At 58.7% G+C, this 57671-nt stretch carries 46 protein-coding genes, 1 other RNA gene and 3 pseudogenes (1 of these 50 running past the window's edge); 40 read left to right on the top strand and 10 right to left on the bottom strand.

The window, feature by feature from the left end:
• On the bottom strand, positions 1 to 728 hold the 5' portion of the coding sequence (locus BFR47_RS04125; RefSeq protein WP_071471896.1) for a MurR/RpiR family transcriptional regulator. The gene continues 142 nt to the left of window position 1, outside the view; only the first 728 of its 870 coding nucleotides appear in the window; the start codon lies at positions 726 to 728; the stop codon falls past the left edge of the window.
• Positions 729 to 956: 228 nt separating this feature from the next.
• Positions 957 to 1361 (bottom strand): hypothetical protein, encoded by a 405-nt coding sequence (locus tag BFR47_RS17710; RefSeq protein WP_139215098.1) that lies wholly within the window; start codon positions 1359 to 1361, stop codon positions 957 to 959.
• A 53-nt stretch (positions 1362 to 1414) separates the two neighbouring features.
• Here BFR47_RS17710 and BFR47_RS04120 point away from each other — a divergent pair, with 53 nt between their 5' ends.
• From BFR47_RS04120 to serA, 30 genes and pseudogenes are all read left to right on the top strand, one after another.
• A complete protein-coding gene (locus BFR47_RS04120; RefSeq protein WP_071471895.1) occupies positions 1415 to 3328 on the top strand; it encodes a bifunctional 5-dehydro-2-deoxygluconokinase/5-dehydro-2-deoxyphosphogluconate aldolase in 1914 nt (637 codons plus the stop codon).
• A gap of 2 nt (positions 3329 to 3330) precedes the next feature.
• Positions 3331 to 5184, top strand: coding sequence for a 3D-(3,5/4)-trihydroxycyclohexane-1,2-dione acylhydrolase (decyclizing) (gene iolD / locus BFR47_RS04115; protein WP_071471894.1), 1854 nt, complete (start codon positions 3331 to 3333; stop codon positions 5182 to 5184).
• A gap of 204 nt (positions 5185 to 5388) precedes the next feature.
• Entirely contained in the window at positions 5389 to 6216 is an 828-nt protein-coding gene (gene iolE / locus BFR47_RS04110; protein WP_245748794.1) for a myo-inosose-2 dehydratase, read from the top strand.
• A 74-nt stretch (positions 6217 to 6290) separates the two neighbouring features.
• On the top strand, positions 6291 to 7793 hold the full coding sequence (locus BFR47_RS04105; RefSeq protein WP_071471893.1) for a CoA-acylating methylmalonate-semialdehyde dehydrogenase: 1503 nt from the start codon (positions 6291 to 6293) through the stop codon (positions 7791 to 7793).
• Between the two features lie 719 nt (positions 7794 to 8512).
• Positions 8513 to 9436, top strand: a complete 924-nt coding sequence (locus BFR47_RS04100) for a sugar ABC transporter substrate-binding protein (protein WP_071471892.1) — start codon at positions 8513 to 8515, stop codon at positions 9434 to 9436.
• Between the two features lie 65 nt (positions 9437 to 9501).
• Complete coding sequence (locus tag BFR47_RS04095) at positions 9502 to 10986, top strand: sugar ABC transporter ATP-binding protein (protein ID WP_071471891.1); 1485 nt, start codon at positions 9502 to 9504, stop codon at positions 10984 to 10986.
• 21 nt (positions 10987 to 11007) lie between these two features.
• Entirely contained in the window at positions 11008 to 12048 is a 1041-nt protein-coding gene (locus BFR47_RS04090; protein WP_071471890.1) for an ABC transporter permease, read from the top strand.
• Between the two features lie 80 nt (positions 12049 to 12128).
• A pseudogene (locus tag BFR47_RS04085) lies at positions 12129 to 12877 on the top strand (sulfite exporter TauE/SafE family protein).
• Positions 12878 to 13013: 136 nt separating this feature from the next.
• Entirely contained in the window at positions 13014 to 13961 is a 948-nt protein-coding gene (locus BFR47_RS04080; RefSeq protein WP_071471889.1) for a TIM barrel protein, read from the top strand.
• A gap of 257 nt (positions 13962 to 14218) precedes the next feature.
• Positions 14219 to 15085, top strand: coding sequence for a 5-deoxy-glucuronate isomerase (gene iolB, locus BFR47_RS04075; protein ID WP_245748793.1), 867 nt, complete (start codon positions 14219 to 14221; stop codon positions 15083 to 15085).
• A gap of 27 nt (positions 15086 to 15112) precedes the next feature.
• Positions 15113 to 16099: an inositol 2-dehydrogenase gene (gene iolG, locus BFR47_RS04070; protein ID WP_071471888.1), complete on the top strand. Its 987-nt coding sequence runs from the start codon at positions 15113 to 15115 to the stop codon at positions 16097 to 16099.
• A 390-nt stretch (positions 16100 to 16489) separates the two neighbouring features.
• Positions 16490 to 16618, top strand: a complete 129-nt coding sequence (locus tag BFR47_RS18990; protein ID WP_281245934.1) for a hypothetical protein — start codon at positions 16490 to 16492, stop codon at positions 16616 to 16618.
• 145 nt (positions 16619 to 16763) lie between these two features.
• Positions 16764 to 17798 carry an aldolase/citrate lyase/malate synthase family protein gene (locus BFR47_RS19400; protein ID WP_245748792.1) on the top strand — a complete coding sequence of 345 codons (1035 nt, stop codon included), beginning with the start codon at positions 16764 to 16766 and terminating at the stop codon, positions 17796 to 17798.
• Positions 17777 to 18934: a malate synthase G gene (locus BFR47_RS19395; RefSeq protein ID WP_245748791.1), complete on the top strand. Its 1158-nt coding sequence runs from the start codon at positions 17777 to 17779 to the stop codon at positions 18932 to 18934. Before BFR47_RS19400 ends, BFR47_RS19395 begins: the two co-directional genes overlap by 22 nt.
• Positions 18935 to 19134: 200 nt before the next feature.
• Positions 19135 to 19395 (top strand): hypothetical protein, encoded by a 261-nt coding sequence (locus BFR47_RS18490; protein ID WP_245748790.1) that lies wholly within the window; start codon positions 19135 to 19137, stop codon positions 19393 to 19395.
• A complete protein-coding gene (locus tag BFR47_RS04060; RefSeq protein WP_245748789.1) occupies positions 19281 to 20519 on the top strand; it encodes an MFS transporter in 1239 nt (412 codons plus the stop codon). Before BFR47_RS18490 ends, BFR47_RS04060 begins: the two co-directional genes overlap by 115 nt.
• A gap of 73 nt (positions 20520 to 20592) precedes the next feature.
• Positions 20593 to 20757 (top strand): hypothetical protein, encoded by a 165-nt coding sequence (locus tag BFR47_RS17940; RefSeq protein ID WP_175514057.1) that lies wholly within the window; start codon positions 20593 to 20595, stop codon positions 20755 to 20757.
• A 179-nt stretch (positions 20758 to 20936) separates the two neighbouring features.
• Complete coding sequence (epd, locus tag BFR47_RS04055; RefSeq protein ID WP_071471887.1) at positions 20937 to 21959, top strand: erythrose-4-phosphate dehydrogenase; 1023 nt, start codon at positions 20937 to 20939, stop codon at positions 21957 to 21959.
• A gap of 44 nt (positions 21960 to 22003) precedes the next feature.
• Positions 22004 to 23167, top strand: coding sequence for a phosphoglycerate kinase (gene pgk, locus BFR47_RS04050; RefSeq protein ID WP_071471886.1), 1164 nt, complete (start codon positions 22004 to 22006; stop codon positions 23165 to 23167).
• An 87-nt stretch (positions 23168 to 23254) separates the two neighbouring features.
• On the top strand, positions 23255 to 24334 hold the full coding sequence (gene fbaA, locus BFR47_RS04045; RefSeq protein WP_071471885.1) for a class II fructose-bisphosphate aldolase: 1080 nt from the start codon (positions 23255 to 23257) through the stop codon (positions 24332 to 24334).
• Between the two features lie 202 nt (positions 24335 to 24536).
• Positions 24537 to 26681 carry a type I secretion system permease/ATPase gene (locus BFR47_RS04040; RefSeq protein WP_071471884.1) on the top strand — a complete coding sequence of 715 codons (2145 nt, stop codon included), beginning with the start codon at positions 24537 to 24539 and terminating at the stop codon, positions 26679 to 26681.
• Positions 26674 to 28059, top strand: coding sequence for an HlyD family type I secretion periplasmic adaptor subunit (locus BFR47_RS04035; protein WP_071471883.1), 1386 nt, complete (start codon positions 26674 to 26676; stop codon positions 28057 to 28059). The genes BFR47_RS04040 and BFR47_RS04035 overlap by 8 nt, the downstream gene beginning before the upstream one ends.
• A 21-nt stretch (positions 28060 to 28080) precedes the next feature.
• The gene (locus tag BFR47_RS04030; RefSeq protein WP_071471882.1) at positions 28081 to 29394 is read left to right on the top strand and encodes a TolC family outer membrane protein; all 1314 of its coding nucleotides are present in this window, start codon (positions 28081 to 28083) and stop codon (positions 29392 to 29394) included.
• A 41-nt stretch (positions 29395 to 29435) separates the two neighbouring features.
• Positions 29436 to 30017, top strand: a complete 582-nt coding sequence (locus tag BFR47_RS04025) for an OmpA family protein (RefSeq protein WP_245748788.1) — start codon at positions 29436 to 29438, stop codon at positions 30015 to 30017.
• Positions 30017 to 30700, top strand: coding sequence for a transglutaminase-like cysteine peptidase (locus BFR47_RS04020; RefSeq protein ID WP_071471880.1), 684 nt, complete (start codon positions 30017 to 30019; stop codon positions 30698 to 30700). The genes BFR47_RS04025 and BFR47_RS04020 overlap by 1 nt, the downstream gene beginning before the upstream one ends.
• Positions 30701 to 30702: 2 nt before the next feature.
• The gene (locus BFR47_RS04015) at positions 30703 to 32613 is read left to right on the top strand and encodes an EAL domain-containing protein (protein ID WP_071471879.1); all 1911 of its coding nucleotides are present in this window, start codon (positions 30703 to 30705) and stop codon (positions 32611 to 32613) included.
• A gap of 121 nt (positions 32614 to 32734) precedes the next feature.
• Positions 32735 to 36400 carry a retention module-containing protein gene (locus BFR47_RS04010; RefSeq protein WP_071471878.1) on the top strand — a complete coding sequence of 1222 codons (3666 nt, stop codon included), beginning with the start codon at positions 32735 to 32737 and terminating at the stop codon, positions 36398 to 36400.
• 45 nt (positions 36401 to 36445) lie between these two features.
• On the top strand, positions 36446 to 36940 hold the full coding sequence (locus tag BFR47_RS04005) for a hypothetical protein (RefSeq protein WP_071471877.1): 495 nt from the start codon (positions 36446 to 36448) through the stop codon (positions 36938 to 36940).
• Positions 36941 to 37008: 68 nt separating this feature from the next.
• Positions 37009 to 37707 (top strand): SIMPL domain-containing protein, encoded by a 699-nt coding sequence (locus tag BFR47_RS04000; protein ID WP_245748787.1) that lies wholly within the window; start codon positions 37009 to 37011, stop codon positions 37705 to 37707.
• A 163-nt stretch (positions 37708 to 37870) separates the two neighbouring features.
• A complete protein-coding gene (gene serA, locus BFR47_RS03995) occupies positions 37871 to 39100 on the top strand; it encodes a phosphoglycerate dehydrogenase (protein WP_071471875.1) in 1230 nt (409 codons plus the stop codon).
• Between the two features lie 41 nt (positions 39101 to 39141).
• Here the strand turns inward: serA and BFR47_RS03990 are convergent, their stop codons facing one another.
• Positions 39142 to 40104, bottom strand: coding sequence for a succinylglutamate desuccinylase/aspartoacylase family protein (locus BFR47_RS03990; RefSeq protein WP_483869861.1), 963 nt, complete (start codon positions 40102 to 40104; stop codon positions 39142 to 39144).
• Positions 39986 to 41062 carry a 30S ribosomal protein S6--L-glutamate ligase gene (rimK, locus tag BFR47_RS03985; RefSeq protein ID WP_483869860.1) on the bottom strand — a complete coding sequence of 359 codons (1077 nt, stop codon included), beginning with the start codon at positions 41060 to 41062 and terminating at the stop codon, positions 39986 to 39988. The genes BFR47_RS03990 and rimK overlap by 119 nt, the downstream gene beginning before the upstream one ends.
• 285 nt (positions 41063 to 41347) lie before the next feature.
• On the opposite strand from rimK, the gene acnA reads away from it, so the two are divergent.
• The 4 genes from acnA to modC all read left to right on the top strand — a co-directional run bounded on the left by acnA (position 41348) and on the right by modC (position 46868).
• Positions 41348 to 44065, top strand: coding sequence for an aconitate hydratase AcnA (acnA, locus tag BFR47_RS03980; protein WP_071471873.1), 2718 nt, complete (start codon positions 41348 to 41350; stop codon positions 44063 to 44065).
• Positions 44066 to 44224: 159 nt separating this feature from the next.
• Positions 44225 to 44968 carry a molybdate ABC transporter substrate-binding protein gene (modA, locus tag BFR47_RS03975; RefSeq protein ID WP_071471872.1) on the top strand — a complete coding sequence of 248 codons (744 nt, stop codon included), beginning with the start codon at positions 44225 to 44227 and terminating at the stop codon, positions 44966 to 44968.
• Between the two features lie 29 nt (positions 44969 to 44997).
• Positions 44998 to 45675: a molybdate ABC transporter permease subunit gene (modB, locus tag BFR47_RS03970; protein ID WP_217645438.1), complete on the top strand. Its 678-nt coding sequence runs from the start codon at positions 44998 to 45000 to the stop codon at positions 45673 to 45675.
• Positions 45672 to 46868, top strand: coding sequence for a molybdenum ABC transporter ATP-binding protein (gene modC, locus BFR47_RS03965; protein WP_071471870.1), 1197 nt, complete (start codon positions 45672 to 45674; stop codon positions 46866 to 46868). The genes modB and modC overlap by 4 nt, the downstream gene beginning before the upstream one ends.
• On the opposite strand, the gene rpiA is transcribed toward modC, so the two are convergent.
• The 5 genes and pseudogenes from rpiA to zapA form a co-directional block, all read right to left on the bottom strand.
• Positions 46786 to 47445, bottom strand: a complete 660-nt coding sequence (gene rpiA / locus BFR47_RS03960) for a ribose-5-phosphate isomerase RpiA (RefSeq protein ID WP_071471911.1) — start codon at positions 47443 to 47445, stop codon at positions 46786 to 46788. The two genes, modC and rpiA, sit on opposite strands and share 83 nt — an antisense overlap.
• Positions 47446 to 47559: 114 nt before the next feature.
• A pseudogene (locus tag BFR47_RS03955) lies at positions 47560 to 48137 on the bottom strand (5-formyltetrahydrofolate cyclo-ligase).
• Positions 48138 to 48247: 110 nt separating this feature from the next.
• Positions 48248 to 48478: a VF530 family protein gene (locus tag BFR47_RS03950; RefSeq protein ID WP_071471869.1), complete on the bottom strand. Its 231-nt coding sequence runs from the start codon at positions 48476 to 48478 to the stop codon at positions 48248 to 48250.
• Between the two features lie 106 nt (positions 48479 to 48584).
• A non-coding RNA gene (ssrS, locus tag BFR47_RS03945) (6S RNA) lies at positions 48585 to 48767 on the bottom strand.
• 30 nt (positions 48768 to 48797) lie between these two features.
• Positions 48798 to 49097: a cell division protein ZapA gene (zapA, locus tag BFR47_RS03940; RefSeq protein WP_071471868.1), complete on the bottom strand. Its 300-nt coding sequence runs from the start codon at positions 49095 to 49097 to the stop codon at positions 48798 to 48800.
• Between the two features lie 150 nt (positions 49098 to 49247).
• Between zapA and BFR47_RS03935 the strand changes: the two genes are divergently transcribed.
• The 6 genes and pseudogenes from BFR47_RS03935 to gcvP all read left to right on the top strand — a co-directional run bounded on the left by BFR47_RS03935 (position 49248) and on the right by gcvP (position 57141).
• Positions 49248 to 49814 carry a UPF0149 family protein gene (locus BFR47_RS03935; RefSeq protein ID WP_071471867.1) on the top strand — a complete coding sequence of 189 codons (567 nt, stop codon included), beginning with the start codon at positions 49248 to 49250 and terminating at the stop codon, positions 49812 to 49814.
• Between the two features lie 18 nt (positions 49815 to 49832).
• Positions 49833 to 51023: a 2-octaprenyl-6-methoxyphenyl hydroxylase gene (ubiH, locus tag BFR47_RS03930; protein ID WP_071471866.1), complete on the top strand. Its 1191-nt coding sequence runs from the start codon at positions 49833 to 49835 to the stop codon at positions 51021 to 51023.
• A gap of 3 nt (positions 51024 to 51026) precedes the next feature.
• Positions 51027 to 52238 (top strand): FAD-dependent oxidoreductase, encoded by a 1212-nt coding sequence (locus BFR47_RS03925; RefSeq protein WP_071471865.1) that lies wholly within the window; start codon positions 51027 to 51029, stop codon positions 52236 to 52238.
• Positions 52239 to 52557: 319 nt separating this feature from the next.
• Positions 52558 to 53660: pseudogene (gene gcvT / locus BFR47_RS03920) on the top strand (glycine cleavage system aminomethyltransferase GcvT).
• A 19-nt stretch (positions 53661 to 53679) separates the two neighbouring features.
• Entirely contained in the window at positions 53680 to 54069 is a 390-nt protein-coding gene (gcvH, locus tag BFR47_RS03915; RefSeq protein ID WP_071471864.1) for a glycine cleavage system protein GcvH, read from the top strand.
• 189 nt (positions 54070 to 54258) lie between these two features.
• Positions 54259 to 57141, top strand: a complete 2883-nt coding sequence (gcvP, locus tag BFR47_RS03910) for an aminomethyl-transferring glycine dehydrogenase (protein ID WP_071471863.1) — start codon at positions 54259 to 54261, stop codon at positions 57139 to 57141.
• A 108-nt stretch (positions 57142 to 57249) separates the two neighbouring features.
• Here the strand turns inward: gcvP and BFR47_RS03905 are convergent.
• Positions 57250 to 57671, bottom strand: a 422-nt coding sequence (locus tag BFR47_RS03905) for an IS630 family transposase (RefSeq protein WP_139215096.1), incomplete at its 5' end; no start/stop codon positions are given.

The following is a 57671-nucleotide window of genomic DNA, read 5'->3' as shown; positions in this document are numbered from 1 at the left end:
ACCACGAAGCAAATGTCGCTGAATGAGGCCAGCGGGCTGACCTGGCTGTCGGTAATGGCGATTTGCCTGGCACCTGCCCTGGAGGCGGTTTCAGTCAAGGCCAGGGTTTCCCTGGCATAGGGAGAGAAGCTGATGGCGACCACCACATCTTTGGGACCGATAAGCTCCAGTTGTTCCTGAAACATGCCGCCCAGACCATCGATCAGGAACGCCCGCCGGTTCAGGTGGCGCAGGGCGTAGGTCAGGTAGGTGGCGACGCTGAAAGAGCGGCGCAGGCCAATCACATAGATGTTCTCGGCGTCGGCCAGTATCTGCACGGTTTTATTCAGATCTTCCGCCGAGGTCTGGGCCGCCAGTTGTTGCAGGGCCTGGACATTGGCCCGGGAGAACTCGTTCAGTATTTCCTCCGGCTGTTCCGGGGAGGGCTGATCTTCCAGATCCCGAAACATTTTCGCCCTTTCCGTGTAGTTGGCGGTTTCTTCCATCAGGTGGCGGCGAAATACCTGCTTCATGTCATTGAAACCGCTGTAGCCAAAGGCATTGGCGAAACGGATCAGGGTGGATGGCGGTACATCGGCCTGCTCGGCGATAACCGCCACCGTATCAAAGGCGACACTGTTGGTGTTATCGAGCACATAGGCGGCCACCTGCTGCAGACGCTTGCTGAGTTCGCCATAGCGGCTGCGGATGACATCCTGTAACTCGGAATAGTTGTTCGGTGTTGACATGACGACTCTCAATAAGGCTGATGCTCGACCGGCAGGTCGCCGGTGGCTTGTTGGTTCATAGTGTAAATGAAACCCGCTTCCGGAATAAACATTTCATATCAGGATTAATCGATTCAGCTGAAAAAAAACGGTCTCGGCATCTTCGCCCGGCCCACTGAGAGCGCCGAAATTCCATAAAAAACCGCGTTTAATCAGTTTCTTCTCGTTCCATGTTCGGCGTGGCAAGGTTTAGCCTGAATGGCGCCGCGCCACCGAAGACATGATGCTTTTGCAATGTTTTCCTGCTTGTTGTTTCATTTGCATAACGCGGATGCCGGCTGTCTCAGCCCTGAGATTCAATACAAGCTTATGATATATAAATAAATTTATATCCACTGGTAGCCTAGGTGGAAACGCGATGAGGAGGATGGACTGATAAATGCGCGTTACATCACATTTACATGCAAACATTTCACTCCCTGTTGATAATGGAATGTATATTTCGTATAAATAGCGAAATGAAATGAGACTTCCCCTGGGGCGATGATATCCAGGTGGAGGATGCAGCATGTACGGGTGGGTCTGGCCGGTAGCGGTGATATCTGCGGTTGCCATGTCAACGCCCTGTTCACCGAGCATCGCCGGCAGATTCATGTGGAAAAATTCAATAGGGATGATGGCCGAACGGTCCTTGTAAGGAGAGCGGAATGTCAGTACGAAAACATCTTGATGTAATTTGCCTCGGACGGGTGGCCGTCGACCTGTACGGACAGCAGGTCGGCGCCCGACTGGAAGACATGGCGACCTTCGCCAAATACCTGGGTGGCTCCAGCGGTAACGTTGCCTATGGCACGGCCCGCCAGGGCCTCAAGTCGGCCATGTTGTCGCGGGTTGGCGATGAGCATATGGGACGTTTTCTGCGCGAAGAGCTGGAACGCCTGGGCGTCGATGTCAGCCACCTGAAAACCGACCGCGAGCGGCTGACCGGCCTGGTGGTGCTCGGCATCAAGGATGAAGATACCTTTCCGTTGATTTTCTACCGGGAGAACTGCGCCGACATGGGCATACGGGCGGAAGACATCGACGAGGACTTCATTGCCTCGGCCAAGTGCCTGGCCATTACCGGTACCCATCTTTCTCACCCGGATACCCGTGCCGCGGTTTCGCTGGCGCTGGAGTATGCCCGCAAGCATGGCGTGAAAACCGCCCTCGATATCGACTACCGCCCGGTGCTCTGGGGACTGACCAGCCGGGGTGATGGCGAAACCCGCTACCTGGATGCTCCCAAGGTGACTGCCGAACTGCAGGCCATGCTGGGCCAGTTTGATCTGATCGTCGGTACCGAAGAAGAGTTTCATATTGCCGGTGGCAGCACGGATACCATTACCGCACTGAACGCCGTGCGTGAAGTAAGCGATGCCACCCTGGTCTGCAAGCGCGGCCCGCAGGGGTGCTCGGTGTTCGAGGCGGCCATCCCCGCGACCCTGGACGAGGGTCTGACCGTGTACGGGGTCCGGGTGGAGGTGCTCAACGTACTGGGTGCCGGCGATGCCTTCATGTCCGGTCTGCTGCGCGGCTACCTCAATGGCGAGGGCTGGGAGCAGGCCTGCCGTTACGCCAATGCCTGTGGTGCCCTGGTGGTGTCCCGTCACGGTTGTGCACCGGCCATGCCGAGCAAGGAAGAGCTGGATGATTACCTGTCCCGTGCCGAGTCGGTGCCACGGCCGGATCTGGACGTGCGGCTCAATCACCTGCACCGGGTCACCACCCGGGACCGGGAGTGGGACGACCTGTGCATCCTGGCCTTTGACCATCGCCGCCAGTTCGTGGATATGGCCATCGAGGCAGGGGCCGAAATCGACGCGATTCCGCACCTGAAGAAACTGATCCTCAAGGCCGGCCGTCAGGTGGCGATCGAGGCCGGGCTCGAGGGCAAGGCCGGTATCCTGGCCGACACCACCTTCGGCCAGCCGGTACTCAACGAGATCACCGGGGAGGGCTGGTGGATAGGCCGACCGCTGGAGCTGCCGAGCTCGCGGCCGCTGCGGCTGGAGCATGGCAATATCGGCAGCCAGCTGATCGACTGGCCGCTGGAACATATTGTCAAGTGTCTGGTGTTCTACCATCCGGAAGATCAGATAGCGCTGCGCCTGGAGCAGGAGCGGCTGATCACCGAGGTGTATCAGGCCTGCTGCAAGAGCGGTCACGAGCTGCTGCTCGAGGTGATACTGCCGGCCGATATGGTCAAGAGCGACGAGCTTTATATCCGTGCGCTGCAGCGCTTCTACAACATCGGCGTCAAGCCCGATTGGTGGAAGCTGCCGCCCCTGTCCAGTCATGGCTGGGATGAAGTGACCGCGGTGGTGACCGAGCGTGATCCCCACTGCCACGGGGTGGTTATCCTGGGGCTGGATGCGCCGGAGGACGAACTGCGGGTGGGCTTCAATGCCGCCGCCGGCAAGGCGCTGGTCAAGGGCTTCGCCATCGGTCGCAGCATTTTCGGCGCCCCGTCCCGGGACTGGCTGGCCGGCCGACTCGATGACCAGGGCCTGATCGATGCCATCAAGCAGAAATACCACAACCTGATTGCCCTCTGGCGTCAGCGTCATCAAGGAGCATAAGCATGTCTCATACCCTTCGTCTGACCATGGCTCAGGCCCTGGTGAAGTTCATGACGGCACAAAAAGTGGACATCGACGGGGAGATATTGCCCCTGTTCGACGGGGTGTTTGCCATTTTTGGTCACGGTAACGTAGCCGGTGTGGGCGAGGCGCTGTACCAGGTACGCGATCAACTGCCGACCTACCGTGCCCACAACGAGCAGAGCATGGCCCATGCGGCCATTGCCTACGCCAAGACCCACAACCGCCGGCGCATGATGGCCTGTACCGCCTCCGCCGGCCCCGGCTCCACCAATATGGTGACTGCCGCCGCCGTGGCGCATGTCAATCGTCTGCCGGTTCTGTTCCTGCCGGGTGACACCTTCGCCACCCGCCAGCCGGATCCGGTACTGCAGCAGGTGGAGGTATTCAGTGATCACACCATTACCTCCAACGACTGCTTCAAGCCGGTGAGCCGCTTCTTCGACCGCATCACCCGTCCGGAGCAACTGCTGACCTCGCTGCCCCAGGCGATGCGGGTATTGACCGACCCGGTGGAGTGCGGCCCGGTCACCCTGGCATTGCCCCAGGATGTACAGACCATGGCCTTTGATTATCCGGTGCACTTTTTTGATGAAAAGGTACATCGCCTGCGCCGCCAGGGGCCGGATCAGGTGGAGCTGGATGAGGCCATCACGCTTATCCGCGCCGCGAAGAAACCGCTGCTGATCGCCGGTGGCGGGGTGCATTACTCGGGCGCGCTGAAGGAGCTGGATCAGCTGGCTACCCGATACCACCTGCCGGTGGGCGAGACCCAGGCCGGCAAGGGCGCCTTGCCCTGGGATCATGCCCAGAACATGGGTTCCATCGGCGTTACCGGCGCGGCTTCGAGCAATGCGCTGTCTGCCGATTGCGACCTGATCCTGGCGGTGGGCACCCGGCTGGGCGACTTCGCCACCGGCTCCCGAGCCATGTACAACCCCGATGCACGCATCATTACCATCAATGTCGGCTCCTTCGACGCGGTCAAGCACAAGGCCCTGCCGCTGGTGGGGGATGCCAGGCTGACCCTGCAGCAGCTGCATGCGGGTCTTGAAGGCTGGCAGCCCGAAGGCAGCTGGGTGGAGCAAGCGGCCCGGCTGCGGGCCCAGTGGCTGCACGTCCAGGACGTGGCCACCACGGATCGCGGTACCAGTCTGCCCACCGATGCCGAAGTGGTGGGCGCGGTCAACCGGGCCGCGGGCGAGCAGGACATCGTGGTTTGTGCCGCGGGCGGTCTGCCCGGCGAGCTGCAGAAGCTGTGGCGCACCCGTTATGACAAGGGCTACCACATGGAATACGGCTACTCCTGCATGGGCTACGAAATCGCCGGCGGCCTGGGGGTGAAGATGGCCAGGCCCGACTCCGAGGTCTTCGTGATGGTGGGTGACGGTTCCTACCTGATGCTCAACTCGGAAATCGCCACTTCGGTGATGCTGGGCCGGAAGCTTGTCCTGGTGGTGCTCGACAACCGTGGCTACGGCTGTATTCACCGGTTGCAGCAGTTCTGCGGCGGACCCGGCTTCAACAATATGCTGGATGACTGCCTGACGGTGGAAGGCGGCGCCCCCAAGACCGACTTTGCCGCCCATGCCATCGCCCTGGGGGCGAAAGGCGAGAAGGTGGGCAATATCCAGGAGCTGGAGGCGGCCCTGGAGCGGGCCCGGGCCTCGGACATCACCTATGTGGTGACCCTGGACACCGATGCCCTGGTGGTCACCGAAGAGGGGGGCTCCTGGTGGGAGGTGGCGGTGCCGGAAGTGTCGCCCCGCAGCCAGGTGCAGGAAGCCCGTGCCCGCTACGAGACCCACAAGGCTCGCCAGCAGCAGAATCTGTAAGCCATATTCCGGCAGGGCCTGACAACCGGCGTCTGCCACTTGATTGGAAAGCGGGATTGACCGGCCTCACGCCGACACGCCGTAAACCCTCCCTGGGGGCTCCGCCGCGCCATCCCTGGCGCGGAGGGTCGGCTTAGTGGCCAATCAGTCCCGCCGCCCGGCAGCCGAATCGTCTGCCTGGAGTGAAATATATTGGAGAACACCATGAGCGTAAAACTGGGCATCAACCCGTTAACCTGGACCAATGACGATCTGCCCAGCCTGGGCGGTGACACCCCCCTGGCCATCTGTCTGGATGAAGGCAAACAGGCCGGTTTTGCCGGCTTCGAGCTGGGTCACAAGTTCCCCCGGGATCCGGAGCTGCTCAAGCCCATCCTGCACCGGCACGAGCTGGAGCTGGTGTCCGGCTGGTACTCCGGCCAGTTGCTGGAACGGTCGGTGGAAGAAGAAATCGCGGCGGCGCAGCCACATCTGCAACTGCTCAAGGCGATGGGTTGCAAGGTGATGGTGTTCTGCGAAGTGACCGGTTGCGTGCACGGTATGCAGGACAAACCCGTCTCCGAGCGGCCCCGCTTTCCCGTCGAGCGCTGGGAAGAATACGGTGCCAGGCTCACCGAGTTTGCCCGCTACACCCAGTCCCAGGGAGTGCAGGTCGCCTATCACCACCATATGGGCACCGTGATCGAAACCGAAGCCGAAGTGGATGCACTGATGGAACATACCGGTCCGGAAGTGGGTCTGCTGCTGGATACCGGCCATATCACCTTTGCCGGCGGCAATCCGGTTGAACTGGCCAGCCGCTGGTCCAAACGCATCAATCATGTGCATTGCAAGGATATTCGTGCCGACATATTGAAAGAGGCACGCAACCGTAACACCAGCTTTCTCAATGCGGTGCTCGATGGCGCCTTCACCGTGCCCGGTGATGGTTGCGTCGACTATCCCGGCCTGTTCCGGGTGCTGAAAGAAGCGGAATACGAGGCTGGCTGGTGGTGGAGGCCGAGCAGGATCCGTCCGTCGCCCACCCCCTGACCTATGCCACCCTTGGCCACAACAACTTACATGCGTTCGCCAAAGACGCAGGCTTGCTGTAACGGAGAAACAAAATGGAACAAGTACAAAATTTTATCAATGGAACCCTGACCGCCAGCCAGAGCGGCCGCACCGCCCCCGTGTACAATCCGGCGAACGGCGAGCAGACCCGGGAAGTGGTACTGAGCTCCGCCGACGAAGTGCGCGATGCCATTGCTGCTGCCCAGAAGGCGTTTCCGCGCTGGGCGGCGACCAGCCCGCTGCGCCGCGCCCGCATCCTGTTCAAGTTCAAGGAACTGCTGGAGGCGAACATGGATGAGCTGGCCAGGCTCATTTCCAACGAACACGGCAAGGTCTATTCCGACGCGGTGGGTGAACTGACCCGGGGGTTGGAAGTGGTGGAGTTTGCCTGCGGCATTCCCCATCTGCTCAAGGGCGAGCATTCGCTGAATGTGGGTACCAATGTCGACAGTAATTCGCTGATGCAGCCGCTGGGCGTCTGTGCCGGTATTTCTCCGTTCAACTTCCCGACCATGGTGCCCATGTGGATGTTCCCGGTGGCCATCGCCTGCGGCAACACCTTCGTGATGAAGCCCTCCGAGAAGGATCCCTCTGCCAGCCTGCGCCTGGCGGCGCTGCTGCAGGAAGCGGGTCTGCCCGATGGGGTATTCAACGTGGCCAATGGCGACAAGGAAGCGGTGGATGTGCTGCTGACCGATCATCGGGTGCAGGCGGTCAGCTTCGTCGGCTCCACGCCCATCGCCGAGTATATCTACAGCACTGCCAGTGCCCATGGCAAGCGTTGCCAGGCCCTGGGGGGCGCAAAGAACCACGCCATCATCATGCCCGATGCGGATCTGGATCTGGCGGCCAATGCCCTGATGGGGGCGGCCTTCGGCGCTGCCGGCGAGCGCTGCATGGCCATTTCGGTGGCGGTGGCGGTGGGTGATGAGGTGGCCGATCAACTGGTCGCCCGGCTCAAGCCCCAGGTGGAAGCCCTGCGCATCGGCCCGGGTGTGGTCGAGGGTCAGGAAAACGACATGGGGCCGCTGGTGTCTGCGGCCCACAGAGACAAGGTGGTGGGTTACATCAATCAGGGCGAGGCCGAGGGTGCCGAGCTGGTGGTGGATGGTCGTGGCCTGAGAGTGGCGGGCCACGAGGCCGGTTATTTCGTCGGCGGCACCCTGTTCGACAAGGTGACGCCGGAGATGACCATCTACCAGGAAGAGATCTTCGGCCCGGTGCTGGCAGTGGTGCGCGTGCCCGATTACGCTTCGGCGCTGGATCTGGTTAACAGCCACGAGTACGGCAACGGCACCGCCATCTTCACCCGAGACGGCCACGCCGGTCGCCAGTTCAGCCAGGATGTGCTGGCGGGCATGGTCGGCATCAACGTGCCGATCCCGGTGCCGATGGCGTTCCATTCCTTCGGCGGCTGGAAGCGCTCCGTGTTCGGCCCGCTGAACATGCATGGCCCCGATGGCGTACGTTTCTACACCCGCATGAAAACGGTCACCAGCCGCTGGCCTTCCGAGCCTCAGCAGAGTGCCGAGTTCTCCATGCCGACCATGAAATAAGCGACCGATCAATGATCATCGAGAGCCTGCCTGGCGGCAGGCTCTTTTTTGCCGGCTGCGGCTCCTGTTCAGCCATCGAGCTGTTTGATTGTTATATCAATATCCTGTTCAGCCGGGATGAACTCGGCCGCCAGGCTGTTACCCTCTGCTTCTTTTTGAAAACCGCATTTCACTTTTTTTTTCATTCTTGTTCATTTTATTTCATTCCCGGGTGCAAGGTGCACCGTGTTTCCTTTGTTTGTGTTTCATGCTTAAGTTTATGATTTAAAAGTTTTTAATTGCTTTTTTGTCATGGCTTATGTCTGTGGTTAGCGTCATTTCACGATCCATACCCTTTTTTATTTGAAATCCGCGTTTCATTTTTTTTTTCACCTTTGGGCCGGCTTGCCCATGTTCCGGGAGCGGGGTCAGCAATATTTTCCCTGTTTTTTGGTTTATTTTTAAGTGTTTGATTTAAAGGGTTTTTGTTTGTTTGTTTCGCCTGGGTTATGGCGGTAATCAGCGTAATAACACGATCGATGTCAAATAATTGTTATTTTTTTGATGCTCGTAAGTGCTGCCGTCTTGCATAAAGTTACAAGTTCCAACATTATTGATTTTGAAATAAACATTCAATTTACGGTTCACCAGCACCAGTGATGATTTCATCGGGCAGTCGAATGGTTGGACGGCTCGAGCAAGGAACGAAACACACCCGGTTTCTCACAAGGAGTAAGACCATGAAATTCAAAAAGCTGATTGTTGCCTCCGCCCTGGCCGCAGCCCTGCCGTTCGGCGCCCTTGCCGACGACATCAAGATTGGGGTGTCCATGGCGCAGTTTGATGACAACTTCCTGGCCCTGGTTCGCCAGGCCATGCAGGAGAAGGCGGCCGAGCTGGAAGGCGTCGACGCCCAGTTTGAAGACGCCAAGTCGGACGTGGGCCAGCAGTTGCAGCAGGTGGAAAGCTTCGTTAACCAGAAACTGGACGTCATTATCCTCAACCCGGTGGATACCCAGGCGGTGGCACCCATCATCAAGCGGGCTCATGAAGCCGGTATCCCGCTGGTGTTCGTCAACCGTCGCCCCGAAGTCAAACTGCCCGATGGGATGGCCTTCGTGGGGTCGGACTCCAAGGTCGCCGGCAAATTGCAGATGGAATACATCGCCGAGCAGCTGGGTGGCAAGGGCAATGTGGCCATCCTGATGGGCGAGCTGTCGAACGAGGCGACCCGCGACCGCACCAGTGGGGTGGAGGAAGTGGCCGCCCGGTATCCGGATATCAACATCATCGCCAAGGAAACCGGCAAGTTTGCCCGCAAGGAAGGCATCGATGTGACCAATAACTGGCTGCTGTCCGGCTACGAAATCGACGCCATTGCCGCCAACAACGATGAAATGGCCATCGGTGCCATCATGGCCCTGGGCAAGAACCGGCTGGAAGAGGTGATTATCGGCGGGGTGGACGCCACTCCCGACGCCCTGGCCTTTGTTGACCGGGGCATGCTGGATGTGACCGTGTTCCAGGACGCCAGGGGCCAGGGGGCGGTTGCCGTCGAGACCGCCTACAAGATGGCCCGGGGCGAGGCCGTGGAGCAGGACATCATGATCCCCTACGAGCTCGTTACTGCGGATAACTACAAGCTGTACGTTGGGCGTAACTAAGGTTTGGGTTTGGCTCGGGCCCTGCCACCCGGCGGGGCCCAGTGAGACGTCTTGGAGGAAATCAGATGTACCCATATGTGCTCGAAGCCGAAGGCATCAGCAAAGGCTTCCCCGGTGTCAAGGCACTGGACAACGTAACCCTGAAGATACGGCCGGGCAGTGTGCATGCGCTGATGGGAGAAAACGGCGCCGGCAAGTCCACCCTGATGAAGTGCCTGATCGGTATCTATACCCCGGATACCGGCACCATCAAGGTCAAAGGCAAGGAAATGAACTTCTGCGATACCATGGACGCGCTGCACTCCGGCATTTCCATGATTCACCAGGAACTGAACCTGGTGCCCTACATGACGGTGGCGGAAAATATCTGGCTGGGTCGTGAGCCGATGAAAGGTCTCTTCGTCGACCACGACACTCTTTACCGGAAAACCGACCAGCTGCTCAGGCAGCTCAATATCAAAGTCAAACCCGATACGCTGGTGGGTGAGCTCAGCATCGGTACCCAGCAGATGATCGAGATCGCCAAGGCGGTGTCCTACGATGCGGACGTGGTGATCATGGACGAGCCGACCTCGGCGCTGACCGAGGGCGAGGTGTTCCACCTGTTTCGTATCATCAACGATCTCAAGGAGCAGGGTAAGTCCATCGTCTACATCAGCCACAAGATGGACGAAATCTTCGAAATCACCGACGAAATCAGCATCTTTCGGGACGGCACCTATGTCGGCTCGGACAAGACCGAACACTTCGACCGCCAGACCCTGATCACCAGGATGGTCGGCCGTGAGCTAACCCAGATGTTCCCCAAATTCAACGACAACATCGGGGAAGAAGTGCTGCGCCTCGAGAACCTCAGCCGCGCCGGCAAATTCCACGATGTCAGCTTCTCTCTCAAGCGCGGCGAGATCCTGGGGGTGGCCGGGCTGGTCGGCGCCGGGCGCAGCGAGGTGATGGAAAGCCTGTTTGGTGTGCACCCGGCGGACAGCGGAAGCATCGTGCTCGAAGGCGAGCAGGTCACCATCGGCTCGCCCGCCCAGGCCATCGATCTGGGACTGGCTTTCCTCACCGAAGACCGCAAGAAATCCGGCCTGTTCCTGGTGCTGTCGGTATTGGAGAACATGAGCATCGTCAAGATGCCCAAGTACATCGACAACAAGGGGTTCGTCAAGCATTCGGATATGGCGAAGGACTGTCTGGAGCAGATCCAGAAGCTCAATATCAAGACCCCGACCATGGATCAGATCATCAACAACCTCAGTGGCGGCAACCAGCAGAAGGTACTGATTGCCCGCTGGCTGCTGGCCCAGCCCAAGATCCTGATCCTGGATGAACCGACCCGGGGTATCGACGTGGGTGCCAAGGCGGAAATCTACAAATTGATCAGCGAGCTCGCCAACCGTGGCGTAGCCATCATCATGGTGTCGTCCGAGTTGCCGGAAATCCTGGGCATGAGTGATCGGGTGATGGTCATGCACGAAGGACACATCACCGGCATTCTGGACAAGGCGGATGCCACCCAGGAAAAAATACTCGAACTGGCCTCGGAATAAGCGGTTAAAAGGACTTGGATTATGGAAAACATAAAGATGAATAAAGACGTGGTGGCACCGGCTGCCAGCCAGACCAGCGGCTGGGACAATATCAAGAAAAAAATGCCCAAGGACATGGGCATCTTCCTGGTGATGATTGGCATCGCCCTGGTGTTTGAAGTGCTGGGCTGGGTATTTCGTGGTCAGTCTTTCCTGATGAACCCGGGCCGGCTGGTGCTGATCGTGCTGCAGGTGGCGATTATCGGCATTATCGCGGTGGGGGTGACCCAGGTCATTATCACCACCGGTATCGACTTGTCCTCCGGCTCGCTGGTGGCGCTGACGGCGGTGGTGGCGGCCAGTCTGGCACAGACTGCCGACAGCATTTCGCCCATGTACCCGGCCCTGGTCGATCTGCCGGCCATAGTGCCGATACTGGCGGGCATCGGTGTGGGTCTGTTGTGCGGGGTGTTGAACGGCTATCTGATCACCAAAACCGGGATCCCGCCCTTTATCGCCACCCTGGGGATGATGGTATCCGCCCGTGGTCTGGCCCAGTATTACACTCAGGGTAACCCCATCAGCTTCCTGTCCGACGGTTTTACCGCCATCGGTGGCGGCTCCATGCCGGTGGTCATCTTCCTGGTGGTGGCGGTGATCTTCCATATCGCACTCAAGCACACCCGCTACGGCAAGTATGTATACGCCATCGGCGGCAACATGACCTCGGCCCGGGTCTCCGGCATCAATGTCGACAAGTACCTGGTCATCGTGTACTCCATCGCCGGGGCCCTGTCCGGCCTGGCAGGCATCGTGATGGCGGCGCGGGTAAGCAGCGGCCAGTCCAGCATGGGTATGGCCTACGAGCTGGACGCCATCGCCGCGGCGGTCATCGGTGGCACCAGCCTGATGGGCGGGGTGGGGCGTATCACCGGGTGCGTGATCGGTGCCATCATCCTGGGCCTGATGAAGAGCGGCTTTACCTTTATCGGTGTGGACACCTATATGCAGGACATCATCAAGGGCGGCATCATCGTCGGCGCCGTGGTGATCGACATGCGCCGTAACCGGGCCAAACGCTGAGCCGGTAACCGGTTGTGATGTGCCCTGATGCAGGCAGGTGGCCCCAGGCTCCTGCCTGTTTTGTATGCTAAGGACCCCGGATGATTACCGACCCCTATTTTTATCTGGCTGCCATCCCCGCCGTGCTGATCTACGGTATCGGCAAGGGAGGGCTGGGCGGTGCCCTGGGGGTGGTGGCGGTGCCCTTGCTCAGCCTGACCACGCATCCCACCACGGCCGCCGCCGTGTTGCTGCCGCTGCTGTGCCTGATGGACGTGTTTGCGGTGGCCTCGCACCGTCGCCACATATGCTGGCGCCAGATCCGCCAGATCATCCCCGGCGCCTGGTGGGGGTCACACTGGCATGGCAGCTGATGGCCCGGGCACCGGACTGGCTGCTGACCGGTTTTGTGGGCCTGGCTTCCGTGCTGTTCTGCCTGCACCACTGGTTCACGCCGCCGGTGCCGGCCAGGGCCGGGGGGCTGGGGCAGGGCACCCTGTGGGGCATCTTTACCGGCCTGTTCAGCACCACCGTTCATGCCGGCGGGGCGCCGGCCAGCATGTACCTCCTGCCCCAGCAGCTGGAAAAACGGCTGCTGATCGGCACCATGGCGATGCTCTTTGGCCTGATCAACCTGATGAAGCTGGTGCCCTACGCCCTGTTGGGGGAGCTTAACGCCGGCAACATGCAAACCTCGCTGGTGCTGGTGCCCCTGGTACCACTGGGGGTGTGGATCGGAGTCTGGTTGATCAAGACCGCCAGCCAGCAGCTTATTTACCGGTTGTGTTACGGCCTGCTGTTTCTCTCCGGGCTGCACTTCCTGCAACGGAGCCTGCAGGTCTGGTGGTGACAAGGCCGCCATATGGCGCAACCCGGCTGTTCACCAGCGGCCATCAAGCGCAAGAAATCGAGTATGGGCTCTGCCTGTTTTCTGACTTTAACAACACAGTTCAACAACGGCTTAACGCCCTGTTTTAGGTGCCATTATGACCATGTATATTGCCAGTGCCCCCTGTTGCTGGGGCGTGGAGGACGTCAACAACCCTCATCTTCCGCCCTGGGAAAGGGTGCTGAGCGAGGCGGCTCAGGCCGGCTACCGGGGCATAGAGCTCGGCCCCTATGGCTATCTGCCGCTGGATGTCGACCGGGTCGGCACAGCCCTCGACGGCCACGGCCTGAGTGTGGTGGCGGGCACCATCTTCGACGATCTGGTGGACCCGGCCAACCTCGCCAACCTGCTCAGGCAGACCCACGACCTCTGCGACCTGCTTACCAGGCTGCCCCGGTTGCCCACAGCGCCGGGCCAGCATTTTGCTGCCCCCTACCTGGTGCTGATTGACCATGTCCACGCCGAGCGCAGCCTGGTGGCCGGCCACCCGGATCGCGCCCCCCGGCTCTCGCCCGAGCGCTGGCGGCAAACCATGGCACACATCGAGGCCATCGCCACCCTGGCCCGGGACCGGTACGGGGTGCGGGTGGTGATCCATCCCCACGCGGGCGGCTATATCGAATTCGAGGATGAAATCGAGCGACTGGTTGCCGACATTTCCGCCGAGGTGGCGGGCCTGTGCCTGGACACCGGCCACCTCTACTACTCGAAGATGGATCCGGTGACCTGGATCCGGCGCCATGCCGGGCGTATCGACTACCTGCACTTCAAGGATATCGATTCGCAGGTCTACGCCGAGGTGATGGCCGAGCCGGTGGACTTCTTCGCCGCCTGTGCCCGGGGCGTCATGTGCCCCATCGGTCGGGGCGTGCTGGACTACGACGCCATCTACGCCCTGCTCAGGGAGCTGGACTACCAAGGCTATATCACGGTGGAGCAGGAGCGGGATCCGCGCAACGCCGCCGGCAGCCTGCAGGATGTAACCGCTAGCCTGACCTTTTTGCAGGGCAAAGGATTTGCAGGATGTGACCGTCACTCTGACTGACCTTTTTGCAGGGCAAGGGGTTTAAGGCCGGCGAGGGGATGGTTGACCGGTCCCGGTGTCTGCCGCTGGCAGCGGCTCCCCCGACCACCATCGCCGGCAACATTTGAAACAAGCATTCCCGAAATCCACTCTCTGGCGGCGGGTCCCGGCCTTCTGTTTTGTCGTCGGGTTAATGAATTGCGTTATTGGTCACAATTTTGTTAAGGAGGCGCTGAATTCCCGGATTCATAACTTCATCAAATGAAATAAATGTTTTATTGTCGTTTTCAGCAGAATTAATCATTCACCAACCAGGGGGAACGGATGTCCAAGTTATTATCCAGGCGTCAGCTACCGGACAGCAGGGTGCCATTCAGCGCATCACGCCGGCGTCGGCCGGCTGGGGGTATGTGGGCTTCGAAGTGTATGAACTGGAAGCCGGCCAGAGCCTGACCCAGGATACTCTGGACCAGGAAGTCTGCCTGGTGCTGGTGGCGGGCAAGGCCAGCGTCCGCACCCGTGAATTGAGTGTTGAATCCATCGGCGAGAGGATGAGTCCTTTCGAGCGCAAGAAACCCTATTCCGTGTATGTGCCCAACGACGACCAGTTCACCGTTACCGCCGAAACCAGGCTGGAGCTGGCCGTGTGCAAGGCGCCGGGCCATGGCAACCACAAGGCCCGGCTGATCGGCCCGGAGCAGGTCGACGCCGAACAGCGCGGCAAGGGCCACAACCAGCGTTACGTGCACAATATTCTGCCCGATACCGCAGCAGCGGACAGCCTGCTGGTGGTGGAAGTGTTCACCGATGAGGGCTGCACCAGTTCCTACCCGTCCCACAAACATGATCAGGACGCGGAACCGGGTGAAACCTATCTGGAAGAAACCTATTACCATCGCTTCGATCCGCCCCAGGGTTTTGCCCTGCAGCGGGTCTATACCGACGATTTCGAGCTGGACGAGTGCATGGCGCCTTATAACCAGGACGTGGTGCAGGTGCCCAGGGGCTATCATCCGGTCGCGACCATTGCCGGTTACAACAACTACTACCTGAATGTCATGGCCGGTCCCATCCGCAAGTGGCGTTTTACCTGGGAAGCCGATCACGCCTGGGTGAATTCAGACAACTACCCCAAGAACAAATAAGTCGAACACAAGGACAGGAGACGATAGATGATTAATGTGGCATTGATTGGCGCCGGCCGCATCGGCCAGGTGCATTCGGCGAATATTTTGGCCCACCCGGAAAGCCGGCTGGCGGCCATCGTGGATGCCTTCCCGGAAGTGGCTCAGAGCCTGTCCGAGAAAACCGGTGCGCCGGTGAAAACCCTGGAAGAGGTGATGGCCGACAACAGCATCGATGCGGTGGTGATCGGCTCGGCTACCGACACTCACGCCGACTTCATCGAGCTGGCGGCGCGCAGCGGCAAGGCCATCTTCTGTGAAAAGCCGGTGGATCTCAGCCTGGAGCGGGTGCAGGCCTGTCTCAAGGTGGTGGAAGAATGCAAGGTACCGCTGCTGGTGGGGTTCAATCGCCGCTTCGATCCCAACTTTGCCGCCGTGCGCAACCGCTACCAGCAAGGGCAGATCGGCAAGGCCGAGTCGGTGTTGATCGTCTCCCGGGATCCGTCGCCGCCCCCCGTGTCCTATATCCAGCGCTCCGGTGGCCTGTTTCGCGACATGACCATCCATGACTTCGACATGGCCTGCTATCTGGTGGACGAGCCGGTGGTGGCGGTGACCGCCCGCGGTAGCTGTGTGGTGGATCCGGCCATCGGCGAGGCCGGCGATATCGATACCGCCACCATTACCCTGGAATTTGCCTCCGGCGCCCTGGGCACCATCGTCAACACCCGCCGCTCCGGTTTCGGCTACGACCAGCGTATCGAACTGCTGGGCGCCGAGGGCCTGCTCCGGGCCGAGAACCAGCTGGAAAACACGGTACTGCTGGCCAATGGTCAGGGTGCCAGTGTGGCCAACCCGCAATATTTCTTCCTGGAACGCTACAGTGCCGCCTTCCGGGCAGAATGGGCTCACTTCGTGGACGTGGCACTGGGTCGAGTCGAGTGCCTGAGCGGCGGCAAGGAAGGCGAGCAGGCTCTGCGCCTGGCCGATGCAGCACTGGAGTCCTACACCACCGGCAAGACGGTCCGGTTGTAAATACAGGGACCGGGCGGCACATCGACAATGGCGAGCCCGGTACCGGCGAAATCAACTATCCCGCCATCGCCCGGGCGCGGTATGAGAGGGGTTACCGGGGTTATTACGTTTCTCTACGGGTATCAGACTCGAGTAGTCTGATTTGCGTCTGCCATTGGCAGACGCTTTTTTTATGTTTCGACCCTCTGCACCAGGTGGCCTAGTATGGTATGGCTTCTATCCTTCCTTTTAGCCGGTCAAATGGTCGAGGCCTTCTTCAGCCCCGCTGGGCTTTGGTGGTTTTATGGGGCGGTGAGATGACCCGGTGATCCAGGCATAAAAGAGCATGCAAGCGTCGCCGGAGGCACCACGGTTTTCTAACCGTCTAGCCGAGTCATTTGGAGATGATTGATGATGTCGCTCAACGTTGATTGTATTTTTCCAATGATACAAAATATGGGTTTATTGAGAGCGATTCATCACCTTGTAGCCGATAATGGCACCGGTTTGTCGGTGGCTAAGCAGGAAAAAGCGATTTAATATGCATTTTTGTAAATGTATTGTGACTAAATAATGGCATTTCTGCTTTGCCAGTTTACGGCATCCCAAGGTAGACTGTGATTCCCAAGAAAAAATGGTAAACAATCGGTCGTTACATAAACCTATAAAATAGAAGAAACCACCTATGACGGAACGTACTCATCTCGGATCTTTACAGGTTGCTACCGTTCTTCACGATCTGGTAGTCAATGACATCATTCCCGGTACCGGCGTCGAGCCCGCTACCTTCTGGACCGGCATGGAGCAAATCGTTAACGATCTTGCGCCCAGAAACCGCGCCCTGCTGGCCAAACGCGAACAACTGCAGGAACAAATCGACAACTGGCATCAGGCGCATGCCGGTCAACCCCATGATGCGGCCGCCTACAAGCAGTTTCTGACCGACATCGGCTATCTGCTGCCGGCCGTCGATGACTTCGCCATTACCACCACCAACGTGGATGCCGAACTGGCTACCCTGGCCGGCCCTCAGCTGGTGGTGCCGGTCAACAATGCCCGTTATGCGCTCAATGCCGCCAATGCACGCTGGGGCAGTCTGTACGACGCGCTCTATGGCAGCGATGTCATTTCCGATGCCGACGGCGCAGAGAAAACCAAAGCCTTCAACCCGCGTCGTGCGGCCAAGGTCATCGTGTGGGGCCGCAATCTGCTGGATCAGGCGGTACCGCTGGCAAGCGGCAGCCACGCCGATGCCACCGCCTACCGGGTGGTTGACGCTCAGTTGCAGGTCACCCTGGAAAACGGCAAGGTCACGATGCTGGCCGACACCGCCAAGTTTGCCGGCTATAACGGCGATCCGTCCGCGCCCGCTGCGGTTTTGCTGTGCAACAACGGCCTGCATATCGAGCTGCAGTTCGATCGCACCAGCCAGGTGGGTAAAGACGACAAGGCCGGTATCAAGGATCTGCTGCTGGAGTCCGCCCTGTCCACCATCATGGACTGCGAAGACTCCGTTGCGGCCGTTGATGCAGAAGACAAGGTCGGCGTATACCGCAACTGGCTGGGCCTGATGAAGGGCACCCTGACCGAGAAGGTCAGGAAGGGTGATAAGGAAATCACCCGCAGCCTGAACCCGGATCGCCCGTATCTGGCCCCTAACGGCGAAGCTTCCATCTGCATGGCCGCAGCCTGCTGTTCGTGCGTAATGTCGGTCATCTGATGACCAACGAAGCGGTTCTGGACAAAGACGGCAACGAAGTGCCGGAAGGCATTATCGATGGTCTGTTGACCTCTCTGATTGCCATTCACGATCTGAAAGGCAACGGCCGGTTCAGGAACTCCCGCACCGGCAGCGTGTACATCGTCAAGCCCAAGATGCACGGTCCGGAAGAAGTGGCCTTTACCTGCGAACTGTTCGCCCGTATCGAACAGGTGCTGGGTCTGGCCAGGAATACCCTGAAAGTGGGTATCATGGACGAAGAGCGCCGCACCAGTGTCAACCTGAAAGCCTGCATATACGAAGCCCGCGAGCGGGTGGTATTCATCAACACCGGATTCCTGGACCGCACCGGTGACGAGATCCACACCAGCATGGAGGCCGGCCCCGTGGTCGCCAAAGGCGCCATGAAGCAACAAGCCTGGATCCAGTCTTACGAGAACAACAACGTGGATGTGGGGCTGGCTGCCGGCCTGCAGGGCAAGGCGCAAATCGGCAAGGGCATGTGGGCCATTCCCGACAACATGGCCGAGATGCTGGAGCAGAAAATCGGGCACCCCATGGCCGGCGCCAACACCGCCTGGGTTCCGTCGCCGACCGCCGCCGTGCTGCATAGCACTCATTACCATCAGGTGAACGTGAAGTCTCGCCAGGATGAGCTCAAGTCTCGTGCACCGGCCAGCCTGGACGAATTGCTGACCATACCGCTGCTGACCCAGCCGGAAAGTCTGACTGCCGCAGAGATCCAGCGTGAGCTGGATAACAATGCTCAGGGGATTCTCGGTTATGTGGTGCGCTGGATTGATCAGGGTGTCGGTTGCTCCAAGGTACCGGACATCAACGATGTGGGCCTGATGGAAGACCGCGCTACCCTGCGTATTTCCGCTCAGCACATCGCCAACTGGCTGCGCCACGGTATCTGCACCAAAGCGCAGGTACAGGAAACCATGCAGCGCATGGCCGCCGTGGTTGATCAGCAGAATGCGGGTGACCCCCTGTACCGCAATATGGCACCGGGCTTCGACGGTATCGCCTTCGAGGCGGCCTGTGCGCTGGTGTTCGAGGGAACTACCCAGCCCAGCGGCTATACCGAGCCGCTGCTGCACGCCTATCGGCGCAAGCTCAAAGCACAGGGCTGATTATCCTGCTGTCGTCAAAAATCCCCGGCTGGTCCGGGGATTTTTTTTTTGCGATGCATCGGCTATTAATTTAATTCATGGGCTCATGTCTAATAATCGTGATCTAAAAACGGATAAAAAGTATATTCAGGCTGTTCAATATATGAGTTTCCTGTCAACCTAATGACAATACCACCCAGCCATTCCAACAGCGGCCGCTCATGATAAAACGCCTGGTCATTTCTCTTTCTTCCCTGATTATCAGTGTTTTTCTGTTGATGGGCGGCAATACGTTCGTGATGACCCTGCTGGGGGTCAATCTGGGACTCAAGGGCGTTGAGCCGACGCTGATCGGTAGCATCATGGTGTGCTATTCGGTGGGCTTTGTGTTTGGCTCGCTCTATGGCCCCAAGGTGATCCAGCGCGTCGGACATATCCGGCTTTTGCCGTTTTCAGTGCCTTTCTGGCCAGTTCCACGCTGATTTTTCCGCTGACCGACAGCATCATCATCTGGGCCTTGCTGCGAGCCCTGAGCGGGGTGGCGGTGGCCGGCAGTTTTGTGGTGATAGAAAGCTGGTTCAGTGCGGTGGCCACCAATGAATATCGGGCGACGCTGTTTTTTACCTATCAAATCTGTACCTATGTGGCGGCCACCGCCGGCCAGCTGCTGATCGGTCTGGTCGATCCGGTCGCCTTCGTGCCCTTTACCCTGGGGGCCATCGTGCTGACCGCGGCCCTGGTCCCCCTGTCTCTGAGCCGGGTGGAGGCACCGACCATAGAGCACAATGAACGGATCAGTGTGAAAGCCATTGTCAGGGATGCGCCGGTGGGGCTGCTGGCGGCATTGTGCAGCGGGATCCTGATCAGCAGTTTCTACTCGATGGCGCCGGTTTATGCCATCGAAGTCGGCCTGCCGGTGAACCAGCTTTCCTATTTCATGGCGGCCTCGGTGTTTACCTTTATTCTCTTTGCCTGGCCCCTGGGCCGTTTGTGCGACCGGCTCGACCGCAGCAAGATCATGGTCTGGATCAACATCATCATCACCGTCAGCGCCCTGGGGGTGGTGTTCGGCGGGCATCTGCATCTCTGGCTGTTAATCGGCTTTTCTTCACTCTATATGGGCATGGTGGCCTCCCTCTATCCGGTGGCGGTGGCGATCACCAACGACCGCCTGGAGGCCCACCATATAGTGGCGGCCAGCACCACCCTGCTGTTGAGCTATGGTCTGGGCAGCTCGCTCGGTCCCATGTTCAGTTCGTCCATGATGTCGTGGCTGGGCGCGCAGGGGCTTTATTACGGCTGTGCCGGGGTAGCGGTGGTACTGGGGGGTTATACCTGGATTTGGCAGTGGCGCAGCAAATCGGTGCCGGTACCGGAGCAGGCCCACTATATTCAGACCTCGGCGGAAACGGCCGGTATCATTGTCGAGCTGGATCCCCGTAACGAAGAGTTTGTAGATGTTCCCATGGAAGAGGTGTTTCCGGACATGGAGCAGGAGGCACTGGAGGAGGCAAAAGCCGGCCAGATGGAGCTGGAGTTGCCGGAGCCGGAGCCGGAACCGGTGATGGATGCCACCGAGGAAGGGGCGGTACTGGTCTCCCATTGAGCGGCGAAATTGTCATCAAAGTGTCAAGACCCCCTGTTAGTCTGCAGCTGACTTCATCAGTGAGGACGATACCATGGACAACCGGCAGCAGATGACGATTCCGCTCTCTTCGTTACCACCTTGTGCGTCGGCGGCAGACGATTGTTACCCGATGCAGTTGCTGTTGTGGCTGCAAGACCAGGCCGACAGGACCCGAATGATGAATCTGCCGTTGGAGGTGCAACTGGAGGTGGTCTGAATGACGGCACCCGAATTTGCCTTCATCCTCACATTATCCGCTCAAATGACCTGCAGGCACGGGGTGAACTGTGCCCTTGCCATTCCCCTCGATTTGAATCCCCGTTAGACTGGTGCCTCATTTTTGTGCCGGAAGGGGAATCCCCGGTGCCGCCTTCACGTCAGCAGGAACCAGAGTAAATGATTCGACTCGCCATCAACGGCTACGGCCGTATCGGACGCAGTGTATTGCGGGCTTTTTACGAACGTGATCTGCACCGCCATATGAAGATTGTCGCCATCAACGAGCTGGCCGAGCCGGAGGCCATGGCCCATCTTACCCGTTACGACTCCAGCCACGGACGTTTCGGTCGGGAAGTGACGCTGTTGCCGGGGGCCTTCGAGATTGAAGACGATATCATCCGCTTATGTCATGAGCCCGAGCCAGCCAGGCTGCCCTGGGCCGAGCTGGACGTCGATCTGGTGCTGGAATGTACCGGTGTATTGTCGAGCCGGGCCGATGCGGAGCTGCATCTGAAGGCCGGTGCCAAAAAGGTGCTGTTTTCCCATCCGGGTGACAACGATCTCGACGCCACCATCGTCTATGGGGTCAATCACCAGCAACTGACCGGCAACGAGACCATCGTGTCCAACGCCTCCTGTACCACCAACTGCGTGGTACCTGTAATTGAGATCTTGCACCGGGTTTTTAATATTAAATGTGGTAATATTACTACAATTCACTCGGCCATGAATGACCAACAGGTGATCGATGCCTACCATGCGGATCTGCGGCGAACCCGCGCAGCCAGCCAGTCCATCATTCCGGTGGATACCAAGCTGGCCAAGGGGGTCGAACGTATTCTGCCCCATTTCGCGGGCAAGTTCGAAGCCATTTCCGTGCGGGTACCCACCATTAACGTGACCGCCATGGACCTGAGCGTGATTGTTGAAAACAAGGCCACCGTTGACGAAGTCAACCGGGTGTTGCGAGAGGCGGCAGAAGGGCCGCTCAAGGGCATTCTCGGCTATACTGAAGCACCGCTGGTGTCGGTGGATTTCAATCACGATCCCCACTCCTCCATTATCGATGGCACCCAGACCCGGGTCAGCGACGCCAACCTGATCAAGATGCTGATGTGGTGTGACAACGAGTGGGGCTTTGCCAATCGCATGCTGGATACCAGCCTGACGTGGATGAAAGCGATAAACAATCAGGGCTAAACCGTTTTTTTACAACACTTTGTACTTACAGGAAGAGGACACACATGTCTGTAATTAAAATGAATGACTTGGATCTGGCCGGCAAGCGCGTGCTGATCCGTGCCGATCTCAACGTTCCGGTGAAGGGTGGCAAGGTCACCTCCGATGCCCGTATCCTGGCTTCTCTGCCGACCATCGAAGCGGCCCTGGCCCAGGGCGCCAAGGTGATGGTGACCTCCCACCTGGGACGTCCCACCGAAGGCGAATATGCCGAGGAGTTCTCGTTGCAGCCGGTGGTGGCCTACCTCCAGCAGACGCTGTCTGCTCCCGTGCGCCTGGCCAAGGATTACCTGGACGGCGTCGAACTGACCGCCGGCGAGCTGGTGGTGCTGGAAAACGTGCGCTTCAACAAGGGCGAGAAAAAAGACGACGAGACGCTGTCCCGGCAGTACGCCGCCCTGTGTGACGTGTTTGTGATGGATGCCTTCGGTACCGCTCACCGGGCCCAGGCGTCCACTCATGGCGTCGCCAAATTTGCCCCCGTGGCCTGTGCCGGCCCCTTGCTGTCCGCCGAGCTGGAAGCGCTGGGCAAGGCGCTGGATAACCCGGCCCGTCCTCTGGTGGCGGTAGTGGGTGGCTCCAAGGTGTCCACCAAGCTGACCGTGCTGGAGTCTCTGTCCGGCATCGCCGACCAGCTGGTGGTGGGTGGCGGTATCTCCAATACCTTTGTTGCCGCCGCGGGCCACAATGTGGGCAAGTCGCTCTACGAGCCGGATCTGATCCCCGAAGCCAAGCGACTGATGGCCAAGTGTGATATTCCGCTGGCCACCGACGTGCGTACCGGACTTGAATTCTCCGAGACCGCACCGGCGACCATCAAGAAGGCTTCCGAGGTGACCGATGAGGAAGAGATCATGGATCTGGGTGATGAGTCGGCCCAGCGCATTGCCGAAATTCTGAAAAACGCCAAGACCATTATCTGGAATGGCCCGGTGGGTGTATTCGAGTTTGAAAACTTCCGCCGCGGTACCGAAATCGTGGCCCGGGCGATTGCCGAGAGCGAGGCTTTCTCCATTGCCGGTGGCGGCGATACCCTGGCGGCTATCGATTTGTTCGGCATCAAGGATCAGATTTCCTATATTTCTACCGGTGGCGGTGCCTTCCTCGAATTTGTCGAAGGCAAGACCCTGCCGGCAGTGGCCATGCTGGAGCAAAGAGCCCAGGGTTAACAGAACCCAGGGTTAATTGAAAAGACTGATTTAATTCATCCGGCCACTTGGTGGCCGGTGATGGGAATAAATAACAGGAGCGAGATAATGTCTCAGAAGATTTTTGATGTGGTAAAGCCGGGTGTGGTCAGCGGCGATGATATGCAGAAGATTTTTGCCATCGCCAAGGAAAATGCCTTTGCCCTGCCGGCGGTCAACGTGGTGGGTACCGAGTCTGCCAACGGGGTGATGGAAGCCGCCGCCAAAATGCAAGCGCCGGTTGTGGTCCAGTTTTCCAACGGCGGTGCCGCCTTCTTCGCCGGCAAGGGCCTGAAGCTGGAAGGCCAGCAGGCTGCCATTCTGGGTGCCATTTCCGGTGCCCGTCATGTGCATGCGCTGGCCGAAGCCTACGGCGTGCCGGTGATCCTGCATACCGACCATGCCGCCAAGAAGCTGCTGCCCTGGATCGACGGCCTGCTGGATGCCGGCGAGAAGCACTTTGCCGAAACCGGCAAGCCGCTGTTCAGCTCGCACATGATCGATTTGTCCGAAGAGAGCCTGGAAGAGAACATCGAGACTTGCGCCAGATACCTTGAGCGCATGAGCAAGATTGGCATGACCCTGGAGATCGAACTGGGCTGTACCGGCGGTGAAGAAGACGGTGTCGACAACACCGGCATGGACAGCTCCATGCTGTACACCCAGCCGGAAGACGTGGCCTATGCCTACGAAAAACTGAGTGCCATCAGCGACAAGTTCACCATCGCCGCTTCCTTCGGTAACGTACACGGCGTGTACAAGCCGGGTAACGTCAAGCTGACCCCGAAAATTCTCGACAACTCCCAGCAGTATGTGTCCGAGAAGTTTGGCCTGCCGGCCAAGTCCCTGAACTTCGTGTTCCACGGTGGCTCCGGTTCTTCGGCCGAAGAAATCAAGGAGTCCATCGGTTACGGTGTGATCAAGATGAACATCGATACCGACACCCAGTGGGCGACCTGGGCCGGCATCATGAACTATTACAAGGCGAAGGAAGGCTATCTGCAGAGCCAGATCGGCAACCCGGACGGCGACGACAAGCCCAACAAGAAATACTACGATCCGCGGGTGTGGCTGCGTGAAGGCCAGACGTCCATGATTGCCCGTCTGGAACAGGCTTTCAAAGAGCTGAATGCCGTTAACGTACTGTAAAATATAACTTTTAGAGTTTGGAATCATACCGGCCCTGTGCCGGTATTTTTTTGCGCTTATTTTCCCGCCGAACGCCGATATCCAACAGGAACCGCTCAGGGCCGCCGAATATCAAATTGCTGTTTTTTTGTTCATTTCAACGCAGTAGCCATAACTTCACTAGAATAAGATTCAAGCGCTACTGACGAGAGCATCATTATTCATGCAGGACTCACAATCGGTTCCGGATCCCTTGCTGCATTGCCTGGTGTTCCTGACCAAGTTGTATGGCCATCCCTATCAGGGGGAAGCGTTGATAAACGGGTTGCCCCTGGCCGACGGCAGGCTGACGCCGTTGTTGTTCTCTCGGGCGGCCGAACGGGCCGGGCTGGCGGCGCATCATTCGGCCCAGGATCTTGACGACATCTCTGATTTATTGCTGCCCTGCATTCTGCTGCTCAAAGAAGGCGGTGCCTGTGTGCTGCTGGATATCGACCCGGAACAGAACCGGTTCAAGGTCATGTTGCCGGGCTCGGGAGAAGGCGAGCATTGGCTGCCGTTCGACAAGCTCTCTGCCAGTTACAGTGGCCGTGCTGTGTTTACCAAACCCAGGTTTCGTTTCGATGAACGCTCCCCCAAGGTGCTGGACAGTCATGACGGCCACTGGTTCTGGGGCACCTTGCGGCGCTCCTTTTCCATTTACCGTGATGTGTTGATCGGTTCCCTGCTGATTAACCTCTTCGCGCTGGTGACGCCGCTGTTCACCATGAACGTGTACGACAAGATAGTCCCCAACCTCTCTTTTGACTCGCTATGGGTGCTGGCTGCGGGGGCCGGTATCGTGTTTTTATTCGACTTCGTACTGCGGATGCTGCGTAGCCACTTTATCGATATCGCCGGCAAAAAGTCGGATGTCTTGCTGTCGGCACAGATCTTTTCGAAGGTCATGGGGATGCGGATGGAAGCGAGGCCGCCTTCCACCGGCGCCTTTGCCAAGCACTTGCAGGAGTTCGAGTCGATCAGGGATTTCCTGACCTCGGCGACGGTCGCCGCGCTGGTCGATATCCCGTTTGCCGTTCTCTTCCTGCTGATCATCTGGATGTTTGCCGGCAACATGGTGTGGGTGCCGGTCATTGCGATGGTGTTGCTGCTCGGCCTGAGTGTACTGGTACAGGGGCCGCTTAAACGCAGTATTGAAGAAGGCTCCCGCCTGGCATCCCAGAAGAATGCCAATCTGGTCGAGGGCATTGCCGGGCTGGAAACCATCAAACTGTTCGGTGCTCAGGGAACCTTTCAGCATCGCTGGGAGCAGGCGGTCAGTCACATTGCCAGCTGGGGCATGAAAACCCGCCGGCTGACCAATTCGGTGACAACGCTGGCCAATGTGACCCAGCAATTTACCACGGTCAGCCTGATCGTACTGGGGGTGTACCTGATTGCCGCCGGTGACCTGTCCATGGGGGGATTGATCGCGGCGGTGATGCTGAGCGGCAGGGCCATTGCGCCCATGGTGCAGATGTCGGTGCTGTCTACCCGGTACAACCAGGCCCGAACCGCGATGACCATTCTTGAACAGATCATGGCCGCGCCAGAAGAGCAGGAAGCGGGCCGGCGTTTCATCCACCATCCGGTATTCAGCGGCGATATTCTGTTTGAGCGGGTCAGTTTCAGGTACCCCGGTTCCGAGCATGATGTGCTGAGCAACCTGAGCCTGCATATCAAGGCCGGCGAAAAGGTGGCCGTCATCGGTCGCATCGGCTCGGGCAAAACGACGCTGGAGCGGTTGGTGGTGGGGCTTTACAAACCGACCGGCGGTGCGCTTCGCATCGATGGCATCGACATTGGCCAGCTGCAGCCGGCGGTACTCAGGCGCAACATCGGCAGTGTGCCTCAGGATGTGAACCTGTTTTTTGGTTCCATTCGCGACAACATCGTGATTGCCAACCCGCTGGCGGATGAGAGTCTGGTCCTCAGGGCCGCTCAGCGAGCCGGAGTGACCCTGTTCACCAATCAGGATCCCGATGGTCTGGATAAACAGGTGGGTGAAGGGGGGCGTCAGCTTTCCGGTGGCCAGCGTCAGGCGGTGGCCATTGCCCGGGCCCTGCTCAACGACCCGGTGATGCTGATGATGGACGAGCCCACCTCCAACATGGACAACCGGTCGGAACAGTATATTCGCCAGGAGCTGCTCAGGCTCAGGGCCGAACAGACCCTGCTGCTGGTTACTCACCGCACCTCCATGCTGGAAGTGGTCGAGCGGATTATCGTGCTGGAGCAGGGGCACATAGTCGCGGATGGCCCGAAAGAGCAGGTATTGCAGCAACTGCAATCCGGCAAGGTGCGCAGCAAGGGGGCCCGTCATGGCTAAACAGAAGCTGTCGCCGGAGTTGCTGGACTATACCAACGATACCGCCGCCGCCGTGCTGCTGAACACGCCGCGGGGAGGCCGAGCCCTGTTGTGGTGCATGCTGTTGTTTGTGGTGGTGGCGCTGGTCTGGGCACGCTTTGCGGAGCTGGAAGAAGTGACGTCGGGAATGGGTACCGTGATCCCTTCCCGCCAGATCCAGGTAGTGTCCAATCTGGAGGGTGGCATCGTGCGTGAGCTCTATATCCGTGAGGGACAGCAGGTCGAGAAAGGGCAGGCGCTGTTGCTGATCGATGACACCCGTTTTTTATCGGACCTGCGTGAGCGGGAGCAGGAAATAGCGGCATTGCAAGGCGATGTGCGGCGGCTGAATGCCGAGGTGGACTCCATCATTATCCTCGACGATCCGGCGCTGGCCTGGCGTGACCAGGTCAAGGTGAAAGAGGCCAGCCTGGCGTTTCCCGAAGATTTTCGCGCTCAGTATCCGGGGCAGGCCGAGACGCAGCAGTCGCTGTTCAACGAACGGCTGGGCTTTGTCAAAAACCAGCTTTCCATTTTCGGCAACCAGATAGAGCAGCGTGAGCAGGAAGTTATCGAGACCAATGCCAAGGTACGCACGCTGCAGCGTGGCGTCTCACTGGCCGCGCGGGAAGTGAACATGAGCCGTCCTCTCGCGCGGGAAGGCATAGTGCCTCAGGTGGAAATTCTGCGACTCGAACGCCAGCTCAATCAGATGCAGGGGGAGCTGGAGTCGACCCGGCTGATGCTGCCCAAGCTGGATGCATCTCTACGGGAAAATATTTTCAAACGCAAAGAAGTGGCGCTGACCTTTCGCTCCGAGTCCCAGAAAGAGCTGAACGAGCGGCGTAATCGTCTGCTTCAGCTCCAGCAGGGAGAGGTCGGCTTGCAGGACAGGGTACGGCGAACCTCGGTGACATCCCCGGTCAAAGGCACCATTAAAACGCTGAATGTGAATACGGTGGGCGGCATCGTACAGCCTGGGATGGACCTGGTTGAAATAGTGCCACTGGAAGATACCTTGCTGGTAGAGGCTCGTATCGAGCCGAAAGATATCGGCTTTTTGCGCCCGGGGCTGGAGGCGATGGTCAAGTTTACCGCCTATGATTTCACTATCTACGGTGGATTGGTGGGTGAAGTGGAGAAAATCAGTGCCGACTCCATACAGGATGATGAAGGGAATACCTTTTTTCTGGCAACTATTCGCACTCGAGAGAGCTTTCTGGGAGCTGAGCAGGCACCGCTCAGGATCATTCCGGGCATGCAGGCTGGGGTCGACATCATAACGGGTAAAAAAACGGTACTGGATTATTTGCTCAAACCCATATTAAGAGCAAAACAGGGCGCTTTGCGTGAGCGTTGAATCGAGAAGGGAGAAATAACCATGGAAAGAACGACGATTGCAGTGTTGGTCGGTGTCGCTCTGGTATTGCCAGTGCAGGCCCAGACCCTGGAAGAGGCGGTAACCCAGACCCTGATAACCCATCCCAAGGTCAAGGAAGCGTTTCACCTCTATCAATCCCGACAATATGAGCAGGATGAGGCGGTAGCCGGATACCTGCCTACACTCGATGCCAATGCCGGCATTGGCTATGAGTACACCGACAGTCCGGGAGTCCGCGACGGCAATGACAGAGCCGACAAGACCCTGACGCGCAAAGAGGCCGGCCTTTCATTACGTCAGATGCTGTTTGACGGTTTCAAAACCTCCAGCAATGTCCACCGTACTCAGGCCGAAGCGGATGCACAGCGTTACAGCCTGCTGTCCGATGCGGAAAATATCGCGTTGCGGGTGTCCGAGGTTTATCTGAACGTGTTGCGTCAGGATGAAATTGTCGAGTTGTCCCGTCGTAATCTGGAAACACACGAACAAATCTTTTCCGACATCAAGCGCCGCACCGATTCCGGGGTGGGATCTACCGCCGACTTTACCCAGATCCAGGGGCGGGTGGCGCGGGCATATTCCAATATGACGGCGGCAGAAAATAACCTGCGCGATGCCCAGAGCCAGTTCATGGCGCTGGTAAATGATATGCCCGGCGATTTACGCCAGCCCCAGCCCGATGCCAATTTCATCCCGCCCTCGCTGGATGATGCCCTGGTGATTGCCCAGGAAAAACATCCGACGCTGGCCTCCGCCGCGTTCGATGTGGATGCGGCGCGCTACCAGCATCAGGATGCCAAATCCGGTTTCTACCCCAAGTTGAGCCTGGAGCTCGATAACAGCTGGAATGACGACATCGACGGCGTGCAGGGACACAACAGCGATTTTACCGCCATGGTTCGCATGCGCTACAACCTGTTCAATGGTGGAGCCGACGTGGCTCGCAGCCGTTCGACCTCAGCCCTGGAAATGCAGGCCAAGGATATTCACATGAATGCCCACCGTCAGGTCGGTGAAGGCATGCGTCTGGCATGGGCTGCCTATGAAGCGTTGGGGCGGCAGAAGGATTTTCTGCGTCAGCATGTGGAAGCCAGCTATAACACCGTCGATGCCTACAAGAAGCAATTCTCTCTGGGCAACCGGACCTTGCTGGATGTGCTGAACACCGAAAATGAACTGTTTGAAGCCCGTCGTTCCTATATCAACGCCGAGTACGATCAGTTACTGGCGGAATACCGCATCATGAATGCTTCCGGACAATTACTGGAGGCGTTACGTTTTACCCAGCCCGAGCAGTGGCAGGCCAAAAACTAATAAAATAAATAAGGAGATACATGATGAAAACATGGACTTTGTTGGCCCTTATACTCCCTTTGGCGGCCTGTACCAGCCTGACGAGCGAGCCGGAGCGGGAAACGGTAGCGGCTTATGATCTGACCGATCTCGACCGGGACGGGGTGATTACCGCCCGGGATAACTGTCTGGAATCGACGCTGGATGCTTCCGTGGACAACGATGGTTGTCAGGGTAATGAGGATCAGACGTTAAAGCAGGATCTGATTATCTTGTTTGCTCATGACAGTTCGGTTATTACGGCCAAATATCAGGACGAAATTAACCAGATGGCGAATTTCATGGAGCAGAACCCCGGACTGATGCTGTTGCTGGAGGGGCATGCGAGTCAGGTGGGCAGTGATCAATACAACCTGGCCTTGTCCAAGCGGCGGGCCGAGGCGGTGCGCGGAGCCCTGATGAAAGCCGGGGTCCAGGTTAGCCGGCTGGAAATTATCGGTTATGGTGAGAGTAAACCCTTGCTGATGGGAGAAGACGAGCAATCTGCCGCCGCCAACCGGCGGGTAGTCGGAGCCCTGACCAGTATGCGGGAAGGAGTAAGGATGCGCTGGAATGTATATAGCGTAGAAAACCCTGCCAAATAATGAGTCTGTTTTACCGGCTCTGTGGGCTGGCGGTGCTGAGTGTGGTACTTGGCGCGCCAGCCCAATCGTTGTTGAATGAAGATAAACAGATGATCGAGGCTGTGCGCCAGTTTTATGGTGACGCCGCCGCGACGCGTCTTCATGGCTGGCGACAGCTGGTACGAGAGGGGCAGGCCGGAGACTGGAGTGAAAGAAATGCGCTGTCCAGGGTCAACATATTCTTCAACCGTCTGCATTTTATCGATGATATCAAACTCTGGGCCAAGAACGACTACTGGGCCACGCCGCTTGAATTTCTGGGCGCGGGAGGTGGGGATTGTGAAGACTTCAGTGTTGCCAAGTATTTCTCTTTACGGGAACTGGGTGTTGATGATGACAAGTTGCGGCTGGTGTACGTCAAGGCGTTGGAACTGAACCAGTTTCATATGGTGGTTGCCTATTATCCGACGGCGTCGGCGGTGCCTTTGATTCTGGATAACCTGGAGGGCACCATTCGGCCTGCGACCGAGCGCGGCGATCTTGAGCCTATTTACAGTTTCAACGGTCAACATCTGTGGCTGATGCGGGAGCGAGGCCAGGGTGAACTGGCCGGCCGGGCATCACGTCTTTCTCTGTGGAATGATCTACGTGGTCGTGTTGATGTTAAACGACTGCAGCGGCCCAGCATGAATTTGGATGGCTAACTATGACTTTATACCGGCAACTTCTGGTTACCATGCTGCTTCTTTTTGCCATGCTGTTCATCACGGCATATTCGGTACAATTCAGCTCAACCAGAAGCTATCTGGCACAACAGCAGCAAACCACCGTCATCAACACGGCCACCGCGCTGGGACTGGCGTTGACGCCATATTTGGAAACCAGCGATAGTCTGGGCGCCGAATCGGTGATTAATGCCATATTTGACGGCGGTTTTTATCGCAAGATTCAACTCAATTTACTGGCGGCGGATCAGGAAATAATCCGGGAACACCTGGCACCGCCACAGGAGGTTCCGGCCTGGTTCATCAATCTTGGACTTTTCGAGGGAGGCAGGCACGAGGCCGTGCTTACCTCCGGTTGGTTGCAACTGGGACAGCTGTATGTCGAAGGGCATCCGGGGCAGGCCTATTACGAACTCTGGCAGGGCATGAGTAAGCTGGCCACCTGGTTTGTCATCTGCTTCCTGCTGGTGTGGGGGTTGTTGGTACTGGCATTACGTTACCTGCTCAAGCCACTGCACGATATTGAAATTCAGGCCCGGGAAATAGAATTACATCACTTTGGCAAAACCATTCCCCTGCCAAGTACCCGTGAGCTCAGGGAAGTGGTGTTCGCCATTAACAATATGGCCGGAAAGCTTGAAGTTCAGTTCAAAGAGCAGGCCGATGAGGCGGAACGGCTGCGGCACAAGGCATTTCTGGACGAAACATCGGGACTGGGGAACAGGGCCTATTTTGTGTCTCAGAGTCAGTCCTGGATCAGTGAGGGTAGCGGCGGCGCCGCTATTCTGATTGCGGTCAATATGCTGGAGCAGCTGTACCAGGACGAAGGCTTTGAGGCGCGAGATCAGATGGTTAAAGCCATTGCCGTCAACTTGCGCCAGCTTTGCCGGCGGTTCGGTGATTATGCACTGGCACGGATTTCCGCTCACGAGTACGCCATGCTGGTTTCCGAGTCCGATCTCGAACGGTTATCCCTGCTGGGAGAAGAGATTAACCGGCAGATAGCCGATTTGGTGATAGATCCGGTGAACGGTCAGGATATATCGGTGGTGGGGGTCGCCGTGGTGCAGCCCGGAGATGATATCAGCCAGCTGCTCACTCGTGCCGACAACGCGCTGAACAAGGCTCGAATGAGCGAAGCCGGTGCCGTGGTGGTTGAATGTTATCAGGCCCAGTACCAGATGGGCCGGCTGGCCTGGAAGCAACTGGTGGAAGAGGCGCTGGCAGAAGATAGCTTCGAGCTGAGTACCCAGGCAGTGCTCGATTTCAGTGGTCAGCCGTATCATGAAGAGTTGTATATCGGTATTCGCAAGGACGGCATTATTTACAGTGCCGGCAACTTTCTGCCGGTTGCCGAGCAGTTCAAGCTCGGCGAACGTCTGGACCTGCATATTGTGGCGCGAGCCCTGATCTTGCTGAGGGAGCAGCCCGAACTGCGGCTGGCGGTTAACCTGACCCAGCACAGTTGCCATCAGGCCGTGTTCTGGAATGAACTGTCCCGGTTGCTTGAGCGGTATCCCAACGTACGTTCCCGCCTGTTTCTGGAATTACCGGAAAGTGCTTTTGCCTTTGGCAAGAGTCTGTTGATAGCCCCGCTGGCCTCATTGAAAGTGGCCTGGGGCATCGATCATTTCGGCCGACATTTCGATTTATTGACTCATTTGGGCAAGCTGAGACCGCATTATGTCAAACTGGATCATGGCTATACCAGCCAGGTGCTTCAGCCTGATTATGATGATGCTTTTCTGGCGGCGGTATGTCGGGCGGCGCATAACATGGGCGCACTGACCATTGCTACGCGAGTGGAGACGGATACGCAGGTTGAACGCCTCAAAACCTTGTATATCGACGCCTATCAGGGCTTTGTCAGCCCCCCCCGACAGCTCGATTAATCATTCTATTTTTTAGATATAACGGCCGGCTTTACCAGTCAGAGCTGGCTACATTTTGAGCATGATGACCGTGGTTTTTAGCCCTAGCCTTAATGTATTAGAGGTGAACAGGGATGCAGACATGGAAACCACTCGAATCGACAGTGCTGTTAAAATCGTCAGCCTGAAAGGCCAGGCCTTCATTATCGGTCAGGATGGCACCGTAGAGCCCGTTAGTGCGGGACAGGTGTTGTTGCCCGGCACCCTGCTGCTGACCGACAGTAACTCCCAGATTGTATATGCCGACCAGCCGCCGGAGGATCCGTCAGGCAGTGCGCCCATCGATGAGGCGGCCTTGGTGGATGCCGAAGCCATTCAAGCCGCCATTCTTGCCGGCCTGGATCCCAGCAAGCTTTTTGGTGCCGCGGCCGCAGGTAATGCGGCACCGGTTGCCACGCCCGGCGGCGGTAGCGGCAGTGGTAACGCCGGCTTTGTGGAAGTGGCACGGGTGGGCGACTTCGTCAGCCCCGAGGCGGGGTTTGACACGCTTTTTGCTCCCGAATCCTTTACCTCGGAGCTGCTGGCGTTGCCGGAGGGAGAACCCAACTCCATTCCCGAGCTGGTCATCATCATCGATCCGCCATTAACCCCGCCAGGGGATTTGCCCCAGCTTCCCGAGGGGGGGGCCTTTGTTGAAGAAAGCGCCTTGCCCGGGGGGACGAATGCGGTCAGTGATAATGAAGCGGCCACCGGATACTTTGACATCGACACCGGTAACGATAGCCTGGCGAAGCTTGAGGTCAGGATGGCCAATGGCGAATGGGTCGATGTGACCGGGGGCGGGCAGGTTGCCGGCCAGTATGGCACCCTGACGGTGACCCTGGTCGATGGTGTCTATCAATGGCGCTATGAGCTGGATGGTGCTGCTGATCACCCCATTATCGACAAGATTGCCGATGAGGATATCCTCAAGGATTTGTTTGATGTACGAGTCACCGACGACGATGGTGATCAGACATCGGCGGGACTCACCATCAATGTGCTGGATGATGGCCCCGTCGCGGTAGACGATTCTTATCAGGTCAGTGAAAGTGGTTTGCCCAGCTATAACCTGGTACTGGTGATCGACACCTCGGGCAGCATGGGGTGGATCATCGATGGTGGCGGCATACCGGGTGAGACCGGTACTGATGGTTCACCGAACCGGCTCGAACTGGCGAAGGAAGCGCTGATTAACCTGATCAACAGTTATCAGGGGATTGCAGACAACCTGAATATCAGTGTGATTGATTTCGGCGCTACGGTAAAAAACACCGAGGTCAACATGTCGGTTGCGGAGGCCATCGACCACATTAATTCACTGGAAGCTGGCGGCAGGACCAATTACACCGCTCCGTTGCAGGATGCGCAGACTGTCCTGACCGAGCAGATCGCCAGCCTGCCGGATTATGAGCAGAAGCTTTATTTCCTGTCTGACGGTTACCCCAATGCCGGTACGGTCCCGGACGGTTGGCAGCTGTTTGTCGACGACAATGGTATCGATGTGATCGCCGTCGGCATCAGTATCGAAGATCCTGCCGCTATTGCGCAGTTGGATAAGGTCGGTAACAGCACCGATACCACGCTGGTTATCGATGATCCCTATGAGCTGGATGATGCCCTGCAGGATACGGTGCCGACACCGACCCTGCTTTCCGGCAATGTGCTGCTCAATGATGCCGCCGGTGCGGATGGTCTGGGTGGGGTGATCTCCGTCGCTATTCTGGTTGCCGATGCCTCGGCCTATGAAAACCAGGCAGGTATTACCGTCGAGGAGCAGGGGGACGGCACCTTCCTGGTGACCTACAGTATTCCCGAGTCGGGGACGGTCGAGATTACGACCGAACTGGGCAGCAGCCTGATCATCGGGCGCGATGGCAACTTCAGTTACAGCGGCCCCGGCAATGTAGACGATGACACCACGGAAACCTTTTTCTATAACATGGTGGACAGCGATGGTGATACCAGTGCGGCCAGGCTGGAAATCACCATCGGAGATGAGGATACCGGCATCAGGTTACTGGGGCTGGATGTGGCAGGAGGGGAGCAGACCCTGTATGAACAACACCTGCCAGCGGGGACGGATCCCCAGCCCAACCAGCTGGTTAAAACCGGGGTATTCGGTTACGAGGCAGAAGGAATCGTCAAGGATCTGACGATTGCCGGTGTCAAGGTCCTGCATAACGGGGTCTATCAGGGCGACGGGAATGACGAGGTCGTGATTGTCGATGATGCGGGTCGTCTGCTGGTGATCACCGGATATGATGAGCAAAATGGGGTCTTCAGCTACAGCTACACCCTGAAAGATAACACCCTGTTGCACGATAGCGCCGGCCGAGACAGCCTGACCGAGCACTTCCAGGTGTTTATCAACGACACTCAGGGGGCCACCGATACCGCCTCGCTGGATATCAACATCGTGGATGATATCCCCGTCGTTAATGGGGTGCAGAGCGGTATCATGGGTAATTTTGCCGGCACCCTGAGCGGCATGATTGATATTGCCTTCGGTGCCGACGGACTGGGCTCCCAGACCTTGTCCGGCACACCGCCCAGCGATGCATTGATTTACAACACCGTCGGCAAGCCGGATGGCTCGTCGGTACTGACCGCCACCTTGAATGATGGCAGCGGCGACATCTATTTTATTCTGACCCTGCATGCGGATGGTAATTATGACTTCGAGCTGGTCAATCCCGACCCGGTGCTGGCGATCACCAAGGATTTGACCGGGCTCACCCCCGGTGGACCGGTCACCAGTCTGGATCTGTCCATCAATGGTATTACCGCTACCTTCACCGAACTGCATCCAAGTCCTGGTGAAAAAGGGATTAACTCATCCAACAACGGTATGGGTATAGACGATAACCGCATCGATGGCAGCGATGTAATGAAGGTGGCGTTCAGCTCGGCCATTTCAAACACCAGTTTTACCCTCAACAAGCTCAGTAACAAGAACAGTAGCGTCGATGTACTGAACTGGTCGGTATTCAGTGCCGGCGTGCTGGTCGCGGCGGGAACCTGGACGCCTCCTGCCGGTACCGGCGAAGGTGACAATGTGGTCTTCAATATTCTGGATCCCGTTGCCGGCTCGACGATGACCTATACGCATGGGTCTGCCGAATCGATTGAAGCCAGTGGCTTTGATGAGCTGCAGCTGGGGTCGTCGGAGGGGGATTACCGCCTGCTGGATATTACCGTATACGAAGAAATCTTCCCCGATGACGTCAATCTCAGTTTTGCTGTTGATGCAACCGATGGCGATGGCGATACGGTCAGTACCGCATTCGATATCACCATAGAGGGAGGCGGCACAGAAGCATCGGGCTTTACGTTGTCAGGAACCGGGGCTGATGAGGTCTTGCTGGGAGGGGCCGGAAACGACACCCTGATTGGCGGGGATGGCAACGATGTACTGCTGGGGGGCCTGGGCAACAATATTCTGACCGGTGGCGGTGGTATCGATACCTTCCGCTTTACCGAGGCCGATCCCGACTCGGTCAACATCATCAAGGATTTTGCCAAAGGCGTCGATATCCTCGATCTGAAGGTTCTGCTGGTTGGTGAGGAGTCGGGTGATCTCTCTACTTACCTGACATTCAGCGAGGACGGTGGTAACACCCTGTTGCAGGTATCTCCCGACGGGGGCGGAAACCAACAGCAAATTCTGTTTGAAAACGTCGATCTGCTGGGCCTTTACGGTGCCGCCAGCAGTTCGGAGCTCATTCAGGCGATGCTTGATGATCAAACATTGATCGTGGATCGATGACAGCAGGCGGATTTTCCGCCGTTCTTGAACGGAGCAGAGGCGAACATGGCGAAGGTGACCACGGTTTTACTGCAGGGCGTCAGTTATCGCTGGGATGGGCAAGACATTCTGGTGGATGATGGCATCAGCATGCCGTGGCCGCTGACGGGTGGCGCGCTGGAACAGGTTGAGTTATTCGATGGAGAAGGCGAGCCGGTGGCCGCCTTCTCCATCGACTTCGAGGGGCAGCAATGGTCCTTGTCCGGACCGGGTGTTCCGGGTGACATTATTCTGCTGGATGAAATGGGTGTCTCCTTGGCGGCGTATCCCCGGGAAACGGATGAAGGGATGTTATTACCCGCGAATGTGCTGGTATTACCGGAGTCGGCCGAGGTGACGGCAGCCGACGAGCTGGTGGTGCTGGATCTGGACGACATCCTCTACGAAAGCGAGCAGCCGGAGCCGATACTGGCCGCGACAGCAGCCGACTCAGCGCATCTCGATGGTGAGCTTATCGACGATGTGATCAACTGGCTGGCGGTGTATAGTCATCATGGTTAAACCGACAGGCTCATCCGGGTAAGATGTCGGTGTTTTTATCATGAGGCTTTATTATGCGCCGTTTTTCAATGAGTACGTTATCTCTGTTACCGCTGTTGCTGAGTTCCACCGCGGTTGCCATCGCCGTTCCCGATCAACCTCATCTGGTGACCCAGGGACAGTCGGAAATACGAGTTGCTCCCGATATGGCGACGTTGTCGGTAGCGGTCACCGCGCTCAAGCCGGAAAGCCGGCTGGCAAAAGAAGAAGTGGACACCAGGGTGGCGGCATTGTTCAGCCGCCTGGCCAGTCTCGGGATCGGCAAGGAGGATATCGACAGCGGTAACGTGATCATCCGCCCCGATTACAGCTATCCGAAAAACGGTGATGCTCCCAGGCTGGTTGGTTACCAGGCCGAGCGCCAGATCAGCGTGCGGCTGTACGATCTTGAATTGTTGAGTCAGACCCTGAACAAGATACTGGAGCAGGGGATTCAGAATATTCAGCAGGTCAGTTACGACCGACGCGATGCGGACGAATTACGCCGCGAGGCTCGTTTGGCGGCGCTAACCAATGCCAGGGAGCTGGCCGAGGAATTGGTGCAGGGTGCAGGGCGCAAGCTGGGTGACGTTTATGCCATCGAATATCATCCTCAGGGACCGACAGCGCCACCCCGACACCTTGGCGTCATGGCCAAGATGGCCTCGAACGAAGCACTGGATGCCAGCTATGTGCAGAATGAAATCCAGTTTACCGACCGGGTGCAGGTGGTCTTCAATCTGGATTGAGCGCAAGAGAACCAGGCGGAAGGAACCGCCTTTTTCATGGCGAGCCGATTAAAAAAAAAATTTATAACTTAAAAAAACGTGACTCTTGTTACAAAAATTCCCTAAAGCCGATGTTTTTGATACTTTATGGACATACTAACGCAGTGTCATAAAGGACCAGGTAATGGCTAACTATTCTTTAGATAAAGAAAAAATTAAAATTTTATTACTGGAAGGAGTTCATCCAGGCACAGTAGAATCTTTCAAAAACGCGGGTTACAGCAATATTGACTACCTGAAGACCTCGCTGGCGGAAGATGAACTGAAAGAACGCATCAAAGACGTTCATTTTGTCGGCCTGCGCTCACGTACCCAACTGACCGAAGCGGTTCTGGACGCCGCCGACAAGCTGGTTGCCATCGGCTGTTTCTGCATCGGTACCAATCAGGTCGATCTGAGTGCCGCCGAAATTCGCGGTATTCCGGTGTTCAACGCGCCGTTCTCAAATACCCGCAGTGTGGCCGAACTGGTGCTGGGCGAACTGCTGCTGTTGCTGCGCGGCATTCCCGAGCGCAATGCCAAAGCCCACCGTGGCGAATGGCAGAAAACCGCCAACCATTCCTTTGAAGCCCGAGGCAAGCGTCTGGGTATCATCGGTTATGGTCACATCGGTACCCAGCTTGGCATTATTGCCGAAGGTATCGGCATGCAGGTGTTCTACTACGACATCGAAAACAAGCTGTCTCTCGGTAACGCCACCCAGGTCGCCAGCCTGCAGGAGCTGTTGAACATGTCTGACGTGGTGTCTCTGCATGTACCGGAAACCCCGCAGACCAAGAACATGTTTGGTGCCGAAGAGTTGGCGATGATGAAGCAGGGCGCCATCCTGATCAACGCCTCCCGCGGAACCGTCGTGGATATCGACGCGCTGGCTGCGGCCCTTGCCAGCAAGCATATTGCCGGTGCCGCCATCGATGTATTCCCGGTCGAGCCCAAGTCCAACGATGAAGAGTTTGTGTCCCCTCTGCGTGAGTTCGACAACGTGATCCTGACCCCGCATATCGGTGGCTCAACCCAGGAAGCGCAGGAAAACATCGGCTATGAAGTGGCCGGCAAGCTTATCAAGTATTCCGATAACGGCTCCACCCTGTCTGCGGTCAACTTCCCCGAGGTGTCCCTGCCCGAACATGTCGGTACCAGCCGCCTGTTGCATATTCACCGCAACAAGCCGGGGATCCTGAGCCAGATTGTGCAGGCCTTTGCCGCCGAAGACATCAACATCGCCGCCCAGTATCTGCAAACCTCGGCCAATATCGGTTACGTGGTGATCGAAGTGGAAACCGAGCAAAGCGAACAGGCGCTGGAGAAGCTGAAGTCCATTGACGGCACCATTCGCGCCCGAATTTTGCATTGATTTGCGGGTTTAGCGATAAAAAAGGGGCCTAGGCCCCTTTTTTATAATGTTTGTGGATGAATATCCAGCTCGTCGACAAAACGCTCCACGCTTATCTCCGCCTGTTTCACCTCGTCAAAGCTGGCAATATGGTAGACGGCATCGCCCTCGTTCACCAGCGGCATGGTCAGGCAGCCGATCACGATTCCCCCTCTGGGAGCGATAACCTCACAGGCCTCCGTGCCCAGCGGCGCGGTAATGGTTCCCAGACATTCCCCCTTGCTCACTCTGTCGCCCAACCGGGCCTTGAGGTGCATCAGCCCGTCTTGTTCGGCGCGGATCCAGGCGCTGGATTTGGCGATCATCGGATTCATTCTGGCTTTACTGACCGTGGGCTTCAGCATGTCGAGGGTGCGCATCACGTTCAGCACACCGCGGGTACCGGCCTTGATAGCCAGCGGGTCGAAGCGCAGGGCCTCACCGGCCTCGTACAGGATCACCGGAATATCACGGCTTTCTGCCACCGCCCGCAGTGAACCATCGCGGATGCTGGAGTCCAGGATCACCGGTGCGCCGAAGCTCTCGGACATCTGCCGGGTGATATCGCAGTCCAGCTTGGCCCGGATTTGAGGCAGGTTGGCGCGGTGGATGGCGCCGGTGTGCAGGTCGATGATGTGCGAGCACTTGCTGACGATCTCGTCCACGAAAAAATGTGCCACCCGTGATCCGAGCGAGCCTTTTTCCGAACCCGGAAAGCAGCGGTTCAGATCCCGGCGGTCCGGCAGATAGCGGGACTTGTGGATAAAACCGAATACATTGACCACCGGCACCGCGATCAGGGTGCCTTTCAGCCGGGCCGGGTTAACCCGGCTCAATACCTGATTGACGATTTCGATGCCGTTGAGCTCATCGCCGTGAATGGCGGCACAGATCAGCAGCACGGGGCCGGGGTGCTTGCCGTGCACGACTTCCAGCGGTACCGTCAGCGGCGACTGGGTATAAAGCTGGGCCAGCGCCAGCTGCAGTACCTTGCGCTGGCCCGGGGCAACCTGCTCTCCGGCGATGTGAAACGGGACGACCATCAGCCACGCTCCCGGGTCTGGGTTTCTTATGGGAGTGTTTTTCGATGTACTGAATCATCAGATCCGCCACATCCTTGCCGGTCGCCTGTTCGATACCCTGCAGGCCCGGTGAGGAGTTGACTTCCATCACCAGCGGACCACGCTTGGAGCGCAGCAGATCCACCCCGGCCACGTTCAGGCCCATGGCCCGGGCCGAGGCGATGGCGGTCTTGCGTTCTTCCGGACTGATACGGATCAGTTGTGCAGCACCGCCCCGGTGCAGGTTGGAGCGAAATTCGCCTTCCTTTGCCTGACGCTTCATGGCGGCGATCACCTTGTCACCCAGTACGAAGCAGCGGATATCGGCGCCGCCGGCTTCCTCGATAAATTCCTGTACCATGATATTGGCCTTGAGTCCCATAAAGGCTTCGAGCACGCTTTCGGCGGCCTTGCGGGTTTCCGCCAGCACCACCCCGATGCCCTGAGTGCCTTCCAGCAGTTTGATCACCAGAGGGGCACCACCCACCATGTCGATAAGGTCGGGCACATCGTCCGGTTTGCAGGCGAAGCCGGTTACCGGCATGCCCACGCCCTGGCCGGACAACAACTGCAGCGAGCGCAACTTGTCGCGGGAGCGGCTGATGGCCGCCGAATGGTTCAGTGGATAGCAGTTCATCATCTCGAACTGGCGCAACACCGCCGTGCCGTAGAAGGTCACGCTGGCACCGATGCGCGGGATGATGGCATCGAACAGTTCGAGTTCCTCGCCGTGGTAGTGAATAGACGGCTTGTTGTCATTGATGTTCATGTAGCACTTGAGGGCATCGATGATGCGGACCTCATGGCCCCGGGCCTCGGCAGCTTCACGCAGGCGACGGGTGGAGTACAGGGAGGCATTGCGTGAAAGAATGGCAATTTTCATGGGTGTGGCACGGCTCTCTATCCGTTGGTGTTCAGGGGAGATAATTCAGGCCCTCTATCTACGCTATCCAACGGTATTGCGCCAACAAGAAATACCGGGGCTGAACCCAAAAATATTCGAATATGTCCTTAACTTAGCAGTGTTGACCTGTTTTTACGTCATCCGCCGGTGTCGTTGAGTGCTTTTTGAGCATGGGCTTTCTTTGTGGCTCGGTCTATGCCTAAATGGACGGGCGTCTGTGCCGCCGATCTCTGCACCGGCCATTCTCATCGTTAAGGAGGAATCATGTCTGAACGTCTGACTTCGTCTTTTACCGATACGCTGACCCAAGGTCAGAAATCCTGTCTCTACTACAGCCTGCAAAAACTGCCCCAGGGTCAGGAGCTGGCTCGTCTGCCCAAATCGTTGAAAGTGCTGACCGAAAACCTGTTACGCAATCTGGACGGTGACACCGTCACCCTCGACGATGTCTCTGCCATGGCCGACTGGCTGAAACAGGGTGCCTCTACCCGGGAAATCGCCTTTCGCCCGGTGCGGGTGCTGATGCAGGATTTTACCGGGGTGCCTGCGGTGGTCGACCTGGCCGCCATGCGTGATGCGGTGCAGCGGCTGGGTGGTCAGGCCGAACAGGTCAATCCCTTGTCGGCGGTGGATCTGGTGATCGACCACTCGGTGATGGTCGACGCCTTCGCCAGCAAGCAGGCCTTTGCCACCAACGTGGACATGGAAATGGCCCGTAACGGAGAGCGTTACGCCTTCTTGCGCTGGGGCCAGCAGACCTTCGATAATTTCCGGGTGGTGCCGCCCGGTACCGGTATCTGCCATCAGGTCAATCTGGAATACCTGGGCCAGACCGTATGGCAACAGCAGCAGAACGGTACCACCATTGTGTGCCCGGACACCCTGGTCGGTACCGACTCTCATACCACCATGATCAATGCCCTGGGGATCCTCGGTTGGGGCGTCGGCGGTATCGAGGCGGAGGCGGCCATGCTGGGCCAGCCGGTGTCGATGCTGATCCCCGAGGTGGTGGGTTTCAAACTCTCCGGCAAATTGCGTGAAGGCATTACCGCCACCGATCTGGTGCTGACGGTGGTGCAGATGCTGCGCGAAAAAGGCGTGGTCGGCAAGTTTGTGGAATTCTACGGTGACGGTCTGGCCACGCTGCCGCTGGCCGACCGGGCCACCATCGCCAACATGGCGCCGGAATACGGCGCCACCTGCGGTTTCTTCCCGGTGGACGAAGAAACCCTGCGCTACCTGACCCTCACCGGGCGCAGCGAAGAGCAGGTAGCGCTGGTGGAAGCCTATTGCAAGGCCCAGGGGCTGTGGCGCCATGCCGGCGACGAGCCGGTATTTACCGACACCCTCAGCCTGGACATGACCGAGGTGGAAGCCTGTCTGGCCGGGCCCAAACGGCCACAGGACAGGGTTGAACTGTCCCGGGTACCCCAGGCCTTCGAGCTGAGCCGGGAACTCCGGGTGGACAAGACCCAGAAGCAGCGACTGGAAGGCGAGGGCGGCCAGACCGCGGTGGCGGTGGAGCAGTCACTGGAAGGAACCGAGTTTTCCCTCGACGGCAGCACGCACCGGCTGCAGGACGGCGCCGTGGTCATTGCCGCCATTACCTCCTGTACCAATACCTCCAACCCGAGTGTGCTGATGGCCGCCGGGCTGCTGGCCAGGGCGGCGACCGAGCGAGGTCTGACTCGGGCACCCTGGGTAAAAAGTTCGCTGGCGCCGGGCTCCAAGGTCGTGACCGACTATCTCGAGAAAGCCGGCCTGATGTCGTATCTGGAGCAACTGGGTTTTTACCTGGTCGGTTACGGCTGTACCACCTGTATCGGCAACTCGGGCCCCTTGCCGGAGCCAATTGAGCAGGCCATCAGGCAGGATGACATTACCGTGGCCTCGGTGCTGTCGGGCAACCGCAACTTCGAAGGGCGCATCCATCCGCTGGTACAAACCAACTGGCTGGCGTCACCGCCGCTGGTGGTGGCCTATGCGCTGGCGGGCAACATGAACATCGATCTGACTCGCGAGCCTCTGGGCACCGGCAAAGACGGCCAGCCGGTCTATCTGAAAGATATCTGGCCCAGCCAGCAGGCCATTGCCGAGGCGGTGGCGCTGGTCAATCGCGAGATGTTCCACAAGGAATACGCGGAAGTCTTCGAGGGGGATGAACGCTGGAAGGCGATTGAGGTCGAGGGCAGCAGCACCTTCAACTGGCAGCAGGACTCCAGTTACATTCAGCATCCGCCGTTTTTCCATACCATGGGCAAGGATCCGGAGCCGGTGGAAGACATTGCCGAGGCCCGTCTGCTGGCCATACTGGGTGACTCGGTCACCACCGATCATATCTCCCCGGCCGGCAGCATCAAGGCCGACAGTCCGGCGGGTAAATACCTGCAGTCGCTGGGCGTCGAGCGCAAGGACTTCAACTCCTACGGTTCCCGCCGGGGGAATCACGAGGTAATGATGCGCGGCACCTTCGCCAATATCCGCATTCGCAACCGCATGCTGGAAAACGTGGAAGGCGGCGAAACCCGGCACTACCCCAGCGGCGAGCAACTGTCGATCTATGACGCCGCCATGCGTTACGAGCAGGAAGGGGTGCCGCTGGTGGTGGTGGCCGGCAAGGAGTACGGCACCGGCTCCAGTCGAGATTGGGCGGCCAAGGGCACCCGTTTGCTGGGGGTGCGTGCCGTGATTGCTGAATCCTACGAGCGTATCCATCGTTCCAACCTGATCGGCATGGGGGTGGTGCCGCTGGAGTTTATCGGTGACGGCGCCGAGAGCCTGGGGCTGAAAGGCGACGAGCTGATCAGCATCGAGGGGCTGAATGACCTGACACCCGGCAAGGAGCTGGTGGTGAAGATAGCAGGAGCCGACGGCAAGGCGCAGCAGATCAAGGTGCGCTGTCGTATCGATACCGGTAACGAACTGACCTATTACCGGCACGGCGGCATACTGCACTACGTGATCCGCCGCATGCTGGCGTAACCGGCGTCCGAGTAGCTTGCCGCCCGGGCACAGAGCAAGCTCCCGGACGGCAACCGTTGTGTTTCTTCATGTATATGGATAGGGTGTGAACCAGCATAGACGGTTCCTTTTGCGACCGTTTTATATCCGGACAGACAAGCCTTGAGGACGCATCCACACATGAAGAATCTATTCCTGTTGCTCGGCATGCTGGGGATAAGCTCGCCACTGGCTGCCGATGAAGTTCGGGTGGCGGTGGCCACCAACTTCATCGAAGTGATGGAGCAACTGGGGAAAAACTTCGCCGAGCAAAGCGGGCATCAGGTGCGGCTGTCTTCCGGCGCCACCGGCAAGCTCTACGCCCAGATCAAGAACGGTGCGCCTTTCGATGTCTTTCTCGCGGCCGACGACGAGCGTCCGACCCTGCTGGAAGAGGAAGGGGTGGCCGTCACCGGCAGTCGTTTCACCTATGCCCTGGGCATGCTGGTGTTATGGAGTCCCGACGTCGGTCTCATCGATGACGATCTGCAGGTACTGAAACGGCAACATTTCCGTTTTCTGTCCATCGCCAATCCCAGAACCGCGCCTTATGGCCGCGCCGCGCAGCAGGTGCTGGAAACCCTGGGCCATTGGGCGGCGGTGCAGCCCCGGCTGGTACGGGGCGAAAACATCGGCCAGGCCTATCAGTATGTCTACAGTCAGAACGCCCAGCTGGGCTTTGTGGCCAAGTCCCAGGTGTTCAAAGACGGCGTCTTTGCCGATGGCTCCTACTGGCCGGTACCGGAAGACGTGCACGATCCCATCGTGCAGCAGGCGGTATTGCTGAAAGAGGGGACCGCCGCCCGGGACCTGCTGGAATATATTCGTTCGCCAGAGGCCGCTAGGGTGATCGAGTCCTATGGCTATGGCGTCGTGGTTCGATAACCAGGCCGGGATGAGGAAAAGAAATGCTCTTGTCTCAGGATGATCTGACGGCGCTGCTGCTGACCCTGCGGCTGGCCGCCGTCACGGTGCTGGTATTGCTGCTGATCGGCATGCCGCTGGCCTGGTGGCTGAGTCAGAGCCGTTGCCGGCTCAAGACACTGGTGGAGGCGGTAGTGGCGTTGCCATTGGTGTTGCCGCCGACGGTGCTGGGGTTTTACCTGCTGCTGGCGCTGGGGCCAAACGGCATCTTCGGCATCACGGCCCAGGCACTGGGGGGCGGCACCCTGGCGTTCAGTTTTACCGGCCTGGTGATCGGCTCGGCCTTTTATTCCCTGCCGTTTGTGGTGCAGCCCTTGCAGGGCGCCTTCGCCAGCATCGGCCGACGACCGCTGGAAGTGGCCGCCACCCTGCGGGCCTCGCCGCTCGACCGGTTTTTTACCGTGGTGCTGCCGCTGGCCCGTAATGGCTTGTTGACGGCGGTGGTACTCGGTTTTGCCCATACCCTGGGCGAGTTCGGGGTGGTGCTGATGATCGGTGGCAACATACCGGGGGCGACGCAGGTGATTTCCATTGCCATCTACGACCATGTGGAAACCCTGCAATACGGGGACGCGCATCTGCTGTCGGCCATACTGCTGGTGTTGTCGTTCAGCATCCTGCTGCTGGTGTACGCCTTGAACCGGCGCTTTGCGGTGGTGCACCCATGACCATCAGCGCCGCCTTTCACCTGCAACGACCCGATTTCCGGCTGGAAGTGGACTTCGAGCTGCCCGCCACCGGGGTTACCGCCCTGTTTGGTCCTTCCGGTTGCGGCAAGACCACCCTGTTGCGGGCCATGGCCGGCCTGGAGCGTTGTTCCGGCCATTTCCGGCTGGACGACCAATGCTGGCAGCGAGACGGCTTTTTCATGCCGACTCACCGGCGTCCCCTCGGCTACGTCTTTCAGGAGGCCAGCCTCTTTGCACACCTGTCGGTACAGGGCAACCTCGACTATGGCTGGCGTCGGCTGCCGGCGGCGCTGCGCCGGGACGACAGGGACGAGATCATCGACTGGCTGGGCCTGACACCGTTGCTGCCACAAAGAGCGACCGAGCTATCCGGCGGTCAGCGACAGCGGGTAGCCATCGGCCGGGCGCTGCTCACCAGCCCGCGGCTGCTGCTGCTGGACGAACCATTGTCGGCGCTCGATACCCGCGCAAAAAGAGACATTCTGCCCCTGCTGGAACGGTTATCGGCTCAGGCCCGGGTACCGGTGTTTTATGTTACTCACGCCCCGGAAGAAGTGGAGCGGCTGGCCGATCGGGTGCTGCTGATGGAAGAGGGGCGCATTACCCACAACGACAGCCTGCAGCAGGCGCTGGCCCGGCCCTGCAGTCCCCTGTTCAGGGACGATGAAACCGCCGCCATTCTGGAAGGGCAACTGCAACAGACACTGGCCGATGGTCGCCGCCCCTTTGACTGTAGCGCGGGCCGGCTGTGGCTGGCCGGAACGCATACTGCCGGAGCCGGTCCGGCGCGGTTACGGGTGCTGGCCAGCGACGTCAGCGTGGCCCTGGCGCCGGTCCCCGATATTTCCATTCTCAACCAGTTGCCGGCGCGGGTGCTGAGCCTGACGCCGGGCGCAGGGGGAAGGGTGTTGTTGATGCTGGCGTTGAGTGGTGGCCAGCAGATACCGGCGCAGTTGTCCGCCTACTCGGTCGGGCAATTGCAACTGGAAGCGGGGAGTGAGTGTTATGCGTTGATCAAGGCGGCGGCCTGGTGGGCTGAGAATGGTGGGCTGAAAACGGCTGCATCCGGGCGGATGCAGCCAGACGCGATCAGGCGCCTTTGCGGACCACGCCGTCCGGGGTGCCAATCAGCAGCACATCGGCGCCGCGTTCGGCGAACAGGCCGTTGGTGACCACGCCGACGATGGCGTTGATACGGGCTTCCAGTGCCTTGGGCTCGGTGATCTGCAGGCCCTGTACATCCAGAATATGGTTGCCGTTGTCGGTGATCACGCCTTCCCGATATACCGGCTTGCCGCCCAGTTTGGCCAGCTCGCGGGCCACGTATTCCCGCGCCATGGGGATCACTTCCACCGGCAGCGGAAAGCGGCCCATCACGTCGACAGTCTTGGTGCCATCGACGATACAGACGAAACGGTCGGCCACGGCAGCGACGATTTTTTCCCGGGTCAGGGCCGCACCGCCGCCCTTGATCATGGCCATGCTGCCATCGATCTCATCGGCACCATCCACATAAACCGCCAGTTCGCTGACGTCGTTGAGATCGAAAATGCGGATACCGAGCTGTTCCAGCCGGGCGGTGGAGGCTTCGGAGCTGGAAACGGCACCGAGAATCTGGTCCTTGATTGAGCCCAGGGCATCGATAAAGTGGTTCACGGTCGAGCCGGTACCGACGCCGACAATGGTACCCGGGGTCACGTAATCCAGTGCCGCCCAGCCGGCGGCTTTTTTCATTTCGTCTTGAGTCATGGCTTCTTCTCTCTTGCCCGGGGCGGTCTTGCTCACGGCGATTGCCTGCCCACGGTGGTCTGCTGCAAAGGTGGCGCGCATTATAGCAAAGCCCGCCGGCCTTGCATGCGGCTTTTACCAGCGCCAGTGTCGCTCGGGAGTGATCAGCTCCGGCAGGGGAATATCCCAGCTGTCGGTGGGGATCTGGGGCAGTTGCTGGCAATTGTGGGCCAGGCCCACCGGGCGCGGTCCCTGTCCATGACGCCAGGCGGCCAGAGTGCGATCGTAAAAACCGCCGCCCATGCCGATACGGTTGCCGGTGGCATCGAAGGCCACCAGGGGGGTATAGATCACATCCAGTTCCTGCTTGGGCAGCAACAGACGAATATCGAGCCTGGGCTCGGGAATACCGAAACGGTTGGCGACCAGCCGGGTATCGGGGTCGTAGCGCAGAAACAGCAGGTGACCGGGGCTGAAATGGTGCAGCACCGGCAGATAGACCTGGGAGCCTGGGACCAGTACCAGTCGATCAGCGGCTGAGGATCCAGCTCACCGTCGTTGGCGAGATAGAGCGCCACCTTCTCGGCCCTGGCCAGATGCTCGGCGCCGGATACATGCTGGATGATCACTTCTGCTGCCGCCTGCTGCTCTGCCATCGTCAGCTGGCGGCGAGCCTGGCGTATCTGCTGTCTGATATGATGTCTTTCGCTCATATTGCTTCCTGCTCGTTAAATCCATGGTGAGGCGAGAAGAGTGGGCGCTGCGGGGGGAGTGCGAAGAGATATGAACAGGCCTCGCCTTTTCCCTCACTCTTCCCGGTGGTTTAGTGATGCCAGGGGCTGTTTTTCAGCCGAACATACAAGGCTTCCACTTCGGCACGTGCCCAGGGGGTACGGCGCAGAAAGGTCAGGCTGGACTTGATGCTGGGATCGTTCTTGAAACAGTTGATATTGACCCGGCGGGCCAGTTCTTCCCAGCCGTAGCGCTCGACCAGCTCGGTGAGCAGATCCTTGAGGGTGATGCCGTGCAGCGGGTTATTGGGTTGTTCAGTCATTCAATGGCTACCTGTCACGAAAGTAATTCGCGAAGATTGTAACAGGATTTTGCCGAGCGGATAGGGAAGGCGCCGCGTCGAGGCGACAGAGGTCAGGATAACAGAGGGGATCCCCAGGATGCCGTTGCAGGTGTTAGTCCTTGAACCCGTTGGTTCAAGGCGGAAATCCGGTATCTGCCGCAGGCTTCTCGGTCGGGCCGAGCATGCACAATAGCAAATAACACGGCTTTCCTGTGCTGTGATTATCGGCTCAGGGACGCCACCCGACAGACGAACACCCCAGGGAAAGCTAAACTTTTTATTCGAATACTTGTGACACCTAGCCTACTTTGCTGGCCAGGGCATCTTCAATAGTATGCTGCAGCATCTTGATGCGCTTGTCCATGGCGTCAGCATATTGGTTGTTCTTGTCTTTTTCAAGTTCAAGCTCATGACAGACGTTCAGCGCCAGCATGATGGCTATTTGCTCGTTGGAGCCGGACTTGCCGCCTTTTTTGAAGTTGCGGATCCGCTCATTGAGCATATCGGACGCTCGCTGCAATGCCGCTTCCTGTCCAACAGGACAGGCCACCTTGTAAGGGCGCCCGAGAATAACGATGTCGATTGCCGCTGTGGTCATGTGGTCCTCAGGTGGCTGGCTGCATAGGCGATGAAATTGTGGCGACTATATAGTGGCGTACCAGAAGTTTCAAGGGGTTGCTGGCCTGAGCGTGGTCACAGTGCTAGGATCCGCCCTATATTTGCCACCTTTTCGCCAATCGAGTAAATGATGAACGACAACGCCCGCCTCAACTACGACGCCTTCACCACCTTGCTGGAACATCACAATATGGTGGTGACCGCCGCCGAGGTGCATGGCGTTATCTGTGGCCTTATCTGCGGCGGCATGGCCAAGGACGATGTTCGCTGGCAGCAGCACTTCAATGCCCTGCTGAACGACGACTTCGGTCTGCCTGCCGAAGTGAAAAAAGCGGTCAACCTGCTGTTTTACCGGGTCTATGACGAGCTGGTCAGTCAGAGCCGGTTCGAGTTGCTGATGCCGGAAGACGACGAGCCGCTGGATGAACGGCTGGATGCGATGATGGAATGGGCCGCGGCCTTCCTGGCCGGGTTCGGTGTGGTACAGCAGGAACTGAACAAGGCTTCGCCCGAATTGCAGGAAATGATCCAGGACATCAGCAGCATTACCCAGGTGTCCAGCGAGTTTGATCAGGAAGATGAAGAAAGCGAAACCGCCTTCGTGGTGCTGTACGAACACCTGAAGCTGGGTGCGACCCTGGCCTTTGAAGAGTTCGGCAAGGGGCAGCCTTCCCCCAAGCGGCCCACCCTGCATTAATCACGACAGTTCAGCGTTATGACTCATTATGATGTGGTAATTAACGGCGGCGGCATGGCTGGCGCCGTGCTGGCGCTGGGCCTGAGCCGCCTGCGCCGGGCCGATGGCTCGGCGCTGCGCATCGCCGTCATCGAGGCGGTGGCGCCCGATGCCGATACGCATCCCGGGTTCGATGCGCGCAGCATTGCCCTCGCCGGCCACAGCCGGGAATTGCTGGAACAGTTGGGACTATGGTCGCAGCTGGCCGGTCTGACGACCCCCATTACCCATATTCAGGTATCCGATCAGGGCCATCTGGGGCAGGTGAACATCAGCGCCGATGATTATCCGGTACCGGCACTGGGCTACGTGGTTGAACTCCATCCGTTGGGACAATTACTGTATCGGCACCTGCAGCAGAGCGACACCATCGAACTGCTGTGTCCCGCCCGGATTCAGACCCTGATGCAGCAGAACGAGCATGTGATGCTGACGCTGAACAGCGGTCGGCAACTGACGGCAACCCTGCTGGTGGCCGCCGACGGCAATCGTTCCGTGGTGCGTCAGCAACTGGGGTTGCCCAGCCGTCGACTGGATTACCGACAGAGTGCCATCATCGCCAATGTACAGGGTGCGCAGCCGCACGGGGGCCGTGCCTTCGAACGCTTTACCCGGGAAGGGCCCATCGCGCTGTTGCCGATGGGCGAGGGGCGCTGCTCACTGGTGTGGTGCGCCTCCACCGAGCGGGCCGAGCAACTGATGACGATGGATGACGACGCCTTTCTGCGCCAGTTGCAGCAGGAGTTCGGTTACCGGCTGGGCAGACTGCAGCGCACCGGTCGGCGGCATTGTTATCCGCTGACGCTGGATGAGCTTGAACGGCCCTGGCATCACCGGGTGGTGCTGATCGGCAATGCGGCACACCTGCTGCATCCGATCGCCGGTCAGGGTTTCAATCTGGGGCTCAGGGACGTGGCGGCGCTGGTCGAGTCGGTGGGCCAGGCCCTGAAGGCGGAGCAGGACATCGGCAGTTACCCGGTGCTGTCCGGCTATGGCCAGGCACGGCAGCCGGATCAGGCGGCTATTGTCGGCCTGACCACCGCTCTGGCACTGTTGTTTTCCAACGATAATCCGGCGCTGGCCGTCGGACGCAATCTGGGGTTGATGGCCATGGCGGCCAGCGGCACCTTCAAAGACAAACTGGCCTGGCGGGCCATGGGCAAGAGGTAAGGCATGCAAGCGGCAGATGTGATCGTGATCGGTGGCGGTATGGTGGGGCTGACCCTGGCGCTGGCTCTGGAGCACAGCGGGCTCAAGGTCGCGGTGATCGAAGGTCAGACCCCGGAGTCCGGGCTGCCCGATATTCCCGACAACCGGGTCAGTGCCATCAACCTGGCTTCCCAAACCCTGCTCGAACGGCTGCAGGCCTGGCCGACGCAGAGCGATCGGCTCGGCCCCTATACCGACATGGAGGTATGGGAAGCCGACAGCGCCGCCCGTATCGAATTTTCCGCCGGCCTGATGCATCAGACCCACCTGGGGCATATCGTCGAAAATCGGCTGCTGCAGCAAAGCCTGCTGGCCCGTGCCCGTCAGTGCCCCCACATCAGCCTGCATATGCCGGCACGGGCGGCCTCGGTATCGGTCAGCGAGCAGGGCGCTTTTGTGCTGCTCGACAACGGCACCCCCATTACCGGCCGTTTATTGGTGGGGGCAGACGGTGCCCGCTCCTGGCTGCGCCAGCAACTGCAACCGGGCATGATCGAGTGGGATTATGATCACAGCGCGCTGGTGGCGACGGTGGCGACTACCGAGCCCCATGACCAGACCGCCCGGCAGATCTTTCGTGGCAACGACATTCTGGCGTTTCTGCCGCTGGCCGACCCTCATCAGTGCTCCATCGTCTGGTCCTGTGCGCCGGAACGGGCCGAGGAGCTGACCGCCCTGCCAGCAACCGAATTCAACAAGCTGCTGTCTCATGCCTTCGACCTGCGTCTGGGCCGGTGTGAGGTGCTGGGGCCGCGCATGGCGATTCCGCTCAAGGCCCGTTTCAGTCAGCAGTTCTGTGGTCCGCGCTGGGCCCTGATAGGCGATGCGGCTCACACCATACATCCGCTGGCGGGGCAGGGGGTGAATCTGGGGTTGCAGGATGCGGCCGCCCTGGCCCAGACCCTGGAAACCCTGCACCGGCAGGGGCGGGACATCGGCACGCTGGCCGGACTCAAATCCTTCGAACGCTGGCGCAAGGCCGAGGCGGCAACGCTGCTGGCGGCGATGGAGGGACTGAAGCGGCTGTTTACCCATTCGCATCCGCTGGTGCGTGGTGTGCGTGATCTGGGGTTGAGTCTGACTGACCGGCTGACGCCGCTCAAACGCAAGCTGGCCGCCCATGCCCTGGGCACCGGCGGGCTGCAACCCGGGTTGTCGATACCTGAGAAAAACTAATCCGAGCCCTTCTGGAGATTAGTTTTGTTGAGTCTGTTTTTCTCTGCCGGTGACCAGAAAATTCTCTCATATACTTATTCACAGCCGATTTAATGTCTGTGGCGGTGTCTTTTTGCTCTTTTTTCTGCGTTGGTTCTGTTTTTGTAGCTTTCTTTAGTTGAAACGACTGTTGTGGGCTGGGGCACACTTTTAACGCGCGGCTAAAACGATAAGTTTTTCTCGGGCATGGCTCGGTTTTATCCCGCGTCGGCTTGAGTATAATCGGGGGGCAATACAGGATTATCGCTCACAGGCCAGGCCTGGAATAAAAGGAAGCGCCATGACTCAGCAAACAGTTTTGCACCCTCAGCACCTGGAAGCCGGTGCCAAGATGGTGGATTTTCACGGTTGGGATATGCCCATCAACTATGGCTCTCAGCTTGAGGAACACCATGTTGTGCGTAACGACGCCGGCATGTTCGACGTCTCCCACATGACCATCGTCGACGTCAAGGGCAGTCAGGCGAAGCCATTCCTGCAAAAGCTGCTGGCCAACGACGTGGCCCGCATCACCCAGCCCGGTAAAGCCCTCTACAGCGGCATGCTCAACGAGCAGGGCGGTGTGATTGATGATCTGATCACCTACTTCTTCGCCGACGACCACTATCGCATGATCGTCAACTCAGCCACCCGCGAAAAGGATCTGGCCTGGATGAACCAGCAGGCTCAGGGCGTTGATGTGGCCCTGACCGAGCGTCCCGAGCTGGCCATGATTGCGGTACAGGGCCCCAATGCCAAGGCCAAGGCCGCCCAGGTCTTCAGCGACGAGCAAAACGCCGCCGTGGAAGGCATGAAGCCCTTCTTCGGTGTGCAGTCCGGCGACCTCTTTATTGCCACCACCGGTTATACCGGTGAAGACGGCTACGAAATCGTGGTGCCGGTCACCCAGCCGCCGCGCTGTGGAACGCCCTGCTGGCGGCTGGCGTCAGCCCCTGTGGCCTGGGCGCCCGGGACACCCTGCGTCTGGAAGCGGGCATGAACCTCTATGGTCAGGACATGGACGAAACCGTGTCTCCGCTGGCCGCCAACATGGCCTGGACCATCGCCTGGGAGCCGGCCGAGCGCGACTTTATCGGTCGTTCCGTGCTCGAGGCCCAGAAGGCCGCCGGAGACCAGCCCAAGCTGGTAGGCCTGGTAATGAAAGAAAAAGGCGTGCTGCGCGCCGGTACCCCGGTGCGTTTTATCGACGACCAGGGGCAGGAACAGCACGGCGTTATTACTTCCGGCAGCTTCTCGCCTACACTGGGACACAGCATTGCCTTGGCGCGGGTTCCGCGTTCGGTGGGAGCCAATGCTGAAGTTGAAATGCGTAAAAAATGGATGCCGGTGTCGGTGGTAAAACCGACGTTTGTACGTTTCGGCAAAGCGGTCGCCGAGTTTTAAGAATCAAGAGGAACAACTGATGAGCAATATCCCCAGTGAATTGAAATATGCCCGCTCCCACGAGTGGGTACGTCTGGAAGGTAACGGTGAGGCGGTGGTTGGTATTACCGAGCACGCGCAGGATCTGTTGGGTGATATGGTGTTTGTCGAGCTGCCCGAAGTCGGCCGCACCGTGGACGCGAGCGAAGACTGTGCCGTGGCCGAGTCGGTAAAGGCCGCCTCCGATATCTACTCACCGGTCAGCGGTGAAATCATTGCCGTGAACGAAGATCTGGAAGACAGCCCCGAGCTGGTGAACTCCGACCCCTTCGGTGACGGCTGGCTGTTCCGCATCAAGCTGGCTGACGAGTCCGATCTGGACGAGCTGCTGGATGCCGCCGGCTACGAAAACAGCATCGACGAAGAGTAATCACGAGCCCCCGCACAGGGGGCTTGTTGATGATGACCTCTCGAGACAGCATCGCTGTTGAATGACGGCCAGAGGGGGCTGACCCGCTGGCCGATCTGCAAGCTAATGTCAGACCTTGCCGGCAAGTACCCCCCCGGGGCCGGTTGTCTGTGCGTCACCAGGCTGCTGGCCTATTAAGGAAGTTAAGAAATGACCCAGTCTTTGTTTGAACTTGAGCAGAATAATGCCTTTATCGGTCGCCATATCGGCCCGACCGAGCAGGATGTGGCCGACATGCTGGCCGTGGTCGGCGCCGAGTCGCTGGACGATTTGATCCGCCAGACCGTGCCCGCCAACATTCTCAACGACCAGCCGCTGGGCATCGGTGCCAGCCGCACCGAGGTAGAGGCCCTGTCTTACCTGAAATCCCTGGCCCGGCAGAACAAGGTCAACAAGAGCTATATCGGCATGGGCTATCACGACACCCATGTGCCCCTGGTGATCCAGCGCAACGTGCTGGAAAACCCGGGCTGGTATACCGCTTATACCCCTTATCAGCCGGAGATTGCCCAGGGCCGTCTGGAAGCACTGCTCAATTTCCAGCAACTGACTCAGGACCTGACCGGCCTGGATCTGGCCAGCGCCTCGCTGCTGGACGAAGCCACCGCCGCCGCCGAAGCCATGGCCCTGGCCAAGCGGGTCAGCAAGAACAAGAAAGCCAACATCTTCTTCATCGCCGATGACGTGCACCCCCAGACCATCGACGTGGTCAGGGAGCGCGCCGAGCATTACGGCTTCGAGATTGTGGTTGCCCCGGCCGATGCCGTGGTAGAACACGAGGTATTCGGCGCCCTGTTCCAGTATCCGTCCACCACCGGTCAGATCCGCGACATCAAGGGTCTGATCGAGAAGGTACAGAGCCAGAAGGGCATCGCCTGTGTGGCCGCCGACATTCTGTCTCTGGTGCTGCTGAAGGCCCCGGGTGAGCTGGGTGCCGACGTGGTACTGGGCAACGCCCAGCGCTTTGGCGTGCCCATGGGCTACGGTGGCCCGCACGCCGCCTTCTTCGCCACCCGCGACGCACACAAACGCTCGCTGCCGGGCCGCATCATCGGCGTGTCCAAGGATACCCGTGGCAAGCCGGCCCTGCGCATGGCGATGCAGACCCGCGAGCAGCATATCCGCCGCGAAAAGGCCAACTCCAACATCTGTACCGCTCAGGTGCTGCTGGCCAACATGTCCAGCTTCTTCGCCGTGTACCACGGCCCCGAAGGCCTCAAGCGCATCGCCAACCGGGTTCACCGCCTGACCGACATTCTGGCACTGGGTCTCCAGTCCAAGGGCGTTGCCCTGAAGCACGACACCTGGTTCGACACCTTGACCGTGGTCACCGCCGACAAGGACGCCATTGTTGCCCGTGCCCTGGCCAAAGGTGCCAACCTGCGTACCGATCTGGACGGCGCCCTGGGTGTGTCGCTGTCGGAAACCACCAGCCGTGCTGACGTGGCCGAGCTGTTCGACATCTTCCTGGGCGAAGGCCACGGCCTGGACGTGGAGACTCTGGACACCAGGGCCGCTGCCGGCACCGATTCCATCCCGGTCGAGCTGCAGCGCGACAACGCCATCCTGACTCACGAAGTGTTCAACAAGTATCACTCCGAAACCGAGATGCTGCGTTACATCCACAAGCTGGAAATGAAGGATCTGGCGCTCAACTACGGCATGATCTCGCTGGGCTCCTGTACCATGAAGCTCAACGCCACCGCCGAAATGGTGCCGGTGAGCTGGCCCGAGCTGGCCCAGATCCACCCGTTTGCGCCGCTGGATCAGACTCAGGGCTATCAGCAGATGATTGCCGAGCTGGAAGACTGGCTGGTGAAGGTCACCGGTTACGACGCCATCTGCATCCAGCCCAACTCGGGCGCCCAGGGCGAATATGCCGGCCTGCTGGCGATCAAGAAATATCACGAGTCCCGTAACGAGGGCCACCGTGATATCTGCCTGATCCCGAGCTCGGCCCACGGCACCAACCCGGCCTCTGCCCAGATGGCCAACATGAAGGTGATCGTGGTGGCCTGCGACAAGCAGGGCAACATCGACATGGCGGACCTCAAGTCCAAGGCGGCCGAGGCGGGCGAGAACCTGTCCTGCATCATGGCCACCTATCCGTCGACCCACGGCGTGTACGAAGAGAACATCCGCGAAGTCTGTGAAGTCATTCACAGCTACGGCGGCCAGGTCTACATGGACGGCGCCAACATGAACGCCCAGGTGGGCATTACCTCGCCCGGCTTCATCGGCGGTGACGTGTCGCACCTGAACCTGCACAAGACCTTCGCCATCCCCCACGGCGGCGGCGGCCCGGGCATGGGCCCCATCGGCGTGAAGGCGCATCTGGCGCCGTTCGTGGCCGGCCATGCGGTGGTGAAAACCGACAAGGAAAGCCGTGACAACGGCGCCGTGTCTGCCGCCCCGTTCGGCTCCGCCAGTATCTTGCCGATCAGCTGGATGTACACCGCGTTGCTGGGTGACGAAGGCCTGAAGCGTTCTACCCAGCTGGCGATTCTCAACGCCAACTACCTGATGAAGAACCTGGCCGAGGATTACCCCATCCTCTATACCGGCCGCAACGACCGCGTCGCCCACGAGTGCATCGTGGATCTGCGTCCGCTGAAAGAAGCCAGCGGCATCAGCGAAATGGACGTGGCCAAGCGCCTGAACGACTTCGGTTTCCATGCACCGACCATGAGCTTCCCGGTAGCCGGCACCCTGATGATCGAACCGACCGAGTCTGAGTCCAAGGCCGAGATCGACCGCTTCATCTTCGCCATGAAGCAGATCCGCGAAGAAATCCGCCAGGTAGAGAACGGCACCTGGACTCTGGAAGACAACCCCCTGGTCAATGCGCCGCATACCCAGGATGATGTCATGGACAACGAGTGGAACCGGGCCTACAGCCGCGAGCTGGCGGTATTCCCCTCCGCCGACGTGCGCCGCTCCAAGTTCTGGCCCACCGTCAACCGTATCGACGACGTGTTCGGCGACCGCAACCTGTTCTGCAGCTGTCTGCCGACCGAAGCCTACGGCGAGTGATCGGACTGATTACGAAGCGTTAGTTGCGCAAGTGAATAAAAAGCCCCGCTGATCAGCGGGGCTTTTTTTAATAAACGAGGTCAAGCTAAATAACTGATCCTAATAGTGCTACATTTTGGCTGTTCCGTAACGACTCCCAGGAAATGGCGAAACGGTATCCATAAAATGTCTGACTCGCTTCAGCAGCGATACCATGCTGTAGCACTGGTGATTGCGGGTTACCGTCTCATGCAGCTTGTGCCAAAGCAGCTCTATCTTGTTAATCCAGGGTGAGTAGACCGGCTGGAAGATCAGGATGAACTTGGGATTATCTGCCAGCCAACTTTGCACCAGACGGCTCTTGTGGATCACGTAATTATCCAAGATTAGCGTGATGTTCCGAGCTCGTCGGTAGCGTCGACGCAAGGCTTCCAGCAACGAGATAAACAGGGCTGAGTTCTTTTTGTGACCAGCAACATAGGTTACCTTGCCCGTCGTCGCATGCAGGGCTCCGGCCAGATAGTGCTTTTCGTTGATACCCGGTGTGACGA

Source organism: Oceanisphaera psychrotolerans (assembly GCF_001870485.1).
In the GTDB taxonomy this organism is placed as follows: Bacteria; Pseudomonadota; Gammaproteobacteria; order Enterobacterales; family Aeromonadaceae; genus Oceanimonas; species Oceanimonas psychrotolerans.
The sequence above is the reverse complement of the archived record's forward strand: the minus strand, read 5'-3'. Positions and strand labels throughout refer to the sequence as shown.

Excerpts from the sequence above, each read along its gene's own strand:
- BFR47_RS04080 (WP_071471889.1), top strand. The coding sequence starts at position 13,014 with ATGACCATGTATATTGCCAGTGCCCCCTGTTGCTGGGGCGTGGAGGAC.
- BFR47_RS04030 (WP_071471882.1), top strand. The coding sequence starts at position 28,081 with ATGGAAAGAACGACGATTGCAGTGTTGGTCGGTGTCGCTCTGGTATTG.
- BFR47_RS03950 (WP_071471869.1), bottom strand. The coding sequence starts at position 48,478 with ATGACTGAACAACCCAATAACCCGCTGCACGGCATCACCCTCAAGGAT.
- BFR47_RS18490 (WP_245748790.1), top strand. The coding sequence starts at position 19,135 with ATGATAAAACGCCTGGTCATTTCTCTTTCTTCCCTGATTATCAGTGTT.
- iolD (WP_071471894.1), top strand. The coding sequence starts at position 3,331 with ATGTCTCATACCCTTCGTCTGACCATGGCTCAGGCCCTGGTGAAGTTC.
- iolG (WP_071471888.1), top strand. The coding sequence starts at position 15,113 with ATGATTAATGTGGCATTGATTGGCGCCGGCCGCATCGGCCAGGTGCAT.
- BFR47_RS19400 (WP_245748792.1), top strand. The coding sequence starts at position 16,764 with ATGACGGAACGTACTCATCTCGGATCTTTACAGGTTGCTACCGTTCTT.
- BFR47_RS04005 (WP_071471877.1), top strand. The coding sequence starts at position 36,446 with ATGGCGAAGGTGACCACGGTTTTACTGCAGGGCGTCAGTTATCGCTGG.
- BFR47_RS04000 (WP_245748787.1), top strand. The coding sequence starts at position 37,009 with ATGAGTACGTTATCTCTGTTACCGCTGTTGCTGAGTTCCACCGCGGTT.
- ubiH (WP_071471866.1), top strand. The coding sequence starts at position 49,833 with ATGACTCATTATGATGTGGTAATTAACGGCGGCGGCATGGCTGGCGCC.
- BFR47_RS04040 (WP_071471884.1), top strand. The coding sequence starts at position 24,537 with ATGCAGGACTCACAATCGGTTCCGGATCCCTTGCTGCATTGCCTGGTG.
- BFR47_RS04015 (WP_071471879.1), top strand. The coding sequence starts at position 30,703 with ATGACTTTATACCGGCAACTTCTGGTTACCATGCTGCTTCTTTTTGCC.
- BFR47_RS03925 (WP_071471865.1), top strand. The coding sequence starts at position 51,027 with ATGCAAGCGGCAGATGTGATCGTGATCGGTGGCGGTATGGTGGGGCTG.
- acnA (WP_071471873.1), top strand. The coding sequence starts at position 41,348 with ATGTCTGAACGTCTGACTTCGTCTTTTACCGATACGCTGACCCAAGGT.
- BFR47_RS04020 (WP_071471880.1), top strand. The coding sequence starts at position 30,017 with ATGAGTCTGTTTTACCGGCTCTGTGGGCTGGCGGTGCTGAGTGTGGTA.
- BFR47_RS04010 (WP_071471878.1), top strand. The coding sequence starts at position 32,735 with ATGGAAACCACTCGAATCGACAGTGCTGTTAAAATCGTCAGCCTGAAA.
- serA (WP_071471875.1), top strand. The coding sequence starts at position 37,871 with ATGGCTAACTATTCTTTAGATAAAGAAAAAATTAAAATTTTATTACTG.
- BFR47_RS04100 (WP_071471892.1), top strand. The coding sequence starts at position 8,513 with ATGAAATTCAAAAAGCTGATTGTTGCCTCCGCCCTGGCCGCAGCCCTG.
- modA (WP_071471872.1), top strand. The coding sequence starts at position 44,225 with ATGAAGAATCTATTCCTGTTGCTCGGCATGCTGGGGATAAGCTCGCCA.
- BFR47_RS04105 (WP_071471893.1), top strand. The coding sequence starts at position 6,291 with ATGGAACAAGTACAAAATTTTATCAATGGAACCCTGACCGCCAGCCAG.
- BFR47_RS04120 (WP_071471895.1), top strand. The coding sequence starts at position 1,415 with ATGTCAGTACGAAAACATCTTGATGTAATTTGCCTCGGACGGGTGGCC.
- rimK (WP_483869860.1), bottom strand. The coding sequence starts at position 41,062 with ATGAAAATTGCCATTCTTTCACGCAATGCCTCCCTGTACTCCACCCGT.
- modC (WP_071471870.1), top strand. The coding sequence starts at position 45,672 with ATGACCATCAGCGCCGCCTTTCACCTGCAACGACCCGATTTCCGGCTG.
- zapA (WP_071471868.1), bottom strand. The coding sequence starts at position 49,097 with ATGACCACAGCGGCAATCGACATCGTTATTCTCGGGCGCCCTTACAAG.
- epd (WP_071471887.1), top strand. The coding sequence starts at position 20,937 with ATGATTCGACTCGCCATCAACGGCTACGGCCGTATCGGACGCAGTGTA.
- fbaA (WP_071471885.1), top strand. The coding sequence starts at position 23,255 with ATGTCTCAGAAGATTTTTGATGTGGTAAAGCCGGGTGTGGTCAGCGGC.
- BFR47_RS17710 (WP_139215098.1), bottom strand. The coding sequence starts at position 1,361 with ATGAATCTGCCGGCGATGCTCGGTGAACAGGGCGTTGACATGGCAACC.
- BFR47_RS03935 (WP_071471867.1), top strand. The coding sequence starts at position 49,248 with ATGAACGACAACGCCCGCCTCAACTACGACGCCTTCACCACCTTGCTG.
- BFR47_RS17940 (WP_175514057.1), top strand. The coding sequence starts at position 20,593 with ATGGACAACCGGCAGCAGATGACGATTCCGCTCTCTTCGTTACCACCT.
- BFR47_RS04095 (WP_071471891.1), top strand. The coding sequence starts at position 9,502 with ATGTACCCATATGTGCTCGAAGCCGAAGGCATCAGCAAAGGCTTCCCC.
- pgk (WP_071471886.1), top strand. The coding sequence starts at position 22,004 with ATGTCTGTAATTAAAATGAATGACTTGGATCTGGCCGGCAAGCGCGTG.
- rpiA (WP_071471911.1), bottom strand. The coding sequence starts at position 47,445 with ATGACTCAAGACGAAATGAAAAAAGCCGCCGGCTGGGCGGCACTGGAT.
- iolE (WP_245748794.1), top strand. The coding sequence starts at position 5,389 with ATGAGCGTAAAACTGGGCATCAACCCGTTAACCTGGACCAATGACGAT.
- gcvP (WP_071471863.1), top strand. The coding sequence starts at position 54,259 with ATGACCCAGTCTTTGTTTGAACTTGAGCAGAATAATGCCTTTATCGGT.
- BFR47_RS04035 (WP_071471883.1), top strand. The coding sequence starts at position 26,674 with ATGGCTAAACAGAAGCTGTCGCCGGAGTTGCTGGACTATACCAACGAT.
- BFR47_RS04090 (WP_071471890.1), top strand. The coding sequence starts at position 11,008 with ATGGAAAACATAAAGATGAATAAAGACGTGGTGGCACCGGCTGCCAGC.
- gcvH (WP_071471864.1), top strand. The coding sequence starts at position 53,680 with ATGAGCAATATCCCCAGTGAATTGAAATATGCCCGCTCCCACGAGTGG.
- BFR47_RS18990 (WP_281245934.1), top strand. The coding sequence starts at position 16,490 with ATGATGTCGCTCAACGTTGATTGTATTTTTCCAATGATACAAAATATG.